The sequence below is a fragment of the Saccharothrix coeruleofusca genome, assembly GCF_017876325.1.
GTDB lineage: Bacteria > Actinomycetota > Actinomycetes > Mycobacteriales > Pseudonocardiaceae > Actinosynnema > Actinosynnema coeruleofuscum.
This window is the reverse complement of record NZ_JAGINV010000001.1, coordinates 4,911,227-4,967,619: the sequence shown is the minus strand read 5'-3', so window position 1 is coordinate 4,967,619 and position 56,393 is coordinate 4,911,227. Positions and strand designations below refer to the sequence as shown.

54 protein-coding genes, 1 tRNA gene and 2 riboswitches (1 of these 57 cut by a window edge) are annotated in these 56,393 nt (G+C 73.0%); of the genes, 33 read left to right on the top strand and 22 right to left on the bottom strand.

Features of this window, described 5'->3' with window-relative positions; genetic code table 11:
- The 3 genes in view from gnd to JOF41_RS22140 are tightly spaced (at most 54 nt apart) and all read left to right on the top strand, a layout consistent with a single transcriptional unit that may run on beyond the window.
- On the top strand, positions 1-246 hold the end of the coding sequence (gene gnd, locus JOF41_RS22150) for an NADP-dependent phosphogluconate dehydrogenase (RefSeq protein ID WP_189223103.1). The gene continues 1,200 nt to the left of window position 1, outside the view; 246 of the gene's 1,446 nt are visible here — the last part of the coding sequence; its start codon lies off the left edge, out of view; it ends in the stop codon at positions 244-246.
- A 19-nt stretch (positions 247-265) separates the two neighbouring features.
- Positions 266-883 (top strand): rhomboid-like protein, encoded by a 618-nt coding sequence (locus tag JOF41_RS22145; protein WP_209621689.1) that lies wholly within the window; start codon positions 266-268, stop codon positions 881-883.
- Between the two features lie 54 nt (positions 884-937).
- Entirely contained in the window at positions 938-1,813 is an 876-nt protein-coding gene (locus JOF41_RS22140) for an SDR family NAD(P)-dependent oxidoreductase (RefSeq protein ID WP_209621686.1), read from the top strand.
- Positions 1,814-1,859: 46 nt separating this feature from the next.
- Here JOF41_RS22140 and JOF41_RS22135 read toward each other — a convergent pair whose 3' ends face one another.
- On the bottom strand, positions 1,860-2,273 hold the full coding sequence (locus JOF41_RS22135) for a hypothetical protein (RefSeq protein ID WP_209621684.1): 414 nt from the start codon (positions 2,271-2,273) through the stop codon (positions 1,860-1,862).
- Positions 2,274-2,441: 168 nt separating this feature from the next.
- On the opposite strand from JOF41_RS22135, the gene JOF41_RS22130 reads away from it, so the two are divergent.
- The 12 genes from JOF41_RS22130 (at position 2,442) to JOF41_RS22075 (ending at position 19,081) form a co-directional block, all read left to right on the top strand.
- Positions 2,442-3,293, top strand: a complete 852-nt coding sequence (locus JOF41_RS22130; protein WP_209621681.1) for a helix-turn-helix domain-containing protein — start codon at positions 2,442-2,444, stop codon at positions 3,291-3,293.
- 13 nt (positions 3,294-3,306) lie between these two features.
- Positions 3,307-3,495: a DUF397 domain-containing protein gene (locus JOF41_RS22125; protein WP_189223107.1), complete on the top strand. Its 189-nt coding sequence runs from the start codon at positions 3,307-3,309 to the stop codon at positions 3,493-3,495.
- A 134-nt stretch (positions 3,496-3,629) separates the two neighbouring features.
- Positions 3,630-4,283 (top strand): DedA family protein, encoded by a 654-nt coding sequence (locus JOF41_RS22120; protein ID WP_189223108.1) that lies wholly within the window; start codon positions 3,630-3,632, stop codon positions 4,281-4,283.
- Positions 4,284-4,657: 374 nt separating this feature from the next.
- The gene (locus JOF41_RS38385; protein WP_307867495.1) at positions 4,658-7,513 is read left to right on the top strand and encodes an AfsR/SARP family transcriptional regulator; all 2,856 of its coding nucleotides are present in this window, start codon (positions 4,658-4,660) and stop codon (positions 7,511-7,513) included.
- A gap of 147 nt (positions 7,514-7,660) precedes the next feature.
- Positions 7,661-7,813, top strand: a complete 153-nt coding sequence (locus tag JOF41_RS22110) for a hypothetical protein (protein ID WP_189223110.1) — start codon at positions 7,661-7,663, stop codon at positions 7,811-7,813.
- 30 nt (positions 7,814-7,843) lie between these two features.
- On the top strand, positions 7,844-10,837 hold the full coding sequence (locus tag JOF41_RS22105; RefSeq protein ID WP_209621674.1) for a helix-turn-helix transcriptional regulator: 2,994 nt from the start codon (positions 7,844-7,846) through the stop codon (positions 10,835-10,837).
- Positions 10,838-10,949: 112 nt separating this feature from the next.
- A complete protein-coding gene (locus JOF41_RS22100; RefSeq protein WP_209621671.1) occupies positions 10,950-11,702 on the top strand; it encodes an ABC transporter ATP-binding protein in 753 nt (250 codons plus the stop codon).
- Between the two features lie 3 nt (positions 11,703-11,705).
- Complete coding sequence (locus JOF41_RS22095) at positions 11,706-14,210, top strand: ABC transporter permease (RefSeq protein WP_209621668.1); 2,505 nt, start codon at positions 11,706-11,708, stop codon at positions 14,208-14,210.
- 330 nt (positions 14,211-14,540) lie between these two features.
- Positions 14,541-15,806 (top strand): extracellular solute-binding protein, encoded by a 1,266-nt coding sequence (locus JOF41_RS22090; protein ID WP_209621665.1) that lies wholly within the window; start codon positions 14,541-14,543, stop codon positions 15,804-15,806.
- An 86-nt stretch (positions 15,807-15,892) separates the two neighbouring features.
- Positions 15,893-16,789, top strand: a complete 897-nt coding sequence (locus JOF41_RS22085; RefSeq protein ID WP_229795418.1) for a carbohydrate ABC transporter permease — start codon at positions 15,893-15,895, stop codon at positions 16,787-16,789.
- On the top strand, positions 16,786-17,652 hold the full coding sequence (locus JOF41_RS22080) for a carbohydrate ABC transporter permease (protein WP_372448491.1): 867 nt from the start codon (positions 16,786-16,788) through the stop codon (positions 17,650-17,652). Before JOF41_RS22085 ends, JOF41_RS22080 begins: the two co-directional genes overlap by 4 nt.
- Positions 17,653-17,656: 4 nt before the next feature.
- Entirely contained in the window at positions 17,657-19,081 is a 1,425-nt protein-coding gene (locus tag JOF41_RS22075; RefSeq protein WP_189223115.1) for a GH1 family beta-glucosidase, read from the top strand.
- Between the two features lie 40 nt (positions 19,082-19,121).
- On the opposite strand, the gene JOF41_RS22070 is transcribed toward JOF41_RS22075, so the two are convergent.
- From JOF41_RS22070 to JOF41_RS22055, 4 genes are all read right to left on the bottom strand, one after another.
- Positions 19,122-20,153, bottom strand: a complete 1,032-nt coding sequence (locus tag JOF41_RS22070) for a LacI family DNA-binding transcriptional regulator (protein ID WP_189223116.1) — start codon at positions 20,151-20,153, stop codon at positions 19,122-19,124.
- Between the two features lie 22 nt (positions 20,154-20,175).
- The gene (locus JOF41_RS22065) at positions 20,176-21,402 is read right to left on the bottom strand and encodes a GNAT family N-acetyltransferase (RefSeq protein WP_209621662.1); all 1,227 of its coding nucleotides are present in this window, start codon (positions 21,400-21,402) and stop codon (positions 20,176-20,178) included.
- Between the two features lie 82 nt (positions 21,403-21,484).
- Complete coding sequence (locus JOF41_RS22060) at positions 21,485-21,877, bottom strand: hypothetical protein (RefSeq protein ID WP_189223118.1); 393 nt, start codon at positions 21,875-21,877, stop codon at positions 21,485-21,487.
- 149 nt (positions 21,878-22,026) lie between these two features.
- Positions 22,027-22,413 carry a hypothetical protein gene (locus JOF41_RS22055; RefSeq protein ID WP_189223119.1) on the bottom strand — a complete coding sequence of 129 codons (387 nt, stop codon included), beginning with the start codon at positions 22,411-22,413 and terminating at the stop codon, positions 22,027-22,029.
- Positions 22,414-22,953: 540 nt separating this feature from the next.
- On the opposite strand from JOF41_RS22055, the gene JOF41_RS22050 reads away from it, so the two are divergent.
- The gene (locus JOF41_RS22050) at positions 22,954-23,946 is read left to right on the top strand and encodes an AraC family transcriptional regulator (protein ID WP_189223120.1); all 993 of its coding nucleotides are present in this window, start codon (positions 22,954-22,956) and stop codon (positions 23,944-23,946) included.
- A gap of 100 nt (positions 23,947-24,046) precedes the next feature.
- On the opposite strand, the gene JOF41_RS22045 is transcribed toward JOF41_RS22050, so the two are convergent.
- Positions 24,047-26,110 carry a 3-hydroxyacyl-CoA dehydrogenase NAD-binding domain-containing protein gene (locus tag JOF41_RS22045; RefSeq protein WP_209621659.1) on the bottom strand — a complete coding sequence of 688 codons (2,064 nt, stop codon included), beginning with the start codon at positions 26,108-26,110 and terminating at the stop codon, positions 24,047-24,049.
- A complete protein-coding gene (locus JOF41_RS22040) occupies positions 26,110-27,312 on the bottom strand; it encodes an acetyl-CoA C-acetyltransferase (protein WP_209621655.1) in 1,203 nt (400 codons plus the stop codon). The genes JOF41_RS22045 and JOF41_RS22040 overlap by 1 nt, the downstream gene beginning before the upstream one ends.
- A 131-nt stretch (positions 27,313-27,443) precedes the next feature.
- Here JOF41_RS22040 and JOF41_RS22035 point away from each other — a divergent pair, with 131 nt between their 5' ends.
- The 9 genes from JOF41_RS22035 to JOF41_RS21995 all read left to right on the top strand — a co-directional run bounded on the left by JOF41_RS22035 (position 27,444) and on the right by JOF41_RS21995 (position 35,185).
- Positions 27,444-28,589: an acyl-CoA dehydrogenase family protein gene (locus JOF41_RS22035; protein ID WP_209621652.1), complete on the top strand. Its 1,146-nt coding sequence runs from the start codon at positions 27,444-27,446 to the stop codon at positions 28,587-28,589.
- A complete protein-coding gene (locus JOF41_RS22030; protein ID WP_209621649.1) occupies positions 28,589-29,722 on the top strand; it encodes a CaiB/BaiF CoA transferase family protein in 1,134 nt (377 codons plus the stop codon). The genes JOF41_RS22035 and JOF41_RS22030 overlap by 1 nt, the downstream gene beginning before the upstream one ends.
- 395 nt (positions 29,723-30,117) lie before the next feature.
- Entirely contained in the window at positions 30,118-30,279 is a 162-nt protein-coding gene (locus JOF41_RS22025; RefSeq protein ID WP_189223125.1) for a hypothetical protein, read from the top strand.
- 187 nt (positions 30,280-30,466) lie between these two features.
- Positions 30,467-30,955: a helix-turn-helix transcriptional regulator gene (locus JOF41_RS22020; protein WP_209621646.1), complete on the top strand. Its 489-nt coding sequence runs from the start codon at positions 30,467-30,469 to the stop codon at positions 30,953-30,955.
- A 99-nt stretch (positions 30,956-31,054) separates the two neighbouring features.
- Positions 31,055-31,411, top strand: coding sequence for a hypothetical protein (locus JOF41_RS22015; protein ID WP_209621644.1), 357 nt, complete (start codon positions 31,055-31,057; stop codon positions 31,409-31,411).
- Positions 31,412-31,433: 22 nt separating this feature from the next.
- On the top strand, positions 31,434-31,736 hold the full coding sequence (locus tag JOF41_RS22010; protein ID WP_189223127.1) for a DUF3817 domain-containing protein: 303 nt from the start codon (positions 31,434-31,436) through the stop codon (positions 31,734-31,736).
- Positions 31,737-31,828: 92 nt separating this feature from the next.
- Positions 31,829-31,916, top strand: a riboswitch (glycine riboswitch).
- A 1-nt stretch (position 31,917) separates the two neighbouring features.
- Positions 31,918-32,008, top strand: a riboswitch (glycine riboswitch).
- 112 nt (positions 32,009-32,120) lie between these two features.
- The gene (gene gcvT / locus JOF41_RS22005) at positions 32,121-33,221 is read left to right on the top strand and encodes a glycine cleavage system aminomethyltransferase GcvT (RefSeq protein WP_189223128.1); all 1,101 of its coding nucleotides are present in this window, start codon (positions 32,121-32,123) and stop codon (positions 33,219-33,221) included.
- A gap of 13 nt (positions 33,222-33,234) precedes the next feature.
- Positions 33,235-34,500 carry a serine hydroxymethyltransferase gene (gene glyA / locus JOF41_RS22000; protein ID WP_189223129.1) on the top strand — a complete coding sequence of 422 codons (1,266 nt, stop codon included), beginning with the start codon at positions 33,235-33,237 and terminating at the stop codon, positions 34,498-34,500.
- 79 nt (positions 34,501-34,579) lie between these two features.
- Positions 34,580-35,185 carry a malonic semialdehyde reductase gene (locus JOF41_RS21995; RefSeq protein WP_189223130.1) on the top strand — a complete coding sequence of 202 codons (606 nt, stop codon included), beginning with the start codon at positions 34,580-34,582 and terminating at the stop codon, positions 35,183-35,185.
- Between the two features lie 78 nt (positions 35,186-35,263).
- On the opposite strand, the gene JOF41_RS21990 is transcribed toward JOF41_RS21995, so the two are convergent.
- Complete coding sequence (locus JOF41_RS21990) at positions 35,264-35,935, bottom strand: COG4315 family predicted lipoprotein (RefSeq protein ID WP_189223131.1); 672 nt, start codon at positions 35,933-35,935, stop codon at positions 35,264-35,266.
- A gap of 126 nt (positions 35,936-36,061) precedes the next feature.
- Here JOF41_RS21990 and JOF41_RS21985 point away from each other — a divergent pair, with 126 nt between their 5' ends.
- The gene (locus tag JOF41_RS21985) at positions 36,062-38,119 is read left to right on the top strand and encodes a S9 family peptidase (RefSeq protein ID WP_209621643.1); all 2,058 of its coding nucleotides are present in this window, start codon (positions 36,062-36,064) and stop codon (positions 38,117-38,119) included.
- A 52-nt stretch (positions 38,120-38,171) separates the two neighbouring features.
- On the opposite strand, the gene JOF41_RS21980 is transcribed toward JOF41_RS21985, so the two are convergent.
- From JOF41_RS21980 to JOF41_RS21965, 4 genes are all read right to left on the bottom strand, one after another.
- Positions 38,172-39,014 carry a spermidine synthase gene (locus JOF41_RS21980; protein WP_189223133.1) on the bottom strand — a complete coding sequence of 281 codons (843 nt, stop codon included), beginning with the start codon at positions 39,012-39,014 and terminating at the stop codon, positions 38,172-38,174.
- Entirely contained in the window at positions 39,011-39,421 is a 411-nt protein-coding gene (gene speD / locus JOF41_RS21975; protein ID WP_189223134.1) for an adenosylmethionine decarboxylase, read from the bottom strand. Before speD ends, JOF41_RS21980 begins: the two co-directional genes overlap by 4 nt.
- A 49-nt stretch (positions 39,422-39,470) precedes the next feature.
- Complete coding sequence (locus JOF41_RS21970) at positions 39,471-40,640, bottom strand: type III PLP-dependent enzyme (RefSeq protein WP_229795420.1); 1,170 nt, start codon at positions 40,638-40,640, stop codon at positions 39,471-39,473.
- 89 nt (positions 40,641-40,729) lie between these two features.
- On the bottom strand, positions 40,730-41,962 hold the full coding sequence (locus tag JOF41_RS21965) for a metallophosphoesterase (RefSeq protein WP_307867494.1): 1,233 nt from the start codon (positions 41,960-41,962) through the stop codon (positions 40,730-40,732).
- Between the two features lie 118 nt (positions 41,963-42,080).
- Here JOF41_RS21965 and JOF41_RS21960 point away from each other — a divergent pair, with 118 nt between their 5' ends.
- The 3 genes from JOF41_RS21960 (at position 42,081) to pabB (ending at position 45,745) form a co-directional block, all read left to right on the top strand.
- On the top strand, positions 42,081-42,587 hold the full coding sequence (locus JOF41_RS21960) for a SigE family RNA polymerase sigma factor (RefSeq protein ID WP_189223136.1): 507 nt from the start codon (positions 42,081-42,083) through the stop codon (positions 42,585-42,587).
- Positions 42,584-43,537 carry a hypothetical protein gene (locus tag JOF41_RS21955; RefSeq protein ID WP_209621639.1) on the top strand — a complete coding sequence of 318 codons (954 nt, stop codon included), beginning with the start codon at positions 42,584-42,586 and terminating at the stop codon, positions 43,535-43,537. Before JOF41_RS21960 ends, JOF41_RS21955 begins: the two co-directional genes overlap by 4 nt.
- Before the next feature lie 111 nt (positions 43,538-43,648).
- Positions 43,649-45,745, top strand: a complete 2,097-nt coding sequence (pabB, locus tag JOF41_RS21950; RefSeq protein ID WP_209621637.1) for an aminodeoxychorismate synthase component I — start codon at positions 43,649-43,651, stop codon at positions 45,743-45,745.
- Here the strand turns inward: pabB and JOF41_RS21945 are convergent.
- On the bottom strand, positions 45,733-46,074 hold the full coding sequence (locus JOF41_RS21945) for a histone-like nucleoid-structuring protein Lsr2 (RefSeq protein ID WP_189223139.1): 342 nt from the start codon (positions 46,072-46,074) through the stop codon (positions 45,733-45,735). The two genes, pabB and JOF41_RS21945, sit on opposite strands and share 13 nt — an antisense overlap.
- Before the next feature lie 272 nt (positions 46,075-46,346).
- Between JOF41_RS21945 and JOF41_RS21940 the strand changes: the two genes are divergently transcribed.
- Positions 46,347-46,628 (top strand): metal-sensitive transcriptional regulator, encoded by a 282-nt coding sequence (locus JOF41_RS21940; RefSeq protein ID WP_189223140.1) that lies wholly within the window; start codon positions 46,347-46,349, stop codon positions 46,626-46,628.
- On the opposite strand, the gene JOF41_RS21935 is transcribed toward JOF41_RS21940, so the two are convergent.
- On the bottom strand, positions 46,625-47,182 hold the full coding sequence (locus JOF41_RS21935; protein WP_209621634.1) for a TetR/AcrR family transcriptional regulator: 558 nt from the start codon (positions 47,180-47,182) through the stop codon (positions 46,625-46,627). The genes JOF41_RS21940 and JOF41_RS21935 overlap by 4 nt on opposite strands.
- Before the next feature lie 126 nt (positions 47,183-47,308).
- Between JOF41_RS21935 and JOF41_RS21930 the strand changes: the two genes are divergently transcribed.
- Positions 47,309-47,385, top strand: a tRNA-Leu gene (locus JOF41_RS21930).
- A gap of 434 nt (positions 47,386-47,819) precedes the next feature.
- Here JOF41_RS21930 and JOF41_RS21925 read toward each other — a convergent pair.
- Entirely contained in the window at positions 47,820-48,389 is a 570-nt protein-coding gene (locus tag JOF41_RS21925) for a TetR/AcrR family transcriptional regulator (protein ID WP_189223142.1), read from the bottom strand.
- Between the two features lie 79 nt (positions 48,390-48,468).
- On the opposite strand from JOF41_RS21925, the gene JOF41_RS21920 reads away from it, so the two are divergent.
- Entirely contained in the window at positions 48,469-49,194 is a 726-nt protein-coding gene (locus JOF41_RS21920; protein ID WP_189223143.1) for an SDR family oxidoreductase, read from the top strand.
- A 426-nt stretch (positions 49,195-49,620) separates the two neighbouring features.
- On the opposite strand, the gene JOF41_RS38380 is transcribed toward JOF41_RS21920, so the two are convergent.
- The 5 genes from JOF41_RS38380 to JOF41_RS21895 form a co-directional block, all read right to left on the bottom strand.
- Complete coding sequence (locus JOF41_RS38380) at positions 49,621-50,112, bottom strand: MmyB family transcriptional regulator (protein ID WP_209621630.1); 492 nt, start codon at positions 50,110-50,112, stop codon at positions 49,621-49,623.
- A gap of 347 nt (positions 50,113-50,459) precedes the next feature.
- Complete coding sequence (locus JOF41_RS21910) at positions 50,460-51,116, bottom strand: ESX secretion-associated protein EspG (RefSeq protein WP_209621628.1); 657 nt, start codon at positions 51,114-51,116, stop codon at positions 50,460-50,462.
- A complete protein-coding gene (locus JOF41_RS21905) occupies positions 51,116-52,405 on the bottom strand; it encodes a WXG100 family type VII secretion target (RefSeq protein ID WP_209621625.1) in 1,290 nt (429 codons plus the stop codon). Before JOF41_RS21905 ends, JOF41_RS21910 begins: the two co-directional genes overlap by 1 nt.
- A complete protein-coding gene (locus JOF41_RS21900; RefSeq protein ID WP_189223146.1) occupies positions 52,402-52,707 on the bottom strand; it encodes a hypothetical protein in 306 nt (101 codons plus the stop codon). Before JOF41_RS21900 ends, JOF41_RS21905 begins: the two co-directional genes overlap by 4 nt.
- A gap of 93 nt (positions 52,708-52,800) precedes the next feature.
- Positions 52,801-53,367: a TetR/AcrR family transcriptional regulator gene (locus JOF41_RS21895; protein ID WP_209621622.1), complete on the bottom strand. Its 567-nt coding sequence runs from the start codon at positions 53,365-53,367 to the stop codon at positions 52,801-52,803.
- A gap of 80 nt (positions 53,368-53,447) precedes the next feature.
- Here JOF41_RS21895 and JOF41_RS21890 point away from each other — a divergent pair, with 80 nt between their 5' ends.
- Positions 53,448-54,371, top strand: coding sequence for an NADP-dependent oxidoreductase (locus tag JOF41_RS21890; RefSeq protein ID WP_209621618.1), 924 nt, complete (start codon positions 53,448-53,450; stop codon positions 54,369-54,371).
- A gap of 19 nt (positions 54,372-54,390) precedes the next feature.
- Here JOF41_RS21890 and JOF41_RS21885 read toward each other — a convergent pair whose 3' ends face one another.
- Complete coding sequence (locus tag JOF41_RS21885) at positions 54,391-55,197, bottom strand: NmrA family NAD(P)-binding protein (protein WP_209621615.1); 807 nt, start codon at positions 55,195-55,197, stop codon at positions 54,391-54,393.
- Between the two features lie 78 nt (positions 55,198-55,275).
- Positions 55,276-56,163 (bottom strand): AraC family transcriptional regulator, encoded by an 888-nt coding sequence (locus tag JOF41_RS21880; RefSeq protein WP_209621612.1) that lies wholly within the window; start codon positions 56,161-56,163, stop codon positions 55,276-55,278.
- Positions 56,164-56,393 lie beyond the last annotated feature (230 nt).

Genomic DNA, 56,393 nt, shown 5'->3' with positions numbered 1-56,393 from the left:
GACGCGGTGCGCGACGCCGAGGCGGCGTGGCGCCGGGTCGTGGTCGGCGCGGTCGAGGCGGGCGTCCCGGTGCCGGGCTTCGTGTCCGCGCTGGCCTACTACGACGCGCTGCGCTCCGAGCGCCTGCCCGCGTCGCTGGTGCAGGGCCTGCGCGACTTCTTCGGCGCGCACACCTACCGCCGCACCGACCGCGAGGGCAGCTTCCACACCCTCTGGTCGGGTGACCGGTCTCAAGTGGACGCCTGATCCACCCGATTCCCATCGGGTGCGTGAACCCTTCCAGCGCTACCCCGTCACGGCTTCCTACCTGGCGGCCGTGACGGGGGCGGCCCTGCTGATGAGGTTCGTGTTCGCCGACGGAATGTCGGCCCAGGTGCGGGAGTCGCTCAGCGCCAACCCGAGGAACCTGGCCCACCACCCGGTGAACGCGCTGCTGGGCAGCGCTTTCGTGCTCGACGCCGCGGACGGCGCGGTGTTCACCGCCGTGTCGCTGGCCTGCTTGGCGCTGTGCCTGGGCACCTTCGAGCGCACCGTGGGGCCGTGGCGCGCGGCGGCGGTGGTGCTGACCGGGCACGTGACCGCGACGCTGGTGGCCACGGCGGTGATCGGCACCGGCGCGTACCTGGTGGGCCTGCGGGACGCGGCCCACCTCGGGGTGGCCTACGCGGCGTTCACCTCGGCGGGCGCGGTGGCGGTGCTGCTGCCCACGGTGCTGCGCGCGCCCTGGCTGGCGCTGGTGGTGGTCTACGCCTTGCTGGCAGGGGACTGGCACGGGGTGGTGCCGGAGTTCACCGCCATCGGCCAGGTGACCGCGGCTCTCACCGGAGCCGCCTGCGGAGCCTTCGCCCTGCACCGCGCCTACCTGGCCACCGGCCGCGCCTGAGCGGGCCCCCGCCGCGCGGTTGACAGTGTCATCCGAATTGGTAGCCTCGCTGATGTGACAACGTCATCTGAAGCTCGGGGCCTGGCCGTCGTGACCGGGGCCGCCGCGGGCATGGGCGCGGCAACCGCCCGCGAACTGGCCCGCCGGGGGTTCCACGTGCTGGCGGGCGTGCGCCGCGACCGCGACGCCGACGCCATCCGGTCGGCGGGCGTGGAGCCGGTCATCCTCGACATCACCGAGCCCGAGCACGTGCGGGCGCTCGCCGAGCGGGTCGCCGACGACCGGCGCCCGCTGCACGCCCTGGTCAACAACGCGGCCATCCAGGTGAACGCCCCCGTCGAGGCGCTGCCGATGGACCGGTGGCGGCAGGTTTTCGAGGTCAACCTGTTCGGCCACGTCGCCGTCACCCAGGCCCTGCTGCCCGCGCTGCTGCGCGGTCAGGGGCGTGTGGTCAACATCAGCTCCATCGGCGGCAGGCTCGCCATGCCCACCTACGGCGCGTACGCCGGTGCGAAGTTCGCCCTGGAGGCGGTCAGCGACTCGCTGCGCCGGGAGGTCGCGCCACTGGGCGTGCGGGTGGTCGTGGTCGAGCCAGGCGGGGTCCGCACGGAGATGGCCGCTCGCGGGATCACCACGGCGAACGAGCTGGCCGCGGGCATGACCGCCGAGCAGCGGGAGCGCTACGACGGCCTGGTCCGGGCGGTCAACGGGCTGATGGCCTCCGGCACCGCGTCGGGTGCGACCGCCGACGCCGCCGCCCGCGTCATCGCGAGGGCCGTCACCGCCCGCAAGCCGCGCACCCGCTACACCATCGGCTGGGACGCCGCCCTGCTCGTCCGCCTGGCGCGGGTGCTGCCCGACCGCACCTTCGACCGCATCAGCGCCGCCACCCTCCGCCGCCACTACCCCAAAAACCTCGTCCACGCCTGATGCGCCCAATTCCGAGCCACCCGCGAACCGATTTCTGAGCCGCCGCCTACCCGGCAGGCCCCCAACCCTCACGCGAGGCCGCGTCGGCCTGTCGGGATGCCTTTCGCGGAAAATCACGCTTTTCGATTTTCCGCGAAACGCGTGCCGATGGGCCGACTTCCGGGCGGCCGAGCCGCCGCGCCGGAGGCGCGGCCATTAGACACAGCTGTGCGCCCAGGTAGGCGCGGCAGGGTGCGGGGCGTCGCCTGCGCCACCAGCGGGGGCGGCAGGTGGCGCAGCGGCCGTGTTCGTCGGGTTGGTGCTCGTCGAGCAGTGATTTGACGGCGGCGACCACGCGGGGGAGGGCGGAGCGGGTGAGTTCGGCGGCGGTCCGCTCGTCGGCCTCGGCGGCGAGCCGGACGAGGGCGGTGAGGTGCTCGTGCAGCGACCTGTCCAGCTGGCTGAAGACGGTGGTGGACATCCTCAGAGCTCCCTATCGGGTGACATGGTGCTCCTCCGTGTCGGTGTGTCCAGCAGCCTGCGGCTGCCTACCGGCAATCTGCAAGTTGCACTACACGAATGGATGACGTCTCTTTGCTCTGGCCGCGCTCTGCCGAAAGATGGGCCGAAGTCCATTTCGGAGGTGGAGATGTCGCGGGGGGCCAGCCCGACGCTGTGCAAGCGACGCCTCGTCACCGCGCTGCGCAGGCTGCGGGAAGAGGCCGGGTTCACCATCGAGGAGGTCGGCGCGCGGCTGGAGTGCTCGGCGTCCAAGGTCAGCCGGATCGAGACCGGCCGGGTCGGCGTGACCCCGCGCGACGTCCGCGACATGCTCACCGCGTACGGCGCGTCGCCCGAGGTGGTCGAGGAACTGGTGCAGCTGGCCAGGCAGGCGCGGCGCAAGGCGTGGTGGGACGAGTTCGGCGACATCGCGCCGGGCCGCTACGTCGGGTTCGAAGCCGACGCCGCGTTGGTGCGCACCTACCAGGGGTTGATGATCCCCGGTCTGCTGCAGACCGCGGACTACACCAGGGCGCTGATCGCCGACGTGCTGCCCGACGCGCCGGAGTCCGAGGTGGAGCGGCGGGTGGGGCTGCGCGAGGCGCGCCAGGCGCTGCTGCTGGAGGACGACCCGCTGCGGCTGCACGCGGTGGTCGACGAGGCGGCGCTGCGCAGGCTGGTGGGCGGGCGCGCGGTGATGGCCGACCAGCTCGGGCGGCTGCTCCAGGTCGGGGCGCTGGAGCACGTCACGATCCAGGTCGCGCCGTTCAGCGCGGGCGGCCACGCCGCCATGGACGGCCCGTTCGTGGTGCTGACCTTCCCCGAGCGGCTGGGCCCCGACCTGGTGTACCTGGAGGGGCGGCGCGGTGAGGCGTACCTGGAGCGGCCCGAGGACGTGCTCGGGTACGCGGAGATGTTCGCGCGGCTGGTCGAGGTCTCGCTCGACCCCGTGGAGTCGGCCGGGCTGGTCGGCCGGGTCCGGCGCGAGTTGCTGATCTGATCCTGGAGGACCTGTGCAGCAGTGGCGCAAGAGCAGCCATTCGTCCGCGAGCGGGCCGGAGTGCGTGGAGATCGCGCTGGTGGGGACCGAGGCCCTGGTGCGCGACACCAAGAACCGGCGCGGCGCGGTGCTCGCCTTCGCCCCGTCCCCGTGGTCCCGCTTCCTCGACCACGCCAAGGCGGGGCGCCACGACCGCCCCTGAGCCGTCGCTGGGGGGTGGTCCCCACCTGAAGTAAGGGGTGCGGTCAGACTGTGGGCTGATGCGCGGGACCCCGCCGATCCGGTGAACTCACCCGCGGTGATCGATGTCCTGCGACGTGGGGGAGCGACGAAGACATGGCCTTGCTGACCGATGCCCTGGAGGGCCTGGCCGGGCTGCCGCAGCCCGCCGTGCTCGCGGTGACCGGCGCGCTGACCCTGGCCGAGTGCACGCTGGGCGTCGGGTTCCTCGCGCCGGGTGAGAGCGCGCTGCTGCTGGCCGCGACCACGGTGACCAGCGCACCCCGGTTCCTGGTGATGTGGCTGGTGGTCTCGGTGTGCGCGGTGGCGGGCGACAGCATCGGCTACTTCCTGGGCCGCCGCTACGGCGACCGCCTGCGCGAGAGCAAGGTGGTCCGCAAGATCGGCCAGGAGCACTGGGACAAGGCGGGCGCGCTGCTGCGCCGCCGGGGCGCGTGGGCGGTGTTCTGCGCCCGCTTCATGCCCGTGGTGCGCACCCTGGTGCCCGCGTCGGCGGGCGCGTCGAAGCTGGAGTACCGGCGGTTCCTGCCCGCCTCGATCGCGGGCGCGGTGGCGTGGTCGGCGCTGCACATCGGGATCGGGTCGGCCGCGGGCGCCTCGGCCAAGTACATCGAGTCCGTCTTCAACGGGGTGATGTGGGTGCTGATGGCCCTCGCGGTCGCCATCGGCGCGGTGGTCGTGCTGCGCAAGCGGCGCAAGGCCGCCGCCGAGGTGCGCCCGGAGCCCAGGGAGCTGGAAGAGGTCGCCTGAGCGCGACGGCCGAAGGGGCCGTGACCGGGAGGTTCGGGTTCCCGGTCACGGCCCCTTCGGCTGGGGGAGGGCAAAGGACGAGGGCCACCCCCTACCGGGTGGCCTTCCTCCTGTTGCGGGGACGAGGGCGGGCCGGCGTTCCGCCGCCGCGGGCTGGATGCCCCTTGCACGCCGGCCTGCCCCCGTCGTTCAGGGAGAGCAGCGGGTGTTCCGCTGTCTGGTCCAACCTTCCCCACCGGGGTTTGCCCTGTGTGGTTGGTCGGACACGCTTAGCCTAAGAATGCGGCTACAGCCCGACTGGAGTCGCACTGAAGTGATCTCTAGGCTGCGTTGTGCCGCCGGGTTGGCGGCGACCTTCGGCGAAGGATCGATCGGTGGGGTACGACGGCGGGGAGCCCGTGCGGTTCGAGGTGCTCGGCCTTCTCCGGGTGGTGCGCGGCGGGGTCGAGGTCGACCTCGGCGCGGCCAAGCAGCGCGCGGTGCTGGCGGTGCTGCTGCTGGCCCGCAACACCCCGGTCAGCCGTGACCAGATCATCGACGCGGTGTGGGGCGAGGCCGCGCCCAGCAGCGCGGTCAACCTCGTGCAGACCTACGTCGCCGGGTTGCGCCGCGCGCTGGAGCCCAGCCGGGCCCGCCGCGCCCCGGCCGAGCTGCTGACCTCGGTCGGCGACGGCTACCTGCTGCGGGCCGCGCCCGCCTCGGTGGACCTGGACGTGTTCGAGCAGCGGGTGGCCGCGGCGGCGCGGCTGCGCGGCGCGGGCGAGCTGGTGGCCGCGGCGGCCGAGCTGGACCAGGCGCTGGCGCTGTGGCGGGCCGAGCCGCTGGGCGGGGTGGCCGGGCTGTTCGCCGAGGTGGAGCGGGGCAGGCTGGTCGAGCGCAGGCTGGCCGCCCAGGAGGAGCGGGCCGAGCTGCTGCTGCTGATCGGTCGCGGCGCGGAGCTGGTGGGGGAGCTGACCGCGTTGGTCGGCGAGCACCCGCTGCGCGAGCGGGGCCACGGCCTGCTGATGCGCGCGCTGTGCCAGGCCGGGCGGCAGGCCGAGGCGCTGGCGGTCTACCGCGACGCCCGCCAGGTGCTGGTCGACGAGCTGGGCGTGGAGCCGGGCCCGGAGCTGCGCAGGCTCCAGCAGGCGGTGCTCTCCGGCGAGGACCTGGAGCCCGCCGGGTCCCGGCCCGCGGCGCTGCCCACGGCCCTGCCCGAGCCGGAGCCGCCACGCCCGGCCACGCCCGCGCAGCTGCCCCGCGCGCCGGTCTCGCTGATCGGCCGCGACACCGAGCTGCAGCGGCTGGACGCGCTGCTGGCCGAGTACCCCGACGGCGGGCTGGTGGTGGTGGTCACCGGGGCCGCGGGGGTGGGCAAGACGGCGCTGGCGCTGCACTGGGCGCACCGGGTCCGCGACGGCTTCCCGGACGGCCAGCTCTACGTGGACATGCAGGGCTACGACCCGAACCGGGAACCGCTTTCCGCGGGCGAGGTGCTCAACCGGTTCCTGCGCACGCTGGGCGTGCCGTCGGCGGACATCCCGGTGACCGTGGAGGAGCGCTCGGCGCTGTTCCGCACCATGGTCGCGGACCGGCGGGTGCTGGTGATGCTGGACAACGCGCGCGGCTCCACCGAGCTGATGGCGCTGCTGCCCGGCTCGCCCTCGTGCGTGGTGGTCACCAGCAGGCGCAGGCTGGTCGGCCTGGTCGCGCACGCCGACGCGCGGCTGGTCGAGCTGGACATGCTGGACCGGGACGCGGCGGTGGAGGTGCTCGGCCGGGTCGCGGGCAGGGAGACCACCGAGGTCGACGCGCTGCGCAGGCTGGCCGTGCTGTGCGACGGGCTGCCGCTGGCGCTGCGCATCGCCGCCGCCCGGCTGGCCGGGTCGCCGTCGCTGCGGGTGGCCGAGCTGGTGGCCGAGCTGGACGACGAGCACGGCAGGCTGGCCGCGCTGGGGCTGGAGGACGAGGACTCCACGGTGCGGGCGGCGCTGGACGCCTCCCGCCGCGCGCTGCCGCCGCTGCCCGCCCGGCTGCTGGCGCTGCTGGGCCTGCACCCCGGCCCGGACGTCACGCCGTTCGTGGTCGCGGCCATGGCGCGGGTGCGGGTGTCGGAGGCGCAGCGCGCCCTGGACGCGCTGACCGCGGCGAACCTGCTGTCGGTCAACGAACCCGGCCGCTACGGCGCGCACGACCTGGTGCGCGTCTACACCCGGACGCTGGCCGCGGAGCTGACCGGGCCGCAGCGGCACGAGGCCACCAGCCTGATGCTGGACTTCTACCTGCACTGCGCGGACCTGGCCGACGGCCTGCTGCCGGTGGGCCGGGGCAGCGTGCGGGTGGCGCCGGTGCACGTGCCCGCGGAGGTGCCGAGGCTGACCGGGGCGGCCGAGGCCACCGCGTGGCTGGACGCCGAGCAGACCAACCTGGTCGCCGCCGCCGAGCTGGCGGGCGCGGGGGAGGACCGGGCGTGGCTGGTGCACGCCTGGCAGCTGCCCTACACGCTGTCGCGCTTCTTCTGGCTGCGCACCGACCGGTCGACCTGGCTGCGCACCACCGAATCGGCGCTGCGCGCGGCCACCGCGCTGGGCGACCCGGAGGCGCGGTTCGTGATGCTGTTCAACCTCGGTGTGGCGCTGACCCAGTCCGACCGGTCCGAGGAGGCGCTGGAGCGGCTGCGCGAGGCGCTGGAGGTGGCGCGCTCCAGCGGCGACGTCAACGGACTGGCGCGCACGCTGACCACGGTCGCGGACACGCTGCAGACGCTGGGCCGGATGGCCGAGTCCGAGGCGTACTACCGGGAGGCGCTGGAGGTCAGCCGGGCGGCCGGGTCGCGCTGGGCGGAGGCCAACGCGCACCACAACCTCGGGCTGCTGTACCGCTCGACGCGGCGCTACGCGGAGGCCAAGACCTGGTTGCGCGCGGCCGTGGAGATGTACCAGGAGGTCGGCGAGCAGTGCGGCGAGTCGATGTGCCACACCGACCTGGCCTCGGTGCTGCTGGAGTCCGGTGAGCTGGCCGACGCCGCGCTGGCCGCGCGGACCGCGCTGTCGGTGGCCTCGGCCGCGGCCAGCCCCTACCACCAGGCGGTGGCCCACGACCGGCTGGCGACGGTGTTCGACCGGCAGGGCGCGGCGGGCGCGGTCGCGCACTGGCAGCGCGCGCTGGCGCTGTTCACCGAGCTGAACGCGCCGGAGGCGGACGAGGTGCGGGAACGGCTGGCCAGGGTGCGCGCGGTGGCCGCCAGCTGAGCCCTTACCCGCGCGGCGGTCACCCCTTACGGCGCGGGCTGAGGGGATCGGCGCGGGAACGCGCGTGACTTCCCGATGTCGGGCCCCCGGCCTCAGGACGACTCTCAGCGTCACCGGATGAAGTGACGCTGATGAGGAGACGAAGCCGTGGAATGGACTGTGGAAGCCCTGAAGGCAGAGGTCGACTACCGGCAGGCCGCGTTGCTCGCGGACGCCGCCCACACCCGCGCGGAGCGCCGCGCGGGCACGTCGAAGCGCGCGTGGTGGCGCTGGTCCACGCACCGCAGGGAAGGCCGATAACGGCTCCCGCGCGACCTGAGGTGTGCGAACATGCCACCCGTGACGCGCCTGGGCTCCGGAATCCCGCTGGTCGCGCGGGATCGGGAGATGGCGGTCCTGCGGGCCGCGCTGGACGAGGCCGCGCGCGGCACCGCGGGCGCGGTGCTGCTCGGTGGCGACGCCGGTGTCGGCAAGACCCGCCTGGTCGACGAGCTGACCTCGGCGGCGGGCGAGGCGCTGGTGCTCACCGGGCGCTGCCTGGACGTGGGCGGGAGCGGCTTGCCGTACCTGCCCTTCACCGAGGCGCTCGGGCAGGTGCGGCAAGCCGGTCTGCTCGACGTGGCGGCCCGGCCCGCGCTGGGCAGGCTGCTGCCGGAGCAGGCGCTGCCGGTGGAGCGCGAGGCGGGTCGGGACGTCTTCGGCCCGCCCTCCCCGCTGCTGGGGCGCGGGCCGGAGCAGGACGCGGGCCAGCTCCAGCTGTTCGACGCGGTGTTCGGGCTGCTGGACGAGCTGGCCCAGCGGCGGCCCGTGCTGCTGGTGCTGGAGGACCTGCACTGGGCCGACGCCTCCACCCGCTACCTGCTGTCGTTCCTGCTCTCGCGGTTGCGCGGGCAGCGGCTGCTGGTGGTGGCCAGCTACCGCTCCGACGACCTGCACCGGGCGCACCCGCTGCGCCCGCTGCTCAACGAGCTGGTGCGGCTGCCCGCCGTGCGGCGGCTGGACCTGCCCCCGCTGGACGCGGCCGCCGCGCGGGCGTTCGTCGGCGCGCTGGCCGAGGACCTGCCCGAGGACGTGGTGCGCGAGGTCGCCGAGCGCTCCGACGGCAACCCGTTCTTCGCCGAGGAGCTGGTCGCGGTCGCCACTTCCGGCTCCGGCCTGCCGTGGACGCTGACCGAGGTGCTGCTGGCGCGCATCGAGCGGCTGGCCCCGCGCACCCAGCACGTGCTCCGGGTGGCCTCGGTCGGCGGGCGCTCGGTGCGCCACGACCCGCTGCGCGACGTGGCCGCGCTGGACGACGCGGAGCTGGACGCGGCGCTGCGCGAAGCGGTGCAGCACCACGTGCTGGTGGTGGACCGCGACGAGGTCTACACCTTCCGGCACGCGCTGCTGCGCGAGGCCGTCTACGCCGACCTGCTGCCGGGCGAGCGGGTGCGGCTGCACGCCGCCTACGCCGACCGGCTGGCCGCGCCGTCCGCCGACGGGAGCGCGGGCCGGGGCACGGCGGCGGCGCTGGCGCACCACAGCCTGGAGAGCCACGACCTGCCCCGCGCCCTGCGCGCGTCGGTCGCCGCCGCGCAGGAGGCGCAGGCCGGTGGCGCGCCCGCCGAGGCGCTGCGGCACCTGGAGCGGGCGCTGGACCTGTGGCACGCGGTGCCGCCGGAGCACCGCCCGGCCGGGGTGGGGGAGCTGGTGCTGCTGCGTCGCGCCTCGTGGGCCGCGGGCACGGCGGGGCAGCCCGAGCGGGCGATCGCGTTCGCCCGGCGCGGCACGGAGCTGGTCGACCCGGCGGACCCGGAGGACGCCGCGGAGACCTGGCGGCGCTTGGCGCAGGCGCTGCAGGTCCTCGACGGCACCGACGAGGAGCGGCGGCGGGCCATCGAGCAGGCGTGGCGGCTGGTCCGCGACCGGCCCGCCAGCCCGTCCCGCGCCTGGGTGCTGGCGGTGTGGGCGGCCTCGCTGCGGCAGGAGCGCGCGTACGCCGAGGCCCGCGAGCGCGCCGAGTGCGCGGTGCGCGACGGCCGGGCCAGCGGCGCGGACTCGGCCGTGGCGGACGCGCTGTGCACGCTGGGGCTGCTGGACGAGGCGGCGGGCGAGGTGGTGGCCGCGCGCGAGCACCACACCGCCGCGGTGGCGTGCGCGGCGGGGTGCCAGGCGGTCAACACCGAGCTGCGCGCCCGCTACTTCCTGGGCGTGAACCACTACGACAGCGGCGACCTCGCCGGGGCCGCGAAGGTCTTCGACGAGGGCGTCGACCGGGCCGGGGCGACCGGCATGACGTGGAGCTCCTACGGGCTGGAGCTGCGCATCCTGCAAGTGCTGACCCGGTACCACCTGGGTGACTGGGACGGCGCGGTGAGCGCGGCCGAGCCGCCGGGGCTGCGCGTGTCGGGCACCGTCTCCGCCCGGCTGGCCGCCGCGGGCAGCCACCCGGTGGTCAGCCGAGGCGAGTTCGACCGGGCCGAGCGGCTGCTGGCCGAGCTGCGCGGCGACTGGCACCGCGACCTGCAGATCGCGCTGATCACCGGCGGCACCGGCGCCGAGCTGGCGCTGTGGCGCGGGCAGCCGGAGCGGGCCGTGCGGTGGGCCGTGGAGGCGGTGGAGTGGGCCCAGCGCGAGGGCGGTCCGTGGGCGCTGGCGGGCATCCGGCTGGGGGCGCTGGCCGTGGCCGGTCACGCGGAGCTGGCCGCTCGGGCGCGGCGCGGCCGGGACGTGGCCGCCGAGCGGGAGGCCGTGCGGGCCGGTCGGGAGCTGGCCGCCCACGTCCGCGCCACGGCCGAGCGGGGGCTGCCGCGCACCGGGACGCTGGGGCCGGAGGGGCGGGCGTGGCTGGCCCGCGCGCTGGCCGAGGAGAGCGGGCTGGCCGGGGCTGGCGACCCGCAGCTGTGGCGGGCGGCGGTCGACGGGTTCGGCTACGGCTCGCTGTTCGAGCAGGCGGTGTGCCGGTGGCGGCTGGCCGAGGCGCTGCTGGCCGCCGACCGGCGGGACGAGGCGGTGGCGCAGCTGCGGGCGGCGCACGAGGTGGCGGAGCGGCTGGGGGCGCTGCCGCTGCGCGACGCGGTGCGCGCGGCGGCCAGGCGGGCGCGGGTCCTGCTGGGGGACCAGCGCGAGCGCGTCGACCCGCTCACCCCCAGGGAGCGCTCGGTGCTGGCGCTGGTGGCGCTCGGGCGCACCAACCGCGAGGTCGGCGAGGAGCTCTACATCAGCGAGAAGACCGTCAGCGTGCACCTGAGCCGGGTCATGGCCAAGCTGGGCGCGGGCAGGCGTGCCGAGGCGGTGGCGATCGCCTACGAGCGGGGCCTGCTGGATCAGCTACCGGGGGACTAGTCGGGATCATCCTGTGGTCTGACCGCGAAGCCGACGGCGAGGCGACGCCCGCGCACGTCCCCGGTCCCTAGCTTTCTCGGTGTCCGCAGAACCGGGAGATGAGGAGCAGGGGATGTCCGCAGTGGTGTCCGACGTCGGGACCCGCACCGCCGTGGCGGCGGCGGAGCTGGTCAAGGTCTACGGCAAGGGCGACACCGCGGTGCGGGCGCTCGCCGGGGTCAGCGTGTCCTTCCAGGCCGGGCGGTTCACCGCCATCATGGGGCCGTCCGGCTCCGGCAAGTCCACCCTGATGCACTGCCTGGCCGGGCTGGACGCGGTGGACAGCGGCACCGTCCACATCGGAGGGACCGAGATCACCGGCCTGGGCGACAAGGAGCTGACCAAGCTGCGCCGCGACCGCGTCGGGTTCGTCTTCCAGGCGTTCAACCTGCTGCCCACGCTGAGCGCGGAGCAGAACATCCTGCTGGGCCTGGAACTGGCGGGCCGCAAGCCGGACAAGCAGTGGTTCGACACCATCGTCGACGTGCTGGGGCTGCGGGACCGCTTGAAGCACAAGCCCTCCGAGCTCTCCGGCGGCCAGCAGCAGCGGGTGGCGTGCGCCCGCGCGCTGGTGGCGCGGCCGGACGTGGTCTTCGCCGACGAGCCGACCGGCAACCTGGACTCGCGCTCGGGCGCGGAGGTGCTGGACTTCCTGCGCATGTCGGTGCGCAAGCTGGGGCAGACGGTGATCATGGTGACGCACGACCCGGTCGCCGCCTCCTACGCCGACCGCGTGGTGCTGCTGGCCGACGGCAAGCCCGCGGGCGAGATCGACAAGCCGACCGCCGACTCGGTGCTGTCCGCGCTGAAGCACCTGGGAGCCTGATCGATGCTGCGCACCATCATCGCGGGCCTCAAGGCCCGCACGGCGCGACTGGTGCTGTCCTCCATCGCCATCGCGCTCGGCGTCGCGTTCGTTACCGGCACCCTGGTGCTCGGCGACGCGATGGCGGCCAGCCTGCGCGACGAGTTCGCCAAGAACGCCCGCGGCATCGACGTCGGCGCCGGCCCAGGGGACAACCCCAACCCGCGCGGCATCACCCAGGAAACCCTTGAGGCGGTGCGGAAAACGCCCGGCATCGCGGGCGCCGACGTGCGGATGCAAACCTCGGTCCCGCTGCTGGGCGGCGACGGCAAGGCGCGACCCGCCTCGGTCGACAGCCTGGCGAGCACGCCGGAGCTGCGCGAGTTCGACCTCGTCGAGGGCCGGTTCCCCGACGGCGCGGGTGAAATCGCGGTCGACGTGCGCACGCTGACCTCGGCCAAGCTCGCCATCGGGCAGCGGATCACCCTGCTGGGCGAGGGCGAGCGGAAGCACGAGTACACGCTGGTGGGCACCTACCGCCAGGGCGCGAGCCCGCTGTCGGTCGGCGGCTACGAGCACGTCGTGCTGCCGCCCGAGCAGATCCGGGTGGTCAGCCCCGACGAGGTGCCCTACGGGCTGGTCGCCACCGCCGCCGCCGGGGTCTCCCAGCAGCAGGCGGCCGACAGCGTCCGCCAGGTCCTCGGCGAGCAGGGCTTCGAGGTCAAGACCGGTGAGCAGCTGACCGCCGAGTCGCTGGCGTCGATCAACTCCAGGGCGGCCGAGTTCACCTCGGTCCTGCTGGCGTTCGCGGTGATCGCGCTCGTGGTCGCCGCCATGGTCATCTACAACACCTTCACCATCCTGGTCGCCCAGCGCACCAGGGAGCTGGCGCTGATGCGCTGCGTGGGCGCCAGCCGGGGCCAGGTCTTCCGCAGCGTGCTGGCCGAGGCCGCGGTCATGGGCCTGGTGGCCTCGGTGCTCGGCCTGCTGGGCGGGATCGGCGTCTCCGCCGGGCTGCAGAAGATCATCTCCTCCATCGACGGCAGTGACGCGGAAGTCCTGCTGCCGCTGGCCCCCACCACCGTGCTGGCCGCGTTCGGCGTCGGTGTGCTGGTGACCGTGCTGGCCGCGGTGCTGCCCGCCCGCAAGGCGACCTCGGTGCCGCCGGTGGCCGCGCTGCGCAGCCAGCCCGACAGCGGGGACGAGGTCGCCCGCACCGGCCTGCTGCGCACGCTGTCCGCGGTGCTGCTGGTCCTGGTCGGCCTGGGCGGTGTGGTGCTGGGCCTGCGGATGCAGGACGAGGAGGCCGCGATGATCATCGCGGGCGCGGGCACGATGGCGCTGCTGGGCGCGGCGGTCGTGCTGGGGCCGCTGCTGGTCGGCCCGGTCAACCGGGTGCTCGGCGTGCTGCCCAGGGCGCTGTTCGGCGTCCCGGCCAAGCTGGCCTCGGCCAACGCGGGCCGCAACCCCAAGCGCACCGCGGCGACCACCGCCGCGCTGATGATCGGCGTGACCATCGTGGCCACCGTGACCGTGGTGGCCACCAGCGCCAAGGAGACCGCCAACGCGCAGGTGGACGAGCGCTTCCCGGCGGACTACACGGTCAACTCCGCGGTGTTCGACCGGATGCTGCCGCGCCAGTTGGCCACCGACCTCGCCGCGCTGCCCGAGGTCGCCCGCGTGGCGCCGACGGTCACCGTGTACGGCAGGGGCAGCTACTTCACCGGTGTGCCCAAGGACGCGCTGGGCGACCTGGTGCGGCTGAAGGTGGAGTCGGGCTCGCTGGACGCGCTGGGCGAGGGCAAGATCGCCCTCAGCGCCCAGTACGCCAAGCGGGAGGGCCTGTCGGTGGGCGACACCGCGGTGGTGTCGGTGCTCGACGGCGACTCCACCACGCTGTCGGTGGTCGCCGTGGTCAGCGGGCAGAACCTGGCCAACGGCATCATGACGCTGGAGACCGCGACCGGGGTTGACCCGAAGCTGGACGGCTACGAGTCGATCATGGTCAAGCTCAAGCCGGGGGTCGCCGACGGTCGTGCGGCGGTGGAGAAGGTCGCCGACACCTCGCCGCTGGCCGTGGTCGACAGCGCCGCCGAGACCAAGGCGCAGCTGAGCTCCCAGCTGGACCAGGTGCTGGCGTTCGTGTGGGCGCTGATCGGCCTGGCCGTGGTGATCGCGCTGTTCGGCATCGCCAACACGCTGACCCTGTCGGTGCTGGAGCGCACCAGGGAATCGGCGCTGCTGCGCGCGCTGGGCCTGACCAGGGGGCAGTTGCGGCTGATGCTGGTGGTGGAATCGATCCTGATGGCGCTGATGGGCGCGGCGCTGGGGCTGGTGCTGGGCATCGGGTTCGGCTGGGTGCTCATCGAGGCGATCGGCAACGACGACATGGACGTGGCGTTCACCGTCCCGTTCGACCAGATCGGCGTCATGCTCGCGGCCGCGGTGATCGCTGCGGTGGTCGCCGCCGCGCTGCCCGCCCGCCGCGCGGCCCGGACCTCCGTCGTCGCGGGCATGGCCGAAGCCTGACCCCGTCGGCAAGTACCACCCGCCCCCTCCCACGGGGCCGCTAACCACCACCTGACATCGAGATCCGGGGTGGGTGAGCGTTTTCCCGCTCACCACCCCGGATTTTTCTCTGTGACCCACGTCGCATCGCGCCCGCGCGTCCCATACGCGCCCGCGGGCCCTCTAACCGGGTGCGGGGTGGCCCGGGCGAGGGCCGGGCCACCCCGTCCGCAAAAGTTACGAACCGGTGTCGACCACACGTCTTCCGCTTGACACCCCCGCCCCTCGCCACGACCGTGAGAGCGCTCTCATGCATCGGGCGAGGTCCGGTGGGCGCGTCGAGGAGGACGGATGAGCAGGACTCGGGTCAGCAAGGCGGTCGCGATCGCCTTGGCGGCGACCGCAGCGGCGGCTTGCGGGGGAGGTGGAGCCGGGGACGACGGGAAGATCAAGCTCTCCATCGGCCTCTTCTCCGACTTCGGGTACGACAACCTGATCAAGGAGTACCAGGCCGCGCACCCCGGCATCGAGATCGAGCAGCGCAAGGTCAAGATGGAGCAGCACCACACGCAGCTGGCCACCCAGCTGGCCGGTGGGCGCGGCGCCGCGGACATCGTGGCCATCGAAGAGGGCAACATCGCCCAGTTCCGCCAGTCCAAGGACAAGTTCGTCAACCTGGCCGACTACGGCGCCAAGGAACTGGAAAGCCAGTGGACCCCCTGGAAGTGGGCCCAGGGCACCGACGGCGACTTCGTGCTGGGCCTGGGCACCGACATGGGCAGCCTCGCCCTGTGCTACCGGCGCGACCTGTTCGAGGCCGCCGGGCTGCCCACCGACCGCGAGGCGGTCGGCAAGCTGTGGCCGACCTGGGAGGACTACGTCAAGGTCGCCGACCAGTTCACCGCCAAGAAGCCCGACGTCAAGTTCGTCGACGCCGCGCAGAACGTCTTCAAGGCCGCCCTCGACCAGACCGAGGAGGGCTACTTCGCCAAGGCCGACGACTCCTACATCGCCGACACCAACCCCAAGGTGGCGCAGGCGTTCAAGCTCGCCGCGTCGCTGGGCGAGAAGAAGCAGACCAGCGCGCTCACCCCGTTCAGCCAGGACTGGAACGTCGCGCTGAAGCAGGCTTCCTTCGCCACCACCACCTGCCCGGCCTGGGCGCTGGCGCTGATCAAGGCGGGCGCCGGTGACGAGGCGGCGGGCAAGTGGGACATCGCGGCCGCGCCCGGTGGCGGCGGCAACTGGGGCGGCTCCTTCCTCGCGGTGCCCAAGCAGGGCAAGCACCCCAAGGAGTCCTACGAGCTGGCCAAGTGGCTGACCGCGCCGGAGCAGCAGAAGCGCATCTTCAAGGAGACCGGCAACCTGCCCAGCGAGCCCGCCGCGTTCAAGGACCCCGAAGTCACCGCGACGGTCAACGAGTACTTCAACGCCGCCCCGGTCGGCCAGATCTTCGGCACCTCCGCGGAGAACCTCAAGCCCACCTACCGCGGCACCAAGGACGCCCCGGTCACGCTGGTGTTCAACAACGCCCTCAACCGGGTGGAGACCGGCAAGCAGACCGCCGACGAGGCGTTCCAGCAGGCCCTCGGGGAAGCGCGGGACGCCGCCAAGTGACCGTCGCACCGGCACGGAGCAGCGGGACGGGGACCAAGCGCCCCGTCCCGCCGCCGCGCGCCGCGCGGCAGCCGTGGCGCCTTCGCTTGGGGTGGTGGGACCTGAAGGTCACGCCCTACCTGATCATCGCGCCGTTCTTCGTGGTGTTCGGGATCTTCGGGCTGTACCCGCTGCTCTACACCGCCTGGGTCTCGCTGCACGACTGGCAGCTCATCGACGGCGACCAGGGCTTCGTCGGCCTGGCCAACTACACCGAGCTGCTGGCCGACCAGCACTTCTGGAACGCGCTGGGCAACACCGTCAGCCTGTTCGTGCTCTCCACCTTCCCGCAGCTGCTGGCCGCGCTGGGCCTGGCCGCGCTGCTGGACCGCGGCCTGCGCGGCCGCGCGTTCTGGCGCGCGGGCGTGCTGCTGCCCAACGTCATCTCGGTGGCCGCGGTGGCGCTGGTGTTCGCGCAGCTGTTCGGCCGCGACTTCGGCATCATCAACTTCCTGCTCGGCCTGGTCGGCGTCGACCCGGTCGACTGGCGGGCCGAGACGTGGGCCTCGCACCTGGCCATCAGCTCGATGGTGATGTGGCGGTGGACCGGCTACAACGCGCTGATCTACCTGGCCGCCATGCAGTCGGTGCCCAAGGACATGTACGAGTCGGCGATGCTCGACGGCGCGTCGCGGTGGCGCACCTTCTGGTCCATCACGGTGCCCAGCATCCGACCCACGATCATGTTCACCGCCATCGTGTCCACCATCGGCGGCCTGCAGCTGTTCGTCGAGCCGCAGCTGTTCGACCCCGGCGGCACGGCCACCGGCACCGGCGGCACCGACCGGCAGTTCCAGACGCTGGTGATGTACCTGTACGAGAAGGGCTTCCGGCTCTTCGACGCGGGCTACTCCTCCGCGATCGCCTGGGTGCTCTTCATGATCATCCTGCTGGTGGCGGTGGTCAACTTCACGCTGACGCGGCGCATCGCGTCGAAGGGGTGACGGTCGTGGCCATCGCAACCGCTCGCAGGCCGAGCCGCTTCTCGGTCGCCCACGCGGGCCCGTTCGTCTACGCGCTGCTGGTCGTGGTGCTGCTGGCGTCGGTGTTCCCGCTGTACTACTCGTTCCTGATCGCCAGCAAGGACAACTCCGCGCTGGGCGACGCCGTGCCCTCGCTGGTGCCCGGCGGCAACCTCTTCGAGAACCTGGGCCGGGTCTTCGACACCGTGGACTTCTGGCTGGCCATGCAGAACTCGCTGGTGGTCGCGGGCACCGTGGCGATCAGCAACGTCGTGCTGGGCACGCTGGCCGGGTTCGCCTTCGCGCGCCTGCGCTTCAAGGGCGGCAACGCGCTGTTCCTGGTCGTGGTGGGCACCTCGATGGTGCCCACCCAGCTCGGCGTCATCCCGCTCTACATGCTGATGTCGGACCTGGACTGGTACGGCACGCTGCAAGCGGTCATCGTGCCCGCGCTGATCGGCGCGTTCTCGGTGTTCTGGATGCGCCAGGCGTGCGAGGAGTCCGTGCCCTACGAGCTGATCGAAGCGGCGCGGGTGGACGGGTGCTCGGTGCTGCGCACCTTCTGGCACGTGGCGTTCCCGGCGGTGCGCCCGCAGGCCGCGGTGATGGGCATGTTCACGTTCATGACCGCCTGGAACGACTTCTTCTGGCCGCTGATCGTGCTGGACCCCAACGACAGCCCGACCGTGCAGGTCGCGCTCTCCACGCTGGCCAGCGGCTACTACACGGACTACTCGCTCATGCTCTCCGGCGCGTCGCTCGCGGTGCTGCCGGTCGTCGGGATCTTCATCCTGCTGGCGCGCCAGATCGTCGGCGGCATCATGCAGGGTGCTGTGAAGGGGTGACCACATGACCGCAACCGACCCGGCCACCGAGGTCGGTCAGGACGTCCTGCGCTTCCCGCCGGACTTCCTCTGGGGGGCGGCCACCGCGTCGTTCCAGATCGAGGGGGCCACCACCGAGGACGGCCGGGGACCGTCCATCTGGGACACCTTCGCCGCCACACCGGGCAAGGTGCTGGGCGGCGACACCGGGGAACCGGCCTGCGACCACTACCACCGCTACGCCGACGACGTCGCGCTGATGGCCGAGCTCGGCCTGGCCGCGTACCGGTTCTCGGTGGCCTGGCCGCGCGTCCAGCCCACCGGTTCCGGGCGCGTCGAGCCGCGCGGGCTGGCCTTCTACGACCGGCTGGTGGACTCGCTGCTCGACCGCGGCATCCAGCCCATCGCCACGCTCTACCACTGGGACCTGCCGCAGGGACTGGAGGACCAGGGCGGTTGGCGGTCGCGGGAGACCGCTCACCGGTTCGCCGACTACGCGGCGCTGGTGCACGAGCACCTGTCGGACCGGGTGAAGCTGTGGAGCACGCTCAACGAGCCGTGGTGCTCGGCGTTCCTGGGCTACGGCAACGGCGTCCACGCGCCGGGCGTCGCGGACCCGGCGGCGGCGCTGACGGCGGCGCACCACCTGCTGCTGGGCCACGGCCTGGCGATGCGGGCGATGCGCGCCCAGGCCGGTGACGACCAGCGGTTGTCCATCGTGCTCAACCTGAGCACCGTGCTGGCCGACCGGGACGACGAGGCCTCGCGCGAGGCGGTCCGCAAGGTCGACGGCCTGCAGAACCGGCTGTGGCTGGACGCGGTGATGGGCCGCGGCTACCCGGCCGACGTGCTGGCCGACACCTCGTGGGTGGTGGACTGGGACGGCCTGGTGCGCGACGGCGACCAGGAGGTCATCGGCGCGCCGCTGGACTGGTTGGGGGTCAACTACTACAGCCCCAGCCGCGTCGCGCCCGCGGGCGCGCACGTGGTGACCGACGGGCCGCACCCCGGTCTGCGCGGCGTGGAGCTGCTGCCGCCCAGGGGCGAGCTGACCGGGTTCGGCTGGGAGCAGAACGCCGAGGCGTTCACCGAGCTGCTGGTGCGGCTGGGCACCGAGGCCGCGGGCGTGCCGGTCGTGGTGACCGAGAACGGCTCGGCGTTCCCCGACGTGGTCGACGCCGGCCGCGTCGCGGACCCGGAGCGCACCCGCTACCTGCTCGACCACCTGCGCGCGGTGCACCGGGCGGTGGAGCGCGGCGCGGACGTGCGCGGGTACCTGGCGTGGTCGCTGCTGGACAACTTCGAGTGGGCCGCCGGGTACAGCCAGCGGTTCGGGATCGTGCACGTGGACTACGACACGCAGGTCCGCACGGTCAAGGACAGCGGGCGCGCGCTGGCGCGCGTGATCGACCGCAACGCGGTGCCCGCCGAGGGCTACCAGGTGAGCTGACCGGCGGAGCGGGGCTCCCCTCCCTGCCGGGGAGCCCCGCTCAAGCGCTCTCGCGCCGCACCAGCACCGTCGGCAGCACCTCGCGGCGCGCCCGCACCGGCTCGTCGCGCAGCAGTCGCAGCAGGTGCTCCACCATGTGCCGCACCTGGTCGCCGGTGTCCTGCCGAACGCTGGTCAGCGGCGGCACGGTGTGCGGGGCGATCATCGGGTGGTCGTCGAAGCCCACCACCGCCACGTCGTCGGGAACCCGCTTCCCGGCCTCCCGCAGCGCGTCCAGCGCGCCCGCGGCCATCAGGTCGCTGGCCACGAACACCGCGTCCAGGTCCGGCGCCCGCTCCAGCAGCGCGGCCATCGCGCGCTTGCCGCCCTCGCGGGAGAACCCGCCCTCCTCGGCCAGCAGCGCGGTGGTCTCGTCGTCGGCGCCGGTCGCGGCCCGCCACCCGGCCAGCCGGTCGATCGCGGAGAGCTCGTCCAGCGGCCCGGTGACCGTGCCGATCCGCTTGCGCCCCAACGAGATCAGGTGCTCGGTGGCCAGCGCGCCGCCACCCTGGTTGTCGTGGTCGACCAGGTGCAGCCCGCGCAGCGGGCCCCACGGCCTGCCCGCGTAGACCACCGGCAGCGGCAGCTTGCGCGCGATGGCGGGCAGCCGATCACCCTTGTGCGGCGCGAACATCAGCGCGCCGTCGACGTGCCCGCCCGCCAGGAACCGCTCGGCGCGCGCCTGGTCGCGGGGCGAGTGCACCAGCATCAGCACCATCTGCACGTCCGCGTCGGCCAGCGCCCGCGCGGCGGCGCGGATCAGCCAGGCGAAGTGCGGGTCGTCGAAGATCTTGGGCTCGGGTTCGGAGAACAGCACCGCGACCGCGCCGGTGCGCCGGGTGACCAGCGCGCGGGCGGCCCGGTTGGGCTGGTAGCCCAGCGCGGTGACCGCCGCGGTGACCGCCTCCTGCGCCTCCGGGCTCACCCTGGGGGAGTCGTTGAGCACCCGTGACGCCGTCGCCCGCGAAACCCCGGCCCTGGCCGCCACGTCTTCCAGCGTCGGCCGAGCACCTGGGTGCGATTGGACGGACACGGGCACCACTCCTCGAAGGTCGTCACCGGCCCTCCAGCTTAGCCGCAGGCAAGTGGTTCGGGAGCGGTTCCAGGGCCGGGCCGTGTCTCAGGTCGCACCCTGAATTCCCAGGTATTGGGCGGTTCGCCGACCGCGACGCGGCTTCGGGACTCCCGGCGGTGGAGGGGAGCGGTGCACCGTTATGGGCGACCCCTTCCCCCGGCTCGGGCGGCACGCCCGCCGGGGTGATCGAAACCCGCCGCAGGCCGTCCTCCCGCCGCACCGCGACGTCCAGCCCGGCGCGGTGGGCGGTGCGCACCAGGGCGGTCTCGGCGGGCGGGCACCAGCCGACCAGCTCCCGGTAGCCCGCGGCGCGCGCGGTGCGGGCCAGCTCGGCCAGCAGCGCGGTGCCCACGCCCCGGCCCTGCCAGGCATCCTCCACCAGCAGCGAGACCTCGGCGGTGTCCGGGGTGGCGGTGCGGATCAGCTGGCCCAGCGCCACCACCCGGTCCGCGCACTGCGCCAGCACGGTGGTGCCGCGCGGCGGTTCGAGCAGCCGGTGCAGCCAGCGCCGGGGCACCGTGCGCACCCCGGAGTGGCAGCGGTCGAACAGGGTGCGCATCGAGCAGCGCCCGCGCAGCTCGGCCACGGCCGCCTCGTCGCCCGCGCCGCCGGGGCGCAGCACCAGCGCCACGCCGTCCCCGGTGAGCAGCGCGGTCGGCCGGGGCGCCGCCGCGCCGGTCCGGTCGAGCAGGTCGACCAGCGCCCGCGCGCGGGCCAGCTCGACGCCGGTGAACGGCGCCCAGCCGCGCCGGGCCACCACGGCCACGCCGTTCCCGGCGACCAGGTGGACCTCGTGGCCGCCGGTGGGCGTGTCCGGGAGGACGTCGGTGGCGTGCGGCCGCACGACGACGGAATCGGCCCCCAGCACCGCGCGCAGGGCCTCGCACAGGCCGCCGGGGTCGCGCAGGGCGCCCGCGGCGGCCCGCAGCGCGGCGGTGGGGGCGTCGACCAGGTCGCGCACGTCCGCGGCGGTGATGCCGACGCAGCGCCCGCCTTCGGCGCGGACTTCCTCGACCAGGTCGGCGGGCAGCACTCCCGGCGCCGTCCGCACCACCAGCTCGTCGATCACGCCGCCGGGAACGGGGATGACCGACAGCGCGAGCACGTTGCAGTCCCGGTCGGCCAGCCGGATGGCCACCCTGGCCAGCGTGCCGGGGCTGTCGGCCAGCCGCACGCGCAGCCGCCAGTCCTTCGGTGTGGGGTCCATGCGCCCCAGGGTCACCCCGGCAGGTTGCCACCGGGGTACGCGGGCGTTTCGGCCTGCGACCGCCGGGACGCCGGGGCCGGGGTCACCTCTTGTCGCAACTGGGCGGCGGCAGCGGGTTGAGCGGGCTGCACGGCCAGGCCGCGGTCGTGGTCGACGTGGTCGTCGGGGGAGGTGTGGTGGTCTGCGTGGTGGTCGTGGTGCCCCCGCCGTCCTCCACCGGGGGCGGCGGGGCCGCGGTGGTGGTCCGCTTCCGCGACGTGGTGGTCGTGGTCGGCTGGGTCGAGACCTGGTCCTGCGTGGTGCTGGTCGACGGCGTTGTCGTGGACGACGCCGTCTGGGGTCTGTTCGTGAGCCAGGTCGACGCGGGGGTGTCGGCCTTCTTGTCGTCCACCCCGTCGAGGTACACCCCGATGAGCACACCGGTCAGCGCTGACGCCGCCACGGCGAGGCCGCACGTCGCCCACAGCACCCGCACAGCCGTCCTCCTCGCAGTCCAACGTGAGCGGGTGAACAGTACCGCCCGATGCGCCGATCCCCACCGGCCTGGCCCGCCTGAATCGGGACAACCACCCGTTCACCTCACCACCGCGCACCGAGCCTTGACCGGACGGGTGATCGGCGAGGTCACCGGCGCTGGGCCAGCAGTTGGTCCAGCCGCCGGTCCAGGTCGGCCGACCGGGAGGCGCGGGAGAGCACCAGGCCGGCCCCGGACAGCCCGGCGACCAGGACCGTGCCGGTCATGTGCCAGGTCGGCGCCCCACCCGTACAGGTGAACACGTCCGTGAACTTCTCCGTGGAGCAGGTCACGAACGGTACTGAGCTGAGCCCCACGCTGGCCGCGGCCACGCCGCCGAGCAGAGCCGAGCCGAACGTCCGCATCAACGGGAAGGCGGCGTTCGCGGCGCCCACCGCGGCGATGACGAACAACAGCGGCACCGGGTGCGGGAACGGTCCGAACAACGCACAGCCGAGCATCAGCGCGCCCACCACCACCTGGCCTGTTCGTTCCACGCACCGACCCTAACCCGCGGCGCGGCCCGATCCGCGGATCGCCGTGCCCGGCTCGTCCGCGGGTCGGGCCGGGCCGCACCCCACACGAGCAGCGGCACAGTCATCCGCACGTGCATCGGAACCGGCCCCTCGGATGCGGACCGGTGTTTTTCGCCGTCCATTGCGACCGGTGGAGCGCGCTAACTCCGGAAACACGAAGGTGGTTGTCGTGAACGAAAAGTGCGGATTCGGCCGTCTGCAGTGCCCGCACTGCCCGAAACATTTTCGGAGAGCTTGCGTTAGCGTCGCCGGAACAGCCGGGAAACCTGTCGGAAATATATCGACGATGATGTCCCGAATGGTCTTTTCGTAGTATTGACGTATCTGGTCTAGACCAGATAACGTAGTACTCGCCACACCGGACGCCCCTCGTCGATGGGCGGGCGGATGCCCCATCGACGAGGAAGTCGGCTCACTGGGGTGAGCCACCCGGAGCGGCGGCGCGGAACCTTCTCTCTCCCCACATCGCGCCGCCGCTTCCGGCTGTCACACTGGTCCCCGATGCTCACCCGGACCGTCGCCATCCACTACGTCGCCGCGGCCCTGCGCGGCGCCGCGCGGCACGGCCACGACCTGTCCGCGCTGCTGGCGCGAGCGGGCATCGGCGAGGCGCTGCTCGGCGACGAACGGGCCCGCGTCACCCCCGAGCAGTACACCCGGCTGATCCAGGCGCTGTGGGAAGTCCTCGACGACGAGTTCATGGGACTGGCGCCGCGCCCGAGCAAGCGCGGCACGTTCGCCACCATGTGCCTGCTGGCGGTGCACTGCGCCACGCTGGAAGCCGCGCTGCGCCGCGGGCTGGCCTTCTACGCGCTGTTCGACGTCGAACCCGCGATGGGGTTGGCGGAGGCCGACGGCGTCGCGCGGTTCACCCTGTCCACGGCGGAGCTGGACGATCCCGACCGGTTCCTGGCGGAGTCGCTGCTGGTGCTGTGGCACCGGTTCTCGTCGTGGCTGATCGGCAGGCGCATCCCGTTGCTGGGCCTGGACCTGGCCTACCCCGAACCGCCGCACGCCGCCGAGTACCACCTCATCTTCGGCTGCCCGCTGCGGTTCGACGCGCCCGCGACCGTGCTGCGGTTCGACGCCCGGTTCCTGCGGATGCCGGTGGTGCAGGACGAGGCGGCGCTGCGCCGGTTCCTGCGCAACTCGCCCGCGGAGCTGCTGTCCCGCCGCGACCACGGGGCCGACACCTCCAGCCAGGTGCGGCGGGTGCTGGGCAGCGGTGTGGCGGGGCTGGAGAACGTGGCCGCGCGGCTGGGCTGCAGCGCGCCCACGCTGCGCCGCAAGCTGGCCGCCGAGGGCACGTCGTTCCGCGAGGTGCGCGAACAGCTGCTGCGCGACCAGGCGGTGGCGGCGCTGGTGCGCGGCAGCGAGTCCGTGGAGGAGTTGGCGCTGCGCCTGGGCTTCTCCGAGGCAAGCGCTTTCCACCGCGCCTTCAAGCGCTGGACCGGCAGCAGCCCCGGCGCCTACCGCACCAACCCCACCCGCTGACCCCCGAACCGAGCGTTCGGACACCGCCGTCCCCGCGCCCGGTAGTAGTTACCGGCCAGTGGGAGCGGGCCGGGTAGTACTTGCGGGCGCGGGGAGGGGCTTAGAAGTGCTCGCCCGAGGCGGCGCGCTCGCGCAGTGAGGCGGGCGGGCGGAAGCGCTCGCCGTAGGTGTCGGCCAGGTAGTCCGCCCGCTGCACGAACTCCCCGAGCCCGTAGGAGTTGATGAACTGCGCCGTCCCCCCGCTCCACGGCGCGAACCCGAACCCGAGCACGCTGCCCACGTTGGCGTCGCCGACCGAGGTCAGCACGCCCTCGTCCAGGCACCGCACGGTCTCCAGCGACTGGATGAACAGCAGCCGGTCCTCCACGTCCCGCTCGGTCACCCCGGCGTCCTCGCGCGCGTACCGCGCCAGCCCCGGCCACAGGAACTTCTCGCCGCCCTCCGGGTACTCGTAGAACCCGCCCCCGCCGGACCTGCCGGTGCGGCCCTCGGCGACCAGCTCCTCCAGCACCGCGAACGCCGGGTGGCCGCCCAGCGCGCCGGTCGCGTCCGGGTCGTCGGCCAGCGTCTGGTCGCGGATCTCCAGCTGCAGCGTCAGCGTCACCTCGTCGGACACCGCCAGCGGGCCCACGGCCATGCCCGCCCGGCGCGCCACGTTCTCGATCAGCGCGGGCGGCACGCCCTCGGCGACCATCGACACCGCCTCGGTCACGTAGGTGCCGAACGTGCGCGAGGTGTAGAAGCCGCGGCCGTCGTTGACCACGATCGGCGTCTTGCCGATCCGCCGGGCGTAGTCGAACGCCCGCGCCAGCGTCTCGTCGGAGGTCTTCTCCCCGCGGATGATCTCCACCAGCCGCATCTTCGGCACCGGCGAGAAGAAGTGCAGCCCGACGAACCGGCTCGGGTCGGCCACCGCGTTCGCCAGGCCGGTGATCGGCAGCGTCGAGGTGTTGGACGCGATCACCGCGCCCGGCAGGGCGGCCGACTCCGCCGCGGCCAGCACCTCGTTCTTCAGCTCGCGGTTCTCGAACACCGCCTCGACGACCAGGTCGCAGCCCGCGAGGTCGGCGTAGGAGTCGGTGGGCGTGATGCCGGGCGTGTCACCCGCGCCGCGCCGCGCCGCCTCCAGCGTCACGTCCTTGAGCACCACCTCGACGCCCGCCTTGGCGCTGACCTCGGCGATGCCCGAGCCCATCATGCCCGCGCCCAGCACGCCGACCCTGGTCACCGCCGTGCGGTCCACACCGGACGGACGGGAGCCGCCCGCCTCGATCTCGTTGAGCTGGAACCAGAAGGTGCCGATCATGTTCTTGGCGACCTGCCCGGTGGCCAGCTCCAGGAAGTACCGAGCCTCGATCTTCAACGCCGTGTCGAAGTCCACCAGCGCGCCCTCGACGGCGGCGGCGAGGATCTTCTCCGGGGCCGGGAACGCGCCGTGGGTCTTCTTGCGCAGCACGGCGGGCGCGGCGCTGAGCGTCGAGTACACGCCGGGGTCGCCGAACCTCATGCCCGGCACGGTGTGGCCCTTGACGTCCCAGGGCTGCCGCGGCTGCGGGTTGTCCTTGATCCACGCGCGCGCCTTGGTGATCAGCTCCTCGCGGGAGGACGCCAGCTCGTGCGCGAACCCGGCCCGCACGGCGCGCGCGGGCCGCAGCTGCTTGCCCTCCATCAGCAGCGGCAGCGCGGCCTGCGGGCCCAGCAGCCGCACCAGCCTGGTCACGCCACCGCCGCCGGGCAGCAGGCCCAGCGTGACCTCGGGCAGGCCGAGCCGGATGCGGTCGTCGTCGAGCACCACGCGGTGGTGGCAGGCCAGCGCGATCTCCAGGCCGCCGCCCAGCGCGCTGCCGCCGATCGCCGCGACCACGGGCCTGCCCAGCAGCTCCAAGCGGCGCAGCTGTCCCTTGACCTCCTCCACGAAGCCCAGCGCCTCGGCCGCGTTCTCCCGCGTGATCCCGATGAGCAGCTTCAGGTCGCCGCCCGCGAAGAAGGTCTTCTTCGCCGAGGTCAGCACGACCCCCGCGATGTCGTCGCGCTCGGCCTCCAGCCGGGTCACCGCCGCGCCCATCGCCTGCTGGTACTCGGCGTTCATCACGTTCGCCGAGCCCGACATGTCCATCGTGAGGGTGACGATCCCCTCGTCGTCGCGCTCGTAGTGGATAGCCATCAGACCCTCTCGATGATCGTCGCGATGCCCATGCCGCCGCCCACGCACAGCGTGGCCAGCCCGCGGCGCAGGTCCTGGCGCTCCAGCTCGTCGAGCAGGGTGCCCAGGATCATGCAGCCGGTGGCGCCCAGGGGATGACCCAGCGCGATGGCGCCGCCGTTGACGTTGACCTTCTCGTCGGGCACGCCCAGCTCGCGCTGGAACCGCAGCACCACCGCGGAGAACGCCTCGTTGACCTCGAACAGGTCGATGTCCTCCACGGTCAGCCCGGCGCGGTCGAGGGCCTTGCGGGAGGCGGGGGCGGGACCGGTGAGCATGATGGTCGGCTCGGTGCCGACCACCGCGGTGGCCAGCACGCGCGCCCTCGGCGTCAGGCCGAGTTCGCGGCCCGCCCGCTCGTTGCCGATCAGCACCGCCGCCGCGCCGTCGACGATCTGCGAGGAGTTGCCCGGCGTGTGCACGTGGTGGACGCGCTCGACGGCGGGGTAGCGGTCGATGGCCACCGCGTCGAAGCCCAGCTCGCCGGGGAAGGCGAAGCTCGGCTTGAGCGCGGCCAGGCCCGCCATGGTGGTCTCCGGCCGGATGGCCTCGTCGTGGTCGAGCACGACGGTGCCGTTCTGGTCCACCACCGGCACCAGCGACCGCTCGAAGCGGCCCTTGTCGCGGGCCAGCGTGGCCCGCTGGTGCGAGCGCAGCGCGAAGGCGTCCACGTCCTCGCGGCTGAAGCCCTCCAGCGTGGCGATCAGGTCGGCGCTCACGCCCTGCGGCACGAAGTGGGTGGCCGTGCTGGTCTCCGGGTCGGCCATCCACGCGCCGCCGTCGGAGCCCATCGGCACCCGCGACATCGACTCCACACCGCCCGCCACCACCAGGTCCTCGAACCCGGAGGCCACCTTGGCCGCCGCCAGGTTCACCGACTCCAGGCCGGAGGCGCAGAACCGGTTGAGCTGCACGCCCGCGGGCCGCAGGTCCCACCCGGCCGCCAGCACCGCGGTGCGGGCGATGTCCGCGCCCTGCTCGCCGACCGGCGTCACCACGCCGAACACCACGTCGTCCACCGCCGAGGTGTCCAGGTCGTTGCGCCGCGCCAGCGCCGCCAGCACCCCGGAGGCCAGGGTGATCGGCTTGACGCTGTGCAGCGAGCCGCGCTTCCCCCGGCCCCGCGGCGTGCGCACCGCGTCGAAGATCAAGGCTTCGCTCATGCTCCTCACGGTAGGCAAGCGGGCGCGGCAGGCCCATGACCGGGCGAAGTGACATTTGCGCTCACCATCCCGACGGCAGGCGGTGCGCGTCGGTCATGGCGTTGGGGACCGGCCGGTGGCACCGTCGTGCCATGCCCGCGCGCCGCTCCGCCTGGATGACCGAGGACCTGGACCAGCTCCGGGGGCTGGCCCGCGCGTTCTTCCAGAAGGAGGCGGTGCCCCACCAGCGGCGCTGGGCCGAGCAGAAGCACGTGGACCGCGACTTCTGGACCAAGGCCGGGCAGCTGGGGCTGCTGTGCCTGTCCGTCCCCGAGGAGTACGGCGGGGGCGGCGGCACCTTCGCGCACGAGGCCGTGCTGCTGGAGGAGCAGGCCCGTGCGGGCGACAGCTCCTGGGGAAACAGCGTGCACAGCGGCATCGTGGCGCACTACCTGCTGGCCTACGGCACCGAGGAGCAGAAGCACCGCTGGCTGCCCAAGCTGGCCAGCGGCGAGTACGTGGGCGCGATCGCCATGTCCGAGCCCGGCGCCGGGTCGGACCTGCAGGGCATCAGGACCACAGCGCTGCGCGACGGCGACGACTACGTGGTCAGCGGCTCGAAGACCTTCATCACCAACGGCGGGCAGGCCGACCTGGTGGTCGTGGTGGTCAAGACCGACCCCGCGCTGGGCGCGGCGGGCACCTCGCTGCTGGTGGTGGAGACCGCGCGGGCGCCGGGCTTCCGCCGGGGCCGGGTGCTGGACAAGGTCGGGCTGAAGGGCCAGGACACCGCCGAGCTGTTCTTCGACGAGGTGCGGGTGCCCGCGGCCAACCTGCTGGGTGCGCAGGGGCAGGGCTTCGTCCAGCTCATGCGCCAGCTGCCGCAGGAGCGGCTGATCATCGCGGTGGCGTCGGTGGCGGGCATCGAGGCGGCGGTGGAGCTGACCCTGGCCTACGTCAAGCAGCGCACCGCGTTCGGCCGGGAGCTGATCAAGTTCCAGAACACCCGGTTCACCCTGGCCGAGTGCGCCACGAAGGCCAGGGTGGCCCGCGCCTTCGTCGACGAGTGCGTCCAGCTGCACCTGGCGGGCGAGCTGGACGTGCCCACCGCGGCGATGGCCAAGTGGTGGTCCACCGACGAGCTGTGCGAGGTCGTGGACCGGTGCGTGCAGCTGTTCGGCGGCTATGGCTACATGACCGAGTACCCCATCGCGCGGGCCTGGGCGGACGCGCGCGTGCAGAAGATCTACGGCGGGACGAACGAGATCATGAAGGAAATCATCGCGAGGTCGCTCTAGTGGGCGGGCCGCTGGAGGGGCTGCGGGTGGTCGAGCTGGCGGGGCTGGCGCCCGCGCCGTTCGGCTGCATGGTGCTGGCCGACCTGGGCGCGTCGGTGATCCGGGTGGACCGGGTGGGCGGGGCCGCCCCCGCGGTGCCCGGCGACCCGCTGGGCCGGGGCAGGCGCTCGATCGGCGTGGACATCCGCCACCCGGCGGGCGCGGCGCTGGTGCTGGACCTGGTGGCGCGGGCCGACGCGCTGGTGGAGGGCTTCCGGCCGGGGGTGACCGAGCGGCTGGGCATCGGCCCGGCGCACTGCCTGGCGCGCAACCCCCGGCTGGTCTACGGCCGGATGACCGGCTGGGGGCAGGACGGGCCGCTGGCCGCCCGCGCGGGCCACGACATCAACTACATCGCGCTGGCGGGCGCGCTGGACCCGATCGGGCGGGCGGGCCAGCCGCCGACGGTGCCGCTGAACCTCGTCGGCGACTTCGGCGGCGGCGGGCTGCTGCTGGCGCTGGGGCTGCTGGCCGCGCTGTACGAGCGGGAGCGCTCGGGGCGGGGGCAGGTGGTGGACGCGGCCATGGTGGACGGCGCGGCGCTGCTGACCACGTTCCTGCACGGGATGCGCAACGCCGGGGCGTGGCGGGGCGGCCGGGGGGAGAACCTGCTCGACGGCGGGGCGCCGTTCTACGACGTCTACGCCACCGCCGACGGCGGGCACGTCAGCATCGGCGCGCTGGAGGAGGGGTTCTACGCCGAACTGCTGAGCGTGCTGGGCCTGTCCGAGGACGACGTGCCCAGCAGGCACGACCCGGCGAACTGGCCGGAGCTGCGGCAGCGCATCGCCGAGGTGGTGGCCACCCGGACGAGGGACGAGTGGGCGGCGCTGGCGGAGGGCACGGACGCCTGCCTGGTGCCGGTGCTGGAGCCGGGGGAGGTGCGCGAGCATCCGCACAACGCGGCCCGCGGCGCGTTCGTCGAGGTCGGGGGCGTGCCGCTGCCCGCGCCCGCGCCGAGGTTCGACCGCACGCCCGCCGCGGCGCCGGGCGCGCCGCCCGCCGCGGGGGAGCACACGGACGAGGTGCTGACCGAGCTGGGGCTGGCGGCGGACCGCATCGCGGAACTGCGCGCCGCCGGGGTTGTCGGGTGAGCCGGGAATGGGTGGCGGAAATTCACGGGAAGTATCCAGTAAATGAGAGCAGCCGCCACTGACCGTGGTCACGCTCGGTGCGTGCGCGGCTCATTCGGGTGATCTGCGGCGAAGTTGTGACGATGTCGCGGAACTCCGATGTCCGTGCCGAGGGGGGCGAGCGAGGCGCTCTACCCACGTCATCGGTTCGGTCACCAATGCACTTAATAGTCCGTTCGGGTGATGTGTGGCGCGTGGTGGGCGTGGCTCAGTGCGCAAGCCTGCCGCCGGTCGTGGGATGGGGCGGGTTTGCCGGACGGCGTCCGGGTGAATGGGAGAGCATGTCCGGTGACCCGGCGTCCCCGAGGCCGTGCCCGCGGCCCACCGCCATCCCGCGAACGGACGGAGAGCTATCGGTGAACGTCAAGAAGGTGGTCACGCTGGCCGCTGTCGCGCTGGCGCTGTTCCTCCTGATCACTCAGCCCGACGAGTCGGCGGCGGCGGTCCGGCAGGTCCTGCAGTGGCTGCGCGAGGCGGCCGAGGCCGTCATCACCTTCTTCCGGAGCCTGTTCGGATAGGGCGGGTGCGGCCCGCGAAGCTGATCACTGAGAGTGGCATCAACCGTGCAAGGTTGCGCCTAACGGGTGGAATGCGGGCTATAACGCCCTGGTAACAGGGTTTTTGACGAACCTGGGTCTAGCGGTTGCCGGTACCCGCGAATACGGTGCGCTGCATTGGCTGATCTTCGACCGACGAGGAGGCAGAATGGTCGAGGACTCCGGAGTCGACGAGCTGCTGCGGCAGTGGGCGGCTGAGCGCTCGGACGACGCCGAGCTGCGAGAGGTGAACCGGATCAAGGACGCGTGGCTCGCCGAAGCCCCGCCGTCCGCGCCGGCGATCCCCGCGCAGCGGGCAACTGGTGGGGTTCGCGGTGCGGTGCGGGTCGAGTCGGCTGACCCGGCCTACGTGGCCGCGATGCGGAAGCGGGCGCCCGAGGTGCCCGAGGTCCTGCTCGCGGCGGCGGCCAGCTACTGGCAGCTGGTCGGCGACCTCGCCGAGGCGGAGCAGTGGTGGGACGCGGGCATCAGCCCGCTGGACCAGCGCGCTCTGGACTACCGGGCGGCCGGGCTCTCGCCCGCCGACCTGGGGCGTCGATTGGGCCCGATGACGGTGCTGCAGCACCTGCGTCGGGGCAGTGCGGCGGCCTGGTGCGTGGCCAGGCTGCAGAGGCAACGCCGGGACGGCGTGGCCTAGCTCTGGGATCGACCTGGGGGCGGGCTCCTGAGCGGGAGCCCACCCGACGGGGACTCGACTCCCCGTGAAGCGGACCGCGAGCCGGGCTACTCTGGCGGTGTGCCCGGCAGCGTCTTCACCCCCCAGCGCGTCGCCATCACGGTCACCTGCGCCGCCTCGCTGGTCGTGTGCTGCGGTCTGGCCTGGTGGCAGTGGCAGCGCTTCTCCTCCGCCGGGGGCACCTTCCAGAACCTGGGCTACGTGCTCCAGTGGCCCCTCTTCGGACTCTTCCCGGCCTTCGTGGTGTGGCGCATCCGCAGGCTCGAAGCCCGCAAGGACGCCGAGCCGCCCGAGGCCGCGCCCGAGCCGGTCGTTACCGTGGACCCCGTCAGGACACCCGCGCGCGACGACGAGGACGACGAACTGGCGGCCTACAACCGCTACCTCGCCGAGCTGAACGCGCGGGACCAGCGCTGAGGCGAAGGCGGTCGGTGGAGCGATGAGCGGTGCGTTGGGCCGGTTCCGGTTCATGGCGTACGTGGTGGGCGTCGGACTGCTCGCCCTCGTGCTGGCCATGGTCGTCAAGTACGCGGGCGGCGAGCCGGGCCTGATGCGGGTCGTCGGCCCCGTGCACGGCTTCCTGTACGCGGTCTACCTGGTGCTCACCGTCGACCTGGCGCTCAAGGCGCGCTGGTCGATCAAGGGCACCGCGCTGGTGCTGCTGGCGGGCACCATCCCGTTCGTCTCCTTCTACGCCGAGCGCAAGGTGGTCGACAGCGTCCGGGCGGACCGCGCCCTGTGACCGACCCCGTGACGGACCCGGTGACCGGTTCGCGGTTGACCCCGCCGGTCGGGTCCGCCTAGCGTCTGGCGGGACGAACTGAACACGGCCGTCGACGTCGCGCGGGAGAGTCCCCACCAGGGGCGCCGAAGGAGCAACCCCTCCCCGGAATCTCTCAGGCCCAGCTACCGCCCGACGAAGGCAACTCTGGAAAGCAGGCGCCCCGGCGCGCCTCGCCCACGGTGCAAGCCGCGCGCTCGCGGCGAAGCTCTCAGGCTCATGACAGAGGGGGAGGCTCCCACGACGAGGAGTCCCCCGGTGAACCGTGTCATCCTTACGCACTGGCAGGCCGCCCCCACCCCGGCGGCGCTACCGCCATGCCCGCCACCAGGGAGGACCCGCCCCATGGAAAGCCGTCGGACGCCGCTGCACGCCGAGCACGAGGCGCTGGGCGCCCAGTTCACCGACTTCGCGGGCTGGCGGATGCCGCTGCGCTACGACAGCGAGCTGGCCGAGCACCGCGCGGTGCGCACCTCGGCGGGCCTGTTCGACCTGACCCACATGGGTGAGATCCTGGTCACCGGCGCGGAAGCGGGCGCGGCGCTGGACCACGCCCTGGTCGGCCACGCCTCCGCGATCGGCGTCGGCCGGGCCCGCTACACCATGATCTGCCGGCCCGACGGCGGCGTCCTGGACGACCTGATCGTCTACCGCACCGGCGAGACCGAGTACCTGGTGGTGGCCAACGCCGCCAACGCGGGCGTGGTGCACCGCGAGCTGGTGGCGCGGGCCGAGGGCTTCGCCGCCGAGGTGACCGACAAGTCCGCCGACTTCGCGCTGCTGGCCGTGCAGGGACCCGCCTCGACGGAGATCCTCGCCGGCCTGACCCCGACCGACCTAGCCGAGGTGAAGTACTACGCCTCCTACCCGACCACCGTGGCCGACCGGCCCGCGCTGCTGGCCCGCACCGGCTACACCGGCGAGGACGGCTTCGAGCTGTTCCTCGACCCGGCCGACGCGCCCGCCGTGTGGCGGGCGCTGCTGGCCGCGGGCGCGCCGCACGAGCTCAAGCCCGCCGGTCTGGGCTGCCGCGACACGCTGCGCCTGGAGGCCGGGATGCCGTTGTACGGCAACGAGCTGGGCGTGGACCGCACCCCGTTCCACGCGGGCCTGGGGCGCGTGGTGAAGCTGGACAAGCCCGGCGACTTCGTCGGCCGCGAGGCGCTGGCGAAGGTGGCCGAGCAGGGCGTGGACAGCGCGCTGGTCGGCCTGCGGACCGATTCGCGCCGCGCCCCCCGGCACGGCTACCCCGTGCTGGACGACTCGGGCGCGCCCGTGGGCGAGGTCACCAGCGGCGCGCTGTCGCCGACGCTGGGCTACTCGGTGGCCATGGCCTACGTCACCAAGGCCAACGCGGAGCCGGGCACCCGGCTCACCGTGGACGTCCGGGGCAGGCGCGAACCCGTCGAGGTCGTCGCACTGCCGTTCTACAAGCGCAAGTCGTAAAGGGAGACACGCCATGTCCGCGCACTTCAACACCTCCCTGGCGGAGTTCGACCCGGAGGTGGCCGAAGCGGTCGCCGCCGAGCTCTCCCGCCAGCAGAGCACGCTGGAGATGATCGCGTCGGAGAACTTCACCCCGGTGTCGGTGCTCCAGGCGCAGGGGTCGGTGCTGACCAACAAGTACGCCGAGGGCTACCCCGGCAGGCGCTACTACGGCGGCTGCGAGAACGTCGACGTGATCGAGCGGCTGGCGATCGCGCGGGTCAAGGAGCTGTTCGACGCGGGCTACGCCAACGTGCAGCCGCACTCGGGCGCGCAGGCCAACGCGTGCGCGATGTTCGCGCTGCTGCAGCCCGGCGACACCATCCTGGGCCTGGACCTGGCGCACGGCGGCCACCTGACCCACGGGATGCGGATCAACTTCTCCGGCAAGCTCTACAACGTGGTGCCCTACCACGTCTCCGACGAGGACGGCCGGGTCGACATGGCCGAGGTGGAGAAGCTGGCGCGGGAGCACCAGCCCCGGCTGATCGTGGCGGGCTGGTCGGCCTACCCCCGGCAGCTGGACTTCGCCGAGTTCCGCCGCATCGCCGACGAGGTCGGCGCGTACCTGATGGTCGACATGGCGCACTTCGCGGGCCTGGTGGCGGCCGGGCTGCACCCCAGCCCGATCCCGCACGCCCACGTGGTCACCACCACCACGCACAAGACCCTGGGCGGCCCGCGCGGCGGCGTGATCCTGACCAACGACGCGGACATCGCCAAGAAGGTCAACTCCGCGGTGTTCCCCGGCCAGCAGGGCGGGCCGCTGGAGCACGTGATCGCGGGCAAGGCGGTGGCGTTCAAGCACGCCGCGTCGCCGGAGTTCGCCGACCGCCAGCGCCGCACCGTGGAGGGCGCGAAGATCCTGGCCGAGCGGCTGTCGCGACCCGACGCCGCCGCGGCGGGGGTGAAGGTGCTCACCGGCGGCACGGACGTGCACCTGGTGCTGGTCGACCTGGTGGCCTCCGAGCTGGACGGCAAGCAGGCCGAGGACCGGCTGCACGAGGTGGGGATCACGGTCAACCGCAACGCGGTGCCCAACGACCCGCGCCCGCCGATGGTCACCTCGGGGCTGCGCATCGGCACCCCGGCGCTGGCCACCCGGGGCTTCGGCGCGGAGGACTTCACCGAGGTGGCCGACATCATCGCCACCGCGCTGGGGCCCGACCCGGACCTGGCTTCGCTGCGCACCCGCGTGGAGGCGCTGGCGGCCAAGCACCCTCTGTACCCGACCCTGTGAAAGCAGTCACGAAATAGCCGGTTCCCTCCGGAGGTTGTCCCGTGTGAAACCCCACACGGGACAACCGAAAGAAGGACCCATGTCCGCGACGCTCGACGTCCTCGCGCTCCCGCGCGAGGCGCAGGACCTGCTCTTCCGCGAGGCGCGCACGGCCAGCGTCTTCACCGCCGAGCCGGTGACCGACGACCAGTTGCGGGCCGTGCACGACCTGGTCAAGTGGGGTCCGACGGGCGTGAACAGCCAGCCCCTGCGGGTGGTCTACCTGCGCGGCGAGCAGGCGCGGGCGCGGCTGCTGCCGCACATGAACGAGGGCAACCGGGACAAGACCGCCAAGGCGCCGCTGACCGCGATCCTGGCCTCCGACGCGGACTTCCACGAGCACCTGCCGCGCACCTTCCCGGTCGTCCCCGGCATCCGGGACGCGTTCGCCGCCAACCCGGACCGCGCCGAGGTGGCCAAGGTCAGCGCGCTGCTGCAGGCGGGCTACTTCATCATCGGCGTGCGCGCCGCTGGGCTGGCCGCTGGTCCGATGGCCGGTTTCGACGCCGAGGGCGTGCGCCGGGAGTTCTTCGAGGGCACCGCGCGCACCCCGCTGGTCGTGGTCAACATCGGCCACCCCGACCCCGAGCGCTACTACCCGCGCAACCCGCGCCTGGACTTCGACGAGGTCGCCACCGTCCTGTGAGGACGGTCCCGGAACGCCCGTGATCCCCCGGCCAACCCCAGGCCGGGGGATCACGTCGTGGGGAGTGGCTGCTTCGTCTCACGCGGCCGGGGCGGTCACCCCCGGCGGCAGGCACTCGACGTTGCGCGTGCCGTCGGGCTGCACCACGAACCAGGTTCCGCCGACGCCCTGCCCGCGCCACTTGCCCGGCGCCTCGTCCTTGGCGTAGGTGTACAGCGGCCAGCCCGCGAGCGTGACCTGCTCGCTGCCGTCGGCCCGCTTGACCGTGGAGACCAGGGCGGGGTCCACGCCCTCCAGCTTGGGGGTGCCGGTGCTCAGCAGCGGCGGCCAGGTCTGGGCGCACTGGCCCTCGCAGTTGGACTTGGCCGGGTCCGGGGTGTCCTTGTCGAACCGGTAGAGCGTGCGGCCGTCGCCGTCCTGGACCACCCGTCCCATCTTGTCCACGGTCTTGGCCACCAGGGTGACCGAGCTCTGCGCGGGCGCGGCCTGCGCCTCGGGGGCGGCCTGCGCTTCGGGCGCGGCGGCGGGCGCCTGGGCCTGCGGCTGCGCGGCGGGGGCGGCGGCCTCGCTGGTCGGAGGTGCCAGGGGTTCCGCGTCCCCGTAGTCGCCCTGGGCCCCGGCCTGCACCTGCTCGGTCTGCGCCACCTTGGTGCCCTGCAGCGCGGCACCGTTGGACGTCCACACGACCAGTGCGAGCACGGCCGCCATGCCGCCCGCGACGGCTATGGCGATGCGGTTTCGTCGGATCACGCTCACTCCTCCTTGTCCGTCGTTCGCTCCACCGACGATTACGGCCAGGTCTCGACGGCGGTTCAGCCCGCCGCGAAGACAGGGGTTCGGGATGAGCGCCGCGTCCCCATCTGCGAAGGTGGCGGCGTGGGCAACGAGAACTCCTTCCCGCGCAGGCACGCGCGCACCCAGCGGTTCACCCTCGGCGCGCCGAGGACCTTCACCGCCGCACCCGACGGCGGGCACGTGTACTTCCTGCGCACGGCCACCGGCCGGGCCAACGGGCTGTGGTCCTGCGACCCCGCCACCGGGCGGGAGGAGCTGCTGGTGGACCCGGTCGCGCTGCTCGGCGACACCGAGGACCTGCCGCCCGAGGAGCGGGCCCGCCGGGAGCGCAGCCGCGAGCAGGCCGCGGGCATCGTCGGCTACGCCACCGACGCCGACGTGCGGCAGGCGGTGTTCGCCCTGTCGGGCAGGCTGTTCGTGGTGGAGCTGGCCACCGGCGCGGTGCGCGAGCTGCCCGCGCCCGGCCCGGTGGTCGACCCCCGGCTGGACCCGACCGGGCGGCGGGTCGGCTACGTCAGCGGTGGCGCGCTGCACGTGGTGGACCTGGAGAGCGGCGCGGACCGCGTGCTGGCCGAGCCGGACGGCCCGCACGTGCGGTGGGGGCTGGCGGAGTTCATCGCGGCCGAGGAGATGAGCCGCTTCCGGGGCTACTGGTTCTCCCCGGACGGCGAGCGGGTGCTGGCCGCGCGGGTGGACGACGCGCCGGTGCGGCGCTGGCACATCGCCGACCCGGCCAACCCGGCCACGCCCCCCACCGAGATCGCCTACCCCGCCGCGGGCACGCCCAACGCGGTGGTCGAGCTGGCCGTGCTCGGCCTGGACGGCGAGCGCGTCGCGGTGGACTGGGACAACACCGCGTTCCCCTACCTGGCCTGCGCGCACTGGTCCGGCCACGGCAGGCCGCTGCTGTCGGTGCAGTCGCGCGACCAGCGCACCGCGCGCGTGCTGGCGGTGGACCCGGCCACCGGCGGGGTCGAGGTGCTGGTGGAGGAGACCGACCCGACCTGGCTGGAGATCGTGCCCGGCGTGCCCGCGTGGACCCCTGGCGGTGAGCTGGTCCGCGTGGTGCCGCGCGGTGACGCCAACCGGCTCGTGGTCGGCGACCGGGAGTGGACGCCGGACGGCTTCCAGGTGCGCGCCGTGCTCGACGTGTCCGAACAGGACGTGCTGGTCTCCGCTTCCGAGGACGACCCGACCCAGGTCCACGTCTACTCGGTCACCGCGGACTCGATCACCCGGCTGTCCACAGAGGACGGCGTGCACAGCGCGACGCGCGGCGGCGGCAGGCTGGTGCTGTCGTCGTCGAGCCTGGACTGGTTCGGCCCCCGCGTCACCGTCGGCGGCCACGTCATCGAGTCGCACGCGGAAACCCCCGCGCTGACCCCGCGAGTCCGCCTGCTCACCGTGGGGGAGCGGGACCTGCGCGCCGCGCTGCTGCTGCCGCGCGACCACGTGCCGGGCACCAAGCTGCCCGTGCTGATGGACCCCTACGGCGGCCCGCACGCGCAGCGGGTGACCTCGGCCCGCAACGCCTACCTGGTGCCGCAGTGGTTGGCGGACCAGGGTTTCGCGGTGCTGGTGGTGGACGGCCGGGGCACGCCGGGCCGGGGTCCGGTGTGGGAGCGGGAGATCGCGTTCGACTTCGCGGGCGCCACGCTGACCGACCAGGTCGACGCGCTGCGCGCGGTGGCCGAGCGGGAACCGGACCTGGACCTGGGCCGGGTGGGCATCCGGGGCTGGTCCTACGGCGGCTACCTGGCGGCGCTGGCCGTGCTGCGCAGGCCGGACGTGTTCCACGCGGGCATCGCGGGCGCCCCGGTCACCGACTGGCGGCTCTACGACACCCACTACACCGAGCGCTACCTGGGCCACCCCGACGAGCGGCCGGAGGTCTACGACGCCAACTCGCTCATCGACGACGCGCCGAAGCTGCAGCGCCCGCTGATGATCGTGCACGGCCTGGCCGACGACAACGTGGTGGCCGCGCACACCCTGCGGCTGTCCTCGGCGCTGCTGGCGGCGGGCAGGCCGCACACCGTGCTGCCGCTGTCCGGCGTCACGCACATGACCCCGCAGGAGCAGGTGGCGGAGAACCTGCTGCTGCTCCAGGTCGACTTCCTCAAGCGCGCCCTGGCCTGAAAAGGCGTCGGGGCCGCCGGGGGAAGTCCCCGGCGGCCCCGACGTCCCGGCCTCAGGCCGGGGAGTGCCGCACCTGGTAGGGCGGGATCGTGTTGCCCCGCAACGCCAGGTCGTCGATCGTCTCCGGCCGGTAGCCCAGCGCGGGCAGCCGCTCGGCCATCAGCGCGGCCGGGTTGGCGACCTCGTCCGCGCGGCCGAACAGGTAGGCCCACTCGTGCTCGTCGGAGCCGTAGTAGGCCACCGTGTCGAACACCGCGTTGAACCGCTGCCACGAGCGGATCAGCGTGCTGTTGCGCCACATGGTCTGGCAGCCCGCCTGGGTGACCACCACGCCGCCCGGCGTGAGCAGCGCCTTGCACATGCGCAGGAACTCCTCGCCGTACAGGCGGTTGTGCTGCGCCTCCTCCTCGCGCTCGTCCGGCAGGTCCACCAGGACGATGTCGTAGCGCTCGGCGGTGGTGCGGATGTACTCCCACCCGTCGGTGTAGCGCACCCGGATCGGGCCCTCGCCCTTCTCGGCCAGCGCCAGCTCGTCGAGGGTGTAGCCGTAGGGCAGGTGCTCGGCGCACAGCTTCACGGCCTGCTCGTCGATGTCGACGTGGTCGACCACCGACGCGCCCGCCGCCACCGCCATCTGGCACACCACGCCCTCGCTGGAACCGATGACCAGCACCCGGTCCACCCGGTCGGCCAGCAGCAGCGCCGGGACCATCAGCGCCTCGTGGTAGGTCAGCTGGCTGAACTCGGTGCTCTGCCGGTCGTCGTCGCAGAACAGCGACAGGCCCTGGGCCGTGCGGGCGATCACCAGGTGCTGGAACGCGGTGTTGGTGTCGACGACGACCTCTTCGACGTCCCAGTGCCTGGTCAAACCGGCCGCGAGCGGTTCGCGGATCACGCCTTCTCCTCACCGATGAGCGCGGGCACCTGCGTGCCGCGCCTGATCATGTCCGTCCGTGCGGATGCCGCCCCCAGCGCCTCGGCCAGCAACTGCACCGCGAGCTCGGGTTTGGCACGGGTGCCGCACGTGAACACGTCGACGAACACCGACCCGACCTCGGGATAGGTGTGGATCGACGCGTGCGACTCCGACAGCAGGGCCAGCACGGTGACCCCCTGCGGCTCGAACTGCTTGGAGACCACCTCCAACACGGTGGCGTCCGCCTGGGTGAGCGCCTCGCCGAGCGCGTGTCGCAGGAACCGCTCGTCGTCCAGCAGCTCCGGGCTCACCCCGTCCAACTCCGCCAACACGTGCTGTCCTGCGAACAAGCCCACCGGCTCGGTCTCGCACGGGACTTCGGACATCAATCACTCCAAACCATAGAAAAGTCTTGCGGGGGAACGAGGAGCGTGCTCACCGCACGCAGTGGGCGGCCAGCGGCGGGAAGCCGTTGAACGCCACCGAGGAGTAGCTGGCCGTGTACGCGCCCGCGCTGAGCAGGTCGACGTGGTCGCCCGCGCGCAGGTCCAGCGGCAGCTCGTAGCAGGTGTGCTGGTACAGCACGTCGTCGGCGTCGCACGTCGGTCCGGCGATGACCACCGGGCCGGTCGGCCCGCCGTCGCGGTTGGTGCGCAGCGGGTAGGCGATGGCCTCGCCCTCGGTCTCGGCCAGCCCGCCGTAGCGGCCGATGTCCAGGAACACCCAGCGGCGCTCGTCGCCGTAGGACTTGCGCGACACCAGCACCACCTCGGACCGGATCACCCCGGCCTCGGCGACGATCGCGCGCCCCGGCTCGATCATCACCTCCGGCCGCACCGGGCCGAAGTGCCGGTCGACCGCGGCGGTGATGGCCGCGGCGTACTCGGCCAGCGGCGGCGGCTGCTCCAGGTAGCCCGCGGGCAGCCCGCCGCCGAGGTTGACCGTGGTCAGCTCCACGCCCTCGGCGCGCAGCTTCGCGGTGACCTCGGCGGCGTCGGCGATCGCGGCGTCCCAGCCGGTCGGGTCCAGCTGCTGCGAACCCGCGTGGAAGGCCACGCCCAGCGGCACCAGCCCCAGCTCGCCCGCCAGCCGCAGCAGGTCGGTGGCCATCTCCGGCGAGCAGCCGAACTTCTTGCCGAACGGGTAGGTGGACCCCTTGCTGTCGACCAGGATGCGCAGCATCACCGACGAGCCCGGCGCGTGCTCGGCGACCGCGCGCACGTCCTGCTCGCTGTCGGAGACGAACAGCCGCACCCCGCGCGAGAAGGCGTAGGCGATGTCCGCGGCCTTCTTGATGGGGTTGCTGTAGGAGATCGCCTCCGGCGCGGCGCCCCGCGCCAGGCACAGGTCGATCTCGTTGGGGCTGGCCACGTCGAAGCGGCAGCCCTCGGCCGCCAGCACCTCGACGACCTCGGGCGTGGGGTTGGCCTTGACCGCGTAGTAGATCCCGACCCCCGGCAGCGCGTCGCGGATCGCGGTGAACCGCGCGCGGACCGTGGGGAGGTCGATCACCAGGCACGGTGTGGCCGGTCGCTGTTCCTCCAGGAAACGACGAATACGAGCCTCTGCCCCGTCAAGCCGATCGTCGGCGAAGCTCTTCGTCATCTCGCTAGGGGTCCCCCTCCGCATTCAGGGTCTGCTCACCCGTGTCCGGGCACGGCCGTCCACTCTAGGCGCAGGAGGTGAACAATGCGCTATTCGATGGCGAAGTTGTGATGCAGCTCCACAAGCGCGACCTCCGGGGGAGCGCCCACGCGCACCGGCGGACCCCAGAAACCGGCGCCGTTGCTGACGTAGACCTGGGTGCCGTCCACGGTCGCCAGACCCGAGGTGACCGGCTGCTGCAGCGGCACCGCCAAGGTGAACGGGAACATCTGGCCGCCGTGGGTGTGCCCGGACAGCTGGAGGTCCACGCCCATCCGCGCGGCCTCGCGCACCTGCACCGGCTGGTGGGCCAGCAGCACCACCGGCTGCCGCTCGTCGCGCCCGTCCAGCGCCCTGGCCAGGTCCGGCGCGTCGTCGGACTGCTCGCCGGTGACGTCGTTCACACCCGCCAGCTCGAAGAAGGCGTTGCCCCGGCTGATCCGCACGCGCTCGTTGCGCAGCGCGTTGACGCCCAACCGCTCCAGCTCGGTGATCCACTGCTCGTGACCGGAGTAGTACTCGTGGTTGCCGGTGACGAAGAAGCTGCCGTGCGCGCTGGACAGGTCGCGCAGCGGAGCCGCCGCCTCGCCCAGCTGCGCCACCGTGCCGTCCACCAGGTCGCCGACGATGGCCACCAGGTCCGGCTCCAACCGGTTGATCGTGCGCACGATCCGCTCGGTGTGGGCGCGACCCAGCAGCGGTCCGAGGTGGATGTCGCTGACCACCGCGATGCGGAACCCGGCCAGCGAGGAGTCGAGCTTGGCCAGCTTCACCGGCACCCGGTTGATCCGCGGGTCGCCCAGCGCCTGCGTCGCGCCGTAGCCCACCACACCGCCCGCGGCCAGCCCCGAGGCCACCGCCAGCGAGCGGGCGATGAACAGCCGCCTGCCGGGGTCGACCACCGGCTTCGGCGCGGGCTCGGGCGCCTGCTCCGGCGCGGGCGCGGGCGCGCCCGCGACCACCGGCACCGCCGTCCGCTCCCGCCGTCCGACCGTCCGGTTGAGCAGCAGCCGCGGGATCTCCAGCACCGCCAGCAGCACCGCCGCGTAGAACGCCACCGCCAGCCACAGGTAGCCCGGCCAGGCCAGCCACGCGCTGCCGGTCGGCGTGATCCGAGTCACCACCAGCGCCGACACCATCAACGCGTAGAGCACCACCAGCGCGGTGGTGGCCACTCGCCTGCCCCGACCCGGCGGCAGCGTGTCGCGCACCAGCCGCCGCCACAAGTAGTAGTGCACCAGCCCGAGCACCAGCCCGAACATGAGCGGGAAGATCAGGGTCAAGGCCAAGCCTCCTCGTGGGAATCCTGACACCAGTCTCCTCGACCTCACCCGATCGGATGCAACCGCATCGGTGCCCGGAAGCGTGACTACCCCGTACCGCAGGACGGAGGGGCATGGGATGAGCGACCGGGACACCGCGTTCGCGGAGTACTTCGCGGCGCGGTCGGAGGCCATGCGCGGCACGGCGTACCTGCTGTGCGGCGACTGGCACCGGGCCGAGGACTTGGTGCAGGCGACCTTCACCAAGCTGTACCTGGCGTGGCGCCGCGTGGCGCGGCACGACGCCCTGGACGCCTACACCAGGCAGACGCTGGTCCGGACCTTCGTGTCCGAGCTGCGCCGGGGGTGGTTCCGCAAGGAGCGCGTCAGCCAGGTGCCGCAGGACGCCCCAGCACCCGGCCACGGCTCGACCGAGGACCGGGTGGTGCTGCTCGCGGCGCTGGCCAAGGTCCCGCCGAGGCAGCGGGCCGTGCTGGTCCTGCGGTACTGGGAGGACCTCTCGGTGCAGGAGACCGCCAAGGCGCTCAACTGCTCGGAGGGAACGGTGAAGAGCCAGGCCGCGCGGGGGCTGCAGACGCTGCGCGGCCTGGTCACCCCGCAGATGCACGAAGGAAGGGTGCGATGAACGAGCAGGAGCTCAAGAACGCTCTGCGCGACGCGGTGGTGGCGAGCAGCCCGCCGCCCGCGATGGACACCCGGCGCGCGCTGGAGGCGGGCCGCGCGGCGGCGCGCAAGCGCCGGGCCACGTGGGGCGGCGCGGTGGCCGGACTCGCGGTGGTGGGCATCGCGGTCGGCGCGACGCTGCTCCCCGGCCTGTCCGGCGGGAGCGGGAGCGTGCAGGTGGGCGGCCAGTCCGAGCGGCCGTCAACGACCGGGCAGTCCGCGCGGCCCTCACCGTCCGGACCGGCGCTGACCACGACGGTCACGCCCAAGGTGCCCAGCGGCCAGCCCAACGCACAGCCCGGTGCGAGTTCGAAGACGCAGTGGCCGGACGGGCAGCAGGACCGGACCGCCACCAGCGGTCCGAGGGCGGACAAGGGCACCAAGGTGCTCAACGACCTCAGCTCCTCGCTGCCGCCCGGCTTCTCCGCCCCGGACAAGCAGCGCGTCGGGTTCGACGACTACGGGGCGATGCGCCGGGCGCAGGCCTCGTTCGAGGAGTACGTCGGCCAGACGCAGGTCTGGACTTACTGGGCCTACACGCCGGTGGTGAAGTCCGACGCCGAGGGCGTGGGCCGCTTGGAGATCAGGGTGCTGACCAAGGGCAGCACCGAGCTCGGCGGCGCCACCGGCTGCGCGGCGGCCCTGCGGGCGACGTACCCGGTGCACGGCGCCAACAGCCGCTGCGACACCGTCGACGTCGGCGGCAAGCAGGTGGCCCTGCTGACCGCCAACACCCCCGTGCAGAACGGCCTGGAGCAGGCCGCCCTCTTCTGGCACGAGGACGGCACGCTCGTGACGGTCGCGCAGGCCAAGGGCTTCGCCAACTCCGGGCACCCGGCCATGGCGCAGCCGCCGCTGACCCCGCAGCAGCTGGCCGCGCTGGCCACCGACCCGAAGTTCCACCTGGACTGACCTCGGGGAGGGGAACCGGAGGGGCCGGGCCGAGTCGGCCCGGCCCCTCCGCCGTGCTCCACCTCCGCTGTACTCCATCCGGGTGGCGCGGCCGGTAGCGTGCGGACTGCCATGCGGACCCTGCTCATCGACAACCACGACTCGTTCACCTACAACCTCTTCCAGTACCTGGCGCGGGTGAACGGGCGCGAACCGGTCGTCATCACCCACGACGACCCGCGCTTCCGGCTGTCCGACCTGCGCGGCTTCGACAACGTGGTGATCTCACCCGGCCCCGGCCGCCCGCACGACGACGCCGACTTCGGCCTGTGCCGCGCGGTGGTCGAGCACGCCGAGATCCCGCTGCTCGGCGTCTGCCTGGGCCACCAGGGGCTGTGCCTGGCCCACGGCGCCCGCGTGGAGCTGGTCACCCCGCGCCACGGCGTGGTCGACCACGTCCGGCACACCGGCACCGACCTGTTCGCCGGGCTGCCCTCGCCACTGGAGGTGGTGCGCTACCACTCGCTGGCGGTGACCGGGCTGCCCGACGAGCTGGAGCCCACCGCCTGGTCCGGCGACGGCGTGCTGATGGCCGTGCGGCACCGCTCGCGGCCCGCGTGGGGCGTGCAGTTCCACCCCGAGTCCATCCGCACCTCGCACGGCCACGAGCTGCTGGCCAACTTCCGCGACCTCACCGGCCGCCCCGCCGCCGTCGAGCCCCCCGCGCCCCCACCCGCGCCTCTCCCCGTGGCTCCGCCGCACCACCGGGTGCTGGTGCGGCGCATCGACGCCCACCCCTCGCCCGAGCGGGTCTTCGCCGCCCTCTACGGCGACTCCCCCGACGCCTTCTGGCTGGACAGCAGCCGCACGGGGGAGCGCGGCCGGTTCTCCGCCATGGGCGACGCGAGCGGCCCGCTCGCGCGCGTGGCCACCTACGACCTGGACAGCGGACGGGTGACCGTCACCGGGCACGAGGGCACCACCGAGCACCCCGGCCCGTTCCTGGACTGGCTGGACGCCGACCTGGCGGCCCACCGCGCCACCCACCCCGACGTGCCCTTCGACTTCGCCCTCGGCTGGGTCGGCTACCTCGGCTACGAGCTGAAAGCCGAGTGCGGCGGCGACCGCGCGCACCGCTCCGAGCACCCCGACGCCGCGTTCGTGTTCGCCGACCGCGCCGTGGTGTTCGACCACCTCGACGGGTGCGCCTACCTGCTCGCGCTGGCCGACGACGGCTGGCTGGACCGGACGGCGCGGTTCCTGCTCGCCTTCGACCCGCACCCCGAACCGCGGCCCCGGCCCGTGCGGGCGGGCGAGGCCCGGCTGCGGCACAACCGGTCGCAGTACCTCAAGCTCGTCGACGCCTGCCTGGAGGCGGTCACGGCGGGGGACAGCTACGAGGTGTGCCTGACCAACGAGATCACCTGGCGCGGCCCGGTGGACCCCTGGCAGGCATACCGGTTCCTGCGCCGGGAAAGCCCCGCGCCGTTCGGCGCGCTGCTGCGTTTCGGCACCCTGTCGGTGCTGAGCACCTCGCCCGAGCGGTTCCTGCGGGTCGATCGGCGAGGTGTGGTGGAATCAGAACCAATCAAGGGGACCAGACCGCGCGGCGACACCCCCGAGGCGGACGAAAGTTTCCGCACAGCCCTGGCGACCAGCGCGAAGGACCGCGCCGAGAACCTGATGATCGTGGACCTGGTGCGCAATGACCTGAGCCATTGCGCGGAAGTCGGCAGCGTCGAGGTGCCCCGGCTGTTCGCGGTGGAGAGCTACGCGACGGTCCACCAGCTCGTCAGCACCGTTCGGGCCAGACTTCGGACCGGCTGTTCTGCGGTGACGGCGGTTAGAGCGGCGTTCCCCGGCGGCTCCATGACGGGCGCGCCCAAGATCCGGACAATGCAGATCATCGACGACCTGGAAGCCGGGCCCAGGGGTGTCTACTCCGGAGCCCTGGGTTACTTCTCGCTGTCCGGAACGGCCGACTTCAGCATCGTCATCAGGACGCTGGTGGTGACCCCGGACAAGGCGACTTTCGGGGTGGGCGGCGCGGTCATCGCGCTGTCGGACCCCGCGGAGGAATTCGAGGAGACGGCGGTCAAGGCGGCTGCCCCGCTGCGCCTGCTGAGCACCGCGTTTCCCGGTCGCCAGGCACGCGACCTGCGGTTCCCCGGCTGCGGTTCGCCCTCGCGCCCCGCAGCCGGGGAATCAGCCGCCGGTCAGGAGGCGTGAGCTTCCTGGAACTGGACGACCAGCCCCTGGGGAATCCGCCCCCGGTCGGAGATCTGGTGGCCCTGGGCCCGCGCCCAGTCCCGAATGGCCTGCGCCTGGGCCTTGTCCCCAGCCTTTACCGTGCTCTTGCCGGTGCCCTTGCGCTGCTTGCGGCCGCCCGCCCGACGCGCCTTGGCGACGAAGTCGGCCAGGGACTCGCGGAGCTTGTCCGCATTCTCCTTGGAGAGGTCGATGGAGTACTCCACACCGTCCAGCGCGAAGTTCACGGTCTCGGCGGCTTCGCTGCCGTCGAGGTCGTCGATGAGTTGGACGACGGTCTGCTGTGCCACTGTTCCTCCGTGTGTGCTCGCATAGCGCGTGCTGCTCTCGACTCGTATCTGCGCCACACGCTTCGGTCGCCACCATAGTGCACCGGCGGAATATCGCCTAACCTTTCGCCGCTAAAATGTGATGATGCCCCCGGACGGGTCATTTCGCCACCGGTGATTGAGCTGGGAAATGCACGGTGGGCGAAGGTCGTACCCCGTGGTCGGAGTCACACCCGGTCGAGTGGCCTATCCTGGGTGGGGATACCCGCCCAGGGTAGGGAAGGCCGGGAGCGATGCATGGTTACACAGCGGACAAGGACGCGTACCTCAAGCGGCTGCGCCGCATCGAGGGACAGGTCCGCGGCCTGCAGCGGATGGTGGAGAACGACGAGTACTGCATCGACGTGCTGACCCAGATCTCCGCGGCGACCAAGGCGCTGCAGGCGGTGTCGCTGGGCCTGCTCGACGAGCACCTCAAGCACTGCGTGGCCCAGGCCGTGGCCGAAGGCGGCACCGTCGCCGAGGACAAGATCGCCGAGGCCTCCGCCGCCATCGGAAGGCTGGTGCGCTCCTAGAACCCCCACTCGGGCGCGGGGCCGGGCAGCGGCAGGCGCGCGCGCAGCCCGTCCAGCACCAGCGCGAGGTACCGCTCGCGCAACCCCGGCTCGGCCCCGGTCACCAACCGGGCCAGGTGCAGCAGGTCCCCCGCGGAAACCCCCTCCCGCAACCCGCCCTCCGCCCGAGCGCGCTCCACCAGCCGCTCCAACGCCGCCCCCGCGCGTTCCGCCGCAGCCCTCAGGTCATCGGTCCTCGTCCGGCGCAACCCGAGTAACTTCGTCGCCCCGGACTCGACGGTCCCGCGCAGCACCCGTTCCAGCGCAGCCCAGGCGTCGTCGTCCCGCAGAGCGGACTCCGCCAAGTCCGCGACCCGCTGGAGCGCCGCCAGGCACACGTCGTGCACGAGGACTTCCTTGGTGGGGTAGCGCCGGTAGAGCGACCCCATCCCCACCCCGGCCCGCCTGGCGATGGCGGACACCGGCGCGTCGTCCCCCAACTCCTCGAACACCGCACTCGCCGCGGCGAGCACCCTCGCGTCGTTACGCCGGGCCTCCGCCTCACGCCCACCCATGCAGGGACGCTAGCAGCAGCGGAGCGGACCGCTCCGTTCCGGTAAGGTCGTACTCCGGCCGACCACCGCGGCCGAGGGGTACGCGGTGGTCGGTCCGCCTGATCCAGTACAGTTCGTGCAACCAAGGCCCCCGTAGCCCAATCGGCAGAGGCAGCGGACTCAAAATCCGTCCAGTGTGCGTTCGAGTCGCACCGGGGGCACCACAAGGATGGGAACAGGACCGTCACCCAATGGGTGACGGTCCTGTTCCGCGTTCTCCTGCTTGCGCTGCCGTGCATCGTCGAGCGAAACGACAGCCGCGTCGTGGTCGGGTGCGGCGCGGTGGAGACGCCGATGCGTCGCGCGGAACTCGGCGGAGCACTCGGTCGTCCACAGTGGAGACACGTCGAGCCGGGCCTGATCTCCGTGGACCCGATCGTTCGCGCTGTCACCACGAACGCGCCGAATCACCGGTGTCCCGCCGGCACCGCCGAGCCCCTCTTCTGCTGGTTGACGGCCACGACCTCCTCCGGCGCGGCGCGTTCGGGTTCCTCGCGCCGATCTCCTCCCGCGACGAGGCCCGCGATCCGCTGACGAGTTCGCCTGCTTCGCACTACTGCGCGTAGCCGTCCGCAGGGAACTCGCCTGGGTGCCGGACTCAGGGCCGGGTGAAGATTCCCGCTGTCGCCATCACGACCCGTTTGCGCGCGGCTGCCGCGTCGTCGTCGAACCGGTCGACGGCCCACGACAGCGCGAGCACCAGTTCGTACACCTCGCTCGCGGTGACCGGGGTGGCCAGGGCGTCGGCGGCCCTCGCCGCGTCGAGGAGGCTGTCCGTCCGCTCGAGCAGCGGGTCGGAGGTCGTCCTCATCGGCGACTCGACATCCCGCAGGGCGGTGGCCAGGCAGTAGGGCAGGTCGTGCCAGATGCGCAACCGCCAGGTCAGCAGCACCAGCCACTCGGCGAGCGCCGCGCGCGGCGTGAGGGTCCGGGACAGTTCGTCGGCCTCGCTCAACGCTTTGGCGATGCTGTCCGCGATGACGGCGGCGAGCAGGTCGTCGCGGGTCGGGAAGTTGCGGTAGAGGGTGGCGTTGCCGACTCCGGCGCGCAGCGCGATGCCGTCGAGCGGGGCCAGCACGCCCTCGGCCTCGAAGGTCTCGCGGGCTGCGGCGAGGATCGCGTCGCGGTTGCGCTGGGCGTCGGCGCGAGGCTTCCGCGCTGTGGCCATCGACACTCCTCCTGGAAAAGTGGGGACTATCCCCGCATAGTTGATCCGGGGATGATCCCCACTTAATGGAGGAGTTTACGTGAACCAGTCACTCCACGGCCGCACGGTGCTCGTCACCGGCGCCAACGGCGGTCTCGGCGAGCAGTTCGTGCGGCAGGCGCTGGGGCGGGGTGCGGCAAAGGTCTACGCCACCGCGCGCACCCCGAGGCTCTGGGACGACGCCCGTGTCCAGTCGCTGGCCCTCGACGTGGCCGATCCGGGGAGCGCCGCGCACGCCGCCGCGACCGCGTCGGACGTCGACCTGCTGGTCAACAACGCTGCCATCGCACCCGCAGGCGACTCCATCTCCGGGCCGGAGGACGAGCTCCGCCGGATCTTCGAGACCAACTTCTTCGGCAACCTGCGGGTCGCCAACGCCTTCACCCCGGTGCTCGCGGCCAACGGCGGCGGCACGCTGCTGAACGTCCTGTCCACCGCGGCCTGGATCAACGTGCCGACCGGCTACGCGGCCTCGAAGGCGGCGATGTGGTCGGCCACCAACGCGCTGCGCGCCCAGCTGGGCCCCCGTGGCACGCAGGTCATCGGCCTGCTCGTCGGCATGGTCGACACTCCGATGTCGGCCCGCTGGGACGTGCCGAAGGTCAGCGCCGACAGTGTCGTGGCCCAGGCCTACGACGCTGTCGCGGACGGTTCCATCGAGGTGCTGGCGGACGAGACCACGCGGTACCTGAAGTCTCGGCTCAACACCAAGGCCGAGGAGCTCTACCCGTGGCTCGACGAGCAGCTCGCCTCGTTCGTGCCCTGATCCGCGAGGGCGGACAGAGGGTGGCGTAGTCATGGGCGCGACCCTGCCCGTCATCAACTGCCGTTCCTCTCTCCGGTATCGGTCGCTTCACATGGACCCAGCTCCCAGAGGAGTGATCTCGTCCATGCTTCGACCTTGTCGGGGCGGGACGGGCGCGCTCACACTGCGCGAGCACACGATGCACTTCAACCAACCGCTCGGCGGCAGGAGCGGACGTCGTACTCCGTTGTCGGGGTCGGGGCGGTTTGAAGCGGTTCATCGCATTCGTGCGCGGAGCATTCGACCTGAACGGTCGGGTGGGAATCCAGCACGCTCAACACCGCGGGATGGCCTCGGCCCAGGGGACCACGCCACCGCCCGGCTCTCGGTGCCGGTGCTGTTGACCGAGCTGGTGTCGCCTGCCCGGTTCCCAGGGGCGGCTGGTCGTCAGCGAGCCTCGCTGAGCCGGGAAGCGCGCAGGAGGTCGAGCTGATCGGCGTCGCTGGTGCCAGGGGCCGCCGTGTAGGTCACGATGCGCAGGTCGACCCCGGCAACGGTCAGCACGTCGCACTCCAGGGTGAGGTCACCCAGCTCGGGATGGCTGATCGTCTTGAGATCGCCGGTGAGCTGTCCCATGCCCGCCACCGACCACAGCTCACCGAAGAGGGGCGAGGCCGCCCGCAAGCCGTCCACGAGCGCCGCCAGCTCCGGGTCGGCCGGGTAGCGGGAGACCGCTTCACGCAGGTCCGCGGCGATCGCGGTCTCGAAAGCGTGCGGTCCGGCTGTCGAGGTGACCGTGCGCAGGTACCAGCGGCCCTCACCCGTGCCGAAGAGGCTGCGGGCGAGGTTGCGCTCGGTGGGCGGCAGGCCGGACGGATCGCCGTGCAGGGCCGTCTGCACGGCGATCCACCACAGCAGGCTCCCATCAGCGGCGAACACGCCGATCGGGAGATCGCCGAGGCGGTCGACGAGGCGGCAGCGCGCGGGCCAGGGCCGGGACCACCTGGGCGGACGGGTTGGTGGTCCGGCTCTGCTCCAGCCGCAGCACGTGCTCGTGCGAAAGGCTCGGCGAGCTCGGCGCGGCGCGGGCCGGGAGCGCGACGGCGAGCTGACCGGGCACAGCCCGCATCGCCGGGGCCACGCGGCACGTCGCCCCGACGATGTGGCGGCGGCACGTGCGCCTGGCGATGGACGGGTTCCGGGCCTCGGACCGGCTCGACCCGAGGGAGCCCGCGGAGGACGCGCACCAGCTCCACCGGGCCGTGGCCCCGCCGGGGGGCGGGCCGTCAGTCGTTGATGCGGCGCAACCAGTCCCCGATGATGGAGTGGGTCGCGGGCGTGGCGTGCACCCAGCGCTGGCTGCGGCTGTCGGTGTAGCGGACGACCAGCCAACGGCCGTCCGGGCAGTCGATCGTGGTGATGAACGATTCCGAGCGCCTGCGCCGTCCGTGCCGGTCGCGCTTGGCCGCGAAGAGCTTGGCGACGCCGGTGCGCGGACGTTGCATCAGTTCCACCAGCGCCCGCGAACCCCGGGCCTCCTCGGCACGGGCGTTGATCGACGAGCCCCGGCCGGGCGGCATCGGCGGCAGGCATGCCACGAGCGTGTCCGACGGATCGCCGTGCAACGCGCCGATCCGCACGTGACCGTTGTCCCGCAACGCGAACACGCCGTGCCGTCCGGCCGTGGCGGTGACGACGGGCAGTGTGATGTCGCGGTTGAAGGCGATCCAGCCGAAGCACTCGTGGTCGGCGAACGCGAGCACCCGCAACGCCTCCCGCGCGTCGTCGACCCGCACCCCCTCGCGGTGCAGGGTTTGCTCGACTTCCAGGGCGTTGGCCTGGGCGGGCGGCACGTGCAGGGCGGTGTGGTGCTCGCCGAGGTCGTCGCGGCGCCACAGCGTGTCGAACGCCGTGTCGGACAGCACTACCGGTGTGCGCAACATCAGTCCACTCCGATCACGGGCGTCACGCCGCTGGGCATCGGGCCGACGAGCGTGTCCACGTCCTCGTCGAGGTACACGGTGCGCTTGTGCTCCCTGTCCTCGTCCCCACGCGCGGGCGCGGCGTGTGGCGCGAAACCGCCCATGCCCGCCGCTGCGCCCACGCCCGCCGCTCCGACCCTGCCTGCCGCGCCACGGGGACTGGCCGTGACAGGGGCGTTGTGCGGTGTTCTGCCGAGAACGGCGGACTGGTCGCCCGGTGCCAGGGAGCCTCGCTGTCCCCTGGTGCCGGTCGGGTCGCCGATGCCGATCCCGCCTGGCAGCACCGGAGCGGCGCCGAGCAGGTGGTCGCCCTTCGGGGTGCTCGACGTGTGCGCGCTGTCCCTGGCCGACGGCGGACGCGCCGCGATCGGCACGCCGCCCAGCGCACCGGTGGACCAGTCGGCGACCGCCGTCCGGTCGCCCGGCTGCAGCCGGTCAACTGGCTGCAGCCGGTCACCCGGCTGCTTCGGTGCGGCGGAGGGTCCGTGGACGGCAGCCGCCCGACCGGCGGGGCCCGTGTCGCCGCCGCCACCACCGCTGGTGGGGCCTCCGTCGCCGCGCCCGGCGCTGCTGGCCGAAGTCCTGCCGCCACCACCGCTGGTCGACGGCGGTGCGGAGACCTCGCCACCGCCCGCCGATCCCGCCGACGAGGGCGAGGTGCTCCCCGCACTCCCGACCTGCGGAGGGGCGGACGTCGCGGATCGCGCGCCCGCTCCGCCCGTGGCCTGCACAGCGGTGTCCGCGCCCATCACACCGCCCGACGCCGGGGGCACCTGCGGCAGCATCGCCTGGTTCCGGCCCGTCACCGCGGCGTATTCCGCGTAGACGCGGCGGTTGTGCGCGTCGGCCTCGAACCACGCCTTGCGCGCGAGCTCGTTGTCGGTGTCCCACGGCGTGATCTCGTCGAAGAAAGTCAGCTCCGGCGGATACGGCGTCGCCATCGGCTGCACCTGCTGCCTGAGCACGCCGTAGTTCTGAGCTTGGGCCCGCAACGAGGCGTCGGCCTTGTCCAGCGCTTCCTGCGCGCGCTGGAGCGCCTGCCCGATCGGCTGCGCGGCCTGCGCCGCCCGCTCCGACGCCCGACCCCGCCACTCGGCCTGCGCCTCGGCGGTGAGCCGACGCAGCTCGTCGCCGAGGGCCTCGATGCGCGTGCGGGCGTCCCTCGACACGTCCGCCGCCTGGGTCAGCCCGTCGGGACCGGCGCCCCGCGACACCATCTGGTAGATCTCGTAGCCGCTGAGCTCGTTCATCGGTCCACCGCCAGTCGCAGGTGATTGTCCTGCTCGGTCGTCACGTACTGGTCGAGCGACGCCTTCAGCTCCTCGATGCGCGTCTGCAGCTCCCGCTCGATGCTCGTGACCGAGTCCAGGTGCGCCTGGCCCGCCTGGCACGCGGCGGTGATGAAGGCGGTGGTCGCCGGATCCGGCATCGGGGGTTGGAGCCGCGCGAGCAACCCGCTGCGCTGGTTGGTCGCGGACAGGTCGTCACGTACCTTGTCGTGCCTGCCGACCACCCCGCGGAGGGCCTCGGCGGCCACTTCGAAATCGCCCATGTGCGCAGAGTGGCGGCAGCGGCCGGGGACCCCTCCCCGCGCCGTCACCCGTCGAGGCGAATGGGGTTGGTCGTTGCGGAGCGCCGGGCGAGGTCAGCGGGCTGCCGGAACCTCGCCCGCGGGCAGCGCCAGCAGTCCGGTGAGCAGCACGCGGGTGAGGCTCTTGGCCGCCGGGCTCGTCCGCGCCGACGGGATCGCCATCAGCGCGCCCCGGACGTCCTCGACCGACACCCAGGGGCGGAGGACCCGGTCGGCGCGGGCCCGGTCCACCAGTCGCGCGAACGCTTCGGCGTGCGCGCGGCGGTGGTCGGCGAACTCCGGCCCGCTCAGGACGTCGACCAGCCCTGGTTCCCGGACCCGCCACTGGCCGAAGCGGTGGAACGTGCGGGTCAGCGCGCGGCGGCTGTCCGGGTCGGCGAGCGCGGCCCGCAGCTGCCGCTCGCACCGGTCCACCTGACCGGCGAGCACGGCCGCGAGGAGGTCGGCGCGGGACGGGAAGTGCCGGTGCACGGTCGCGGGGGCCAGGCCCGCGAGCCGCGCGATCCGCCGCACCGGCAGGTCCGGGCCGTGCCGCGCGAAGGCCGTGTGCGCCACCGCGACCAGGTGGCGGCGGTTGTGCTCGGCGTCGGTCCGGCGTTTCCGAGTCAGTTCGTCCCGCACGGCTCTCACTTCCCGTCCGCCACTGGTGATCGCTCCTACCGTAGGCGCCATCAGCCCAGCGGAACTTCCGGGGAGTCACTGTGTTCGCAGTCCGGTTCGAGCGGTTCGGCCCGCCCGAAGTCCTGTCGGTGGGGGAACTCCCGCAGCCCCACGCCGGTCCCGGTCAGGTGCGCGTCCGGGTTCGCGCGGCCGGTGTCTCGCCGGTGGACCTGGCGATCCGGGCCGGGAGGGCGCGGTCGCCGATCGCCCTCCCGCACATCCCCGGAGTCGACGCGGCGGGTGTCGTGGACGAGGTGGGGCCCGGTGTCGAGTCCGGTGGCGAGGACGGTGTGTCGGTCGGTGACGAGGTCTTCGGCGCTGTCGACGCCGCCCGCCTCGGCGGGGCGACCGCCGAGTTCGCCGTCCTCGCCTTCTGGGCGCGGAAACCGCCGTCGATGCCGTGGGAGCAGGCCGGGGCGGCCGCGTCCGGCGTCGAGACGGCCACTCGCGCCCTCGACCTGCTCGACGTCCGCGAGGGGACGACTCTGCTGGTCGACGGCGCGTCCGGTGGTGTGGGCAGCCTCGCGGTCGGTTTGGCGCTCGCGCGCGGCGCCCGCGTGCTCGGCACGGCCGCGCCCGGCAACCAGGAGTTCGTCGAGAGCCTGGGTGCCACGCCGATCCCGTACGGGCCCGGCCTGCGCGCGCGGGTGCCGGGCCGGGTCGACGTCGCGCTCGACGTCGCCGGGAAGGGTTCGCTGCCGGAGCTGGTCGAGCTGACCGGGTCGCCGTCGTCGGTGGTCACGCTGGCCGACTCCAGCGGCCCGCGGCACGGGGTCCGCGTGTCGGTGGGGGCCTTGGGCGGTGAGCCGGACGGGCGGCACGGGCTCGCCGCGGCCGCCGCGCTGTTCGAGCGTGGCCGATTCCGCGTGCCCGTCCAGGAGGTCTTCGAAGACGCCGTCGCCGCGCACACCGCCGCCGAACGCGGACCCCGACGGGGAAAGCTGGTGGTGGCTGTCAACGTGTAGGAGTGCTGCGACCGGTGTCTCAGAAGCGGCTCGCGTGCTCGGCGACCCACTGCTCGAACGTGCGGGCAGGGCGGCCGAGCACCTCGGCGACCGTTTCGTCCACTGTGGAGGCTTCCTTGGGAGGGGAGGCGTACCAACCGATGACGTACTCGGCGTCCTCGCGGGAGACACCGGTGGCCAGCAGGCGGTCGACGGCCTGTTCGTGCGTGATCGGCGCGAACGCGATGTCGCGCCCCAGCGCCTTGGACAGGATCGCGATCCGTTCGCGCGTGGTCAGCGCCTGCGGGCCGGTGAGGTTGTAGGCGCGGCCCGCGTGGCCGTCCTCCAGCAGCGCGGTGACGGCGACGGCGGCGATGTCGGCCTCGTGCACCACCGCGCTGGGCGAGTCGTACGGTTCGCGCACGACGCCTTCGGTGCGGATCGAGTCGATCCAGGTCAACGTGTTGGACATGAACTCCTGCGGTTCCAGGCGGGTCCACTCCACCCCGGAGTCCGCCACGGCCCGCTCCGTGGGCCCCACGTACCCGCCCCACACGACGGTCATCCGGCGCACGCCCGCGTCCACCGCGCGCCGCACCAGTTCGGCGCCCGCGTCGGCCAGCCCCGGCGTGACCGTGATGTGCAGCCGGGTGACGCCGTCGAGGGCGTCGGTCACCGCGTCGGGCGCGGTGTGCGTGCCCCGCACCAGTTCCACACCGGGCGGCAGCACCGATCGGGCCGCGTCCGGGTCGCGGGTCAGCGCCCGGACCCGCTGCCCGCGCCGCGCCAGTCCGGCCACGACGTGACGGCCGGTGTTCCCCGTGGCCCCGGTCACCAGGATGGTCATGGTGGATCTCCTCCCCGTGTCACCGACCACGCTAGGAGCTCCACTTAACTGGAGGTCAACGAGCTTCGCGCCGCGCGGTCAGCCGGACCGCTCTCGCGGCGGCCTCAGGCGCAGGGGGTCCGCCGCGGGCGGGGTGCCGAACATGCGCTTGTAGTCGCGGCTGAACTGCGACGGGCTGGCGTAACCGACCGCCGTCGCGATTCGCGAGACGGTCTCGACCTCGCCGGTGAGCAGTCGGCGGGCTTCGTGCAAGCGGACTCGCTTGTGGTACTCCACCGGTGTGGTCCCGGTGGCGGCTTTGAAGTGCCGGTGGAACGAGGTGACGCTCATCCCCGCACGGTTCGCGAGGGTCCCGACGTCGACCGGCGCGTCGACGTGATGACGCATCCACTCGGTCGAGGACCTGATCCGCCGCGCCACGCCCTCGACGTTGATCAGCTGGAGCAGCGAGTCCCCTTGAGGACTCGTCAGCACGCGGTAGGTGATCTCGCGCTTCAACCCGTCCGCGAGGATTTTCGCGTCCATCGGGGAACCGAGCAGTTTCAACAGCCTCAGCACCGGGTCGAGCACGGCCTCCGGCAGTGGACGCACCGAGACCGCCCGCGCCTCCGCCACGGGCGGCAGCCGCATGTCGGTGGCCAGGTCGACGAGCACGTCCAGGTCCAGCGGCAACTCCACCGCCATGTACGGCCTGGTCCGGTCCGCCTCGGTCACGCGGGTCAGCGCGGGCAGGTCCAGGTAGGTGATGACCAGGTCCTCGCTGCCGTAGTCGATGATCCAGTCGTCGAGGACGATCTGCTTCCTGCCCTGGAAGACCAGGTACAGCATCGGTTCGAACACGATGGGGACCGGCGCGCTGGGGGAGCGGCTGAGGTGCAACCGGATGCCGCCCGGCGACAGCCGGGGATCGGACTCGACGGCGTGCTTTGCGATCAGCGACCTGATGCTCTCCAGCGTTCCCGCCACACGTCCTCCAGCGCAGTCGGCACAACGGCAGCGTAACCGGGGGACGGGCTTGGCCGCGTCGTCAGGCGAGGGGGCAGGCGGTGCTTGGAAGCATCTGGCAAGAGACGGGTGGCCGAGGACATTCTTCCGGCGTTCCCTCGTGCATAGGCTGCGATCAGGTGGCAGCGGCAAGCGTTCGCGAGTCCGATCCCGGTGCGAGGTGATCCCGCTCCCGTTCGGTGGCCGCCTGT

Bases quoted from the DNA above. Each gene is read 5' to 3' on its own strand.
- JOF41_RS22135 (WP_209621684.1), bottom strand. From the start codon at position 2,273: ATGTCCACCACCGTCTTCAGCCAGCTGGACAGGTCGCTGCACGAGCAC.
- JOF41_RS22130 (WP_209621681.1), top strand. From the start codon at position 2,442: ATGTCGCGGGGGGCCAGCCCGACGCTGTGCAAGCGACGCCTCGTCACC.
- JOF41_RS22120 (WP_189223108.1), top strand. From the start codon at position 3,630: ATGGCCTTGCTGACCGATGCCCTGGAGGGCCTGGCCGGGCTGCCGCAG.
- JOF41_RS22105 (WP_209621674.1), top strand. From the start codon at position 7,844: ATGCCACCCGTGACGCGCCTGGGCTCCGGAATCCCGCTGGTCGCGCGG.
- JOF41_RS22100 (WP_209621671.1), top strand. From the start codon at position 10,950: ATGTCCGCAGTGGTGTCCGACGTCGGGACCCGCACCGCCGTGGCGGCG.
- JOF41_RS22095 (WP_209621668.1), top strand. From the start codon at position 11,706: ATGCTGCGCACCATCATCGCGGGCCTCAAGGCCCGCACGGCGCGACTG.
- JOF41_RS22090 (WP_209621665.1), top strand. From the start codon at position 14,541: ATGAGCAGGACTCGGGTCAGCAAGGCGGTCGCGATCGCCTTGGCGGCG.
- JOF41_RS22075 (WP_189223115.1), top strand. From the start codon at position 17,657: ATGACCGCAACCGACCCGGCCACCGAGGTCGGTCAGGACGTCCTGCGC.
- JOF41_RS22065 (WP_209621662.1), bottom strand. From the start codon at position 21,402: ATGGACCCCACACCGAAGGACTGGCGGCTGCGCGTGCGGCTGGCCGAC.
- JOF41_RS22050 (WP_189223120.1), top strand. From the start codon at position 22,954: ATGCTCACCCGGACCGTCGCCATCCACTACGTCGCCGCGGCCCTGCGC.
- JOF41_RS22045 (WP_209621659.1), bottom strand. From the start codon at position 26,110: ATGGCTATCCACTACGAGCGCGACGACGAGGGGATCGTCACCCTCACG.
- JOF41_RS22040 (WP_209621655.1), bottom strand. From the start codon at position 27,312: ATGAGCGAAGCCTTGATCTTCGACGCGGTGCGCACGCCGCGGGGCCGG.
- JOF41_RS22035 (WP_209621652.1), top strand. From the start codon at position 27,444: ATGCCCGCGCGCCGCTCCGCCTGGATGACCGAGGACCTGGACCAGCTC.
- JOF41_RS22020 (WP_209621646.1), top strand. From the start codon at position 30,467: ATGGTCGAGGACTCCGGAGTCGACGAGCTGCTGCGGCAGTGGGCGGCT.
- JOF41_RS22010 (WP_189223127.1), top strand. From the start codon at position 31,434: ATGAGCGGTGCGTTGGGCCGGTTCCGGTTCATGGCGTACGTGGTGGGC.
- gcvT (WP_189223128.1), top strand. From the start codon at position 32,121: ATGGAAAGCCGTCGGACGCCGCTGCACGCCGAGCACGAGGCGCTGGGC.
- glyA (WP_189223129.1), top strand. From the start codon at position 33,235: ATGTCCGCGCACTTCAACACCTCCCTGGCGGAGTTCGACCCGGAGGTG.
- JOF41_RS21995 (WP_189223130.1), top strand. From the start codon at position 34,580: ATGTCCGCGACGCTCGACGTCCTCGCGCTCCCGCGCGAGGCGCAGGAC.
- speD (WP_189223134.1), bottom strand. From the start codon at position 39,421: ATGTCCGAAGTCCCGTGCGAGACCGAGCCGGTGGGCTTGTTCGCAGGA.
- JOF41_RS21970 (WP_229795420.1), bottom strand. From the start codon at position 40,640: ATGACGAAGAGCTTCGCCGACGATCGGCTTGACGGGGCAGAGGCTCGT.
- JOF41_RS21960 (WP_189223136.1), top strand. From the start codon at position 42,081: ATGAGCGACCGGGACACCGCGTTCGCGGAGTACTTCGCGGCGCGGTCG.
- JOF41_RS21955 (WP_209621639.1), top strand. From the start codon at position 42,584: ATGAACGAGCAGGAGCTCAAGAACGCTCTGCGCGACGCGGTGGTGGCG.
- pabB (WP_209621637.1), top strand. From the start codon at position 43,649: ATGCGGACCCTGCTCATCGACAACCACGACTCGTTCACCTACAACCTC.
- JOF41_RS21940 (WP_189223140.1), top strand. From the start codon at position 46,347: ATGCATGGTTACACAGCGGACAAGGACGCGTACCTCAAGCGGCTGCGC.
- JOF41_RS21935 (WP_209621634.1), bottom strand. From the start codon at position 47,182: ATGGGTGGGCGTGAGGCGGAGGCCCGGCGTAACGACGCGAGGGTGCTC.
- JOF41_RS21925 (WP_189223142.1), bottom strand. From the start codon at position 48,389: ATGGCCACAGCGCGGAAGCCTCGCGCCGACGCCCAGCGCAACCGCGAC.
- JOF41_RS21910 (WP_209621628.1), bottom strand. From the start codon at position 51,116: ATGTTGCGCACACCGGTAGTGCTGTCCGACACGGCGTTCGACACGCTG.
- JOF41_RS21905 (WP_209621625.1), bottom strand. From the start codon at position 52,405: ATGAACGAGCTCAGCGGCTACGAGATCTACCAGATGGTGTCGCGGGGC.
- JOF41_RS21900 (WP_189223146.1), bottom strand. From the start codon at position 52,707: ATGGGCGATTTCGAAGTGGCCGCCGAGGCCCTCCGCGGGGTGGTCGGC.
- JOF41_RS21885 (WP_209621615.1), bottom strand. From the start codon at position 55,197: ATGACCATCCTGGTGACCGGGGCCACGGGGAACACCGGCCGTCACGTC.